The sequence below is a fragment of the Brassicibacter mesophilus genome (assembly GCF_050433385.1).
Taxonomy (GTDB): domain Bacteria; phylum Bacillota; class Clostridia; order Tissierellales; family Proteiniboraceae; genus Brassicibacter; species Brassicibacter mesophilus.
This window is the reverse complement of record NZ_JBNPXI010000011.1, coordinates 57,672-104,903: the sequence shown is the minus strand read 5'-3', so window position 1 is coordinate 104,903 and position 47,232 is coordinate 57,672. Positions and strand designations below refer to the sequence as shown.

Here is a 47,232-nt window from a genome sequence, read left to right as displayed (position 1 = left end):
GTATAAGCTATGAAAACATGCCAATAGGCTACAAGGTAGATGAAGCTAATTCAACAGAACTACCATATACAGTGACTGAGGAAGGTAATGTAATAGAAGTATACTATGTGGTAGATGAAGAGCAGACATTGAAATATACAGTGAATTACTACAAAGATGGAGAACTACTAGAAACATCAGAAGTAATGACAGTACTAGTGGCAAACCCAGTAGTAGAAAATGTAAGTTATGAAAACATGCCAATAGGTTACAGGGTAGATGAAGCTAATTCAACAGAACTACCATATACAGTGACTGAGGAAAGCAGTGTAATAGAGGTATACTATGCAGTAGATGAAGAGCAGACCTTAGATTATACAGTAAGCTACTATAAAGACGGAGAACTACTAGAAACATCAGAAGTAATGACAGTACTAGTGGCAAACCCAGTAGTAGAAAATGTAAGTTATGCTAATATGCCAATAGGCTACAAGGTAGACGAAGAAGCATCAACAAGCCTACCATATACAGTGACTGAGGAAAGCAGTGTAATAGAGGTATACTATGTAGTAGACCAAGAGCAGACATTAGACTATACAGTGAATTACTACAAGGATGGAGCAGTTGAACCATTTGCGACATCTAGTGGAGAAGTACTAGTAGCGAATCCAGTAGTAGAAAGTATAAGCTATGAAAACATGCCAATAGGCTACAAGGTAGATGAAGCTAATTCAACAGAACTACCATATACAGTGACTGAGGAAAGCAGTGTAATCAAAGTATACTATACTTCGAGAACAGATATTAGCTATACAGTAAACTACCTAGAAAAAAATACAAATAGAGCTCTAGCAAAACAAAGAATAGTGAAAGACCAAACCTTTAGGGCAAAAATAACTGAAAAAGCAATTAACATAGCAGGTTATAAGAAGGTAGCTCCAGCAAGTGTTACAATTACTCTAGCTGTAGAAGGAAATAAAATAAGCTTCTATTACATAAAAATAGAAGACAAAGATGATGATGACGATGACAGAGATAAAGACAAAGACAGAGACAAAGATGATGACAAGGAAATTGAGATAATTGATGAAGAGATTCCATTAGCTGTACCTGAGCTAAACAGGAACGATCATTATCAATACATCAAAGGTTATCCTGACAATACAGTAAAGCCAGAAGGATTAATTACCAGAGAAGAAGTAGCTACAGTATTCTACAGACTTTTGACTGAAGAATATAGAAACAACCTAAAGACCAATATTCACGATTTTTCTGATGTAGCAGCAGATAGATGGTCAAATATGCACATTGCTACCCTTGCTAAGGGAGAAATAATCCAAGGGTATACAGATGGAGCGTTTAAGCCAAGTAATTATATTACAAGAGCAGAACTTGCTACAATAGCTTCTAGATTTAATAACTTAAGTCCATTTGAAAGTGATAAATTCTCAGACATTAATGGACACTGGGCAAATGAGTATATAAACTCAGCAGCAGAAAAAGGATGGGTAAATGGCTATGATGATGGGACTTTCAAACCTGATCAGTATATCACTCGAGCTGAATTCGTAACTCTAGTCAACAATGTACTAGAAAGAAGTGTTAGTAAAGGTGAGATATTGCCAGAAGCAAGAAAGTATCCAGATTTAGATGAATCTAAATGGTATTATGAAGCAATGCAAGAGGCGCTTAATAGCCATTATTACAATAGATTAGAAGACGGCAGCGAGGATTGGACAGAAATATATTATCCAAAATTGGATATGTAAAACTCAATATAATAGCAAAAGGGGCAGGCAGCTTGCTTTGTCCCTTTCTCTATTGAATCAGATTCTATTTGGAAAACTTGTCCAAAAAAACTATTTACTTTAAAGAAGTATGTGATATAATAAAAGCAAACTAAATATTTTGAAGATCAGCTAATAAGCGATAAAGGCAAACCTTGGGAAACTGAGGGACGCAAAACTATAGGGCCTGTAACATGGCAGCCAGTTACCGAAAGATTAGTTTTTTATTTCCGCTTTAGCTGATAACTCTTAAACGATAATAGCAAACCTTGGGAAACTGGGGGACGCAAAGCTACAGGGCCTGTAACATGGCAGCCAGCTACCGAAAGGAGAAGTTTTCAGTGAAAAAAACAAGATGTATTGCAATGTTAATTATATTTATAATGTTATTTAGTTCTTTAACAGTTAATGCTTCTTCAAGTGTTACTATTGATATAAAAAAAGCAGAAGAAGGCATAGTCAGAATATCATATAATGAAATAAATAAAAAAACCAAGGTTATGGTAGAAAAAGATTCCATAAAATATTATTATGATTTAAAAAATGATGGAGAGTTTTTTCCGCTTCAGCTTGGACAAGGTAGATATATAGTATCAGTATTAGAAAATACTTCAGGTAATAAATATAAAGTTATAGCCACAGAGAGTTTTGAAGCAGATATCTCCGAAGAAAATTCAGTATATCTCAAATCTACTCAACCAATTTCATGGAATGAAGATATGGAAGCTATCAAACTTGCAGAATCTTTAACACAAGATGAACAAGACCAAGGACAAATAGTACAAGTCCTATACGATTATGTTGTGAATAATATAAGTTATGATTACGAAAAGGTGGACAACCTTAGTTCAGATTATATACCTGATATAGATACAGTTTTGAAAGATGGAAAAGGGATATGTTATGACTACTCAGCGCTATTAGGAGCAATGTTGAGAAGTAGGGGTATACCTGCAAAGCTCGTAAAAGGATATAGAGAGGATATAAATGCATATCATGCATGGAATGAGGTTTATATTGATGGCACTTGGAAAGTTATCGATGCGACATATGATGCTTGGGCCCTCAAAACTGGGACAAGCCATAATATGTTTCAAGATGCAAATGAATACAATAAATTGAAAGAATACTAAAAAGAAGCCTGGATTCCAGGTTTTTTTTATTAGTCTTTTAAATGCTTTTAGAATATAATATAAATGTATATCAATGAAAAATGAGTATAAAAAACGTTTATGCGATGGAGATTTTTATTATTTTGACTTAAGTATTTGCTTTATATTTTGCAATTTAAAATATCTCTATGAAGTATCATAGTTGTTGAAGGGAGCGATAAAATGGACAATAGACCAATAGGAATATTCGACTCAGGTATTGGAGGATTGACAGTATTAAAAGAAGTCATGGAGCAATTACCTAATGAAGATATAATATATTTTGGAGATACAGCAAGAATACCATATGGTACAAAATCAAAAGAAACAGTAAAGAAATATGCATTTCAATGTATAAAGTTTTTGTTAAGCAAAGATATAAAAGCTATAGTTATAGCATGTAATACTGCAAGTGCAATTTCACTAGAAGAAGCTTTAAAAGTATTTGATGTACCGATACTGGGAGTTATAAACCCAGGAGCGAGGGCAGCCATAGAAGCAACAAAAAACAATAAAATAGGAGTTATCGGTACTACTAGTACTATAAATAGTGAAGCTTATCAAACTAAAATAAGGTCACTTAATAAAAACTCAGAAGTAATAGGAGTAGCATGTCCCCTATTTGTTCAAATAGTAGAAGATGGTTGGGAGGACACTGATGTTGCTAGGATAGCCGCAGAAAAATATCTAATAGAGCTGAAAGAACATAATGTAGATACTATGGTTTTAGGATGTACACACTATCCTATTTTAAGATATACTTTAAGTAAAGTAATGGGAGACAAGGTATCTCTTGTAAATCCTGCATTTGAAACAGCAAAAGAAGTAAAGAGCATGCTAAAAGAGAATAATCTATTATCTGATAAAACAGAAAAAGCAGTGTATAGATATTATGTAAGCGATGATCCAGAGAAGTTTAGGAGAGTTGGGGGAAATATAATGAATAAAAATATAGAAACAATAGAGAAGGTTGATATTGAGAATCTATAGGAGGAAAATCAATGAAAGAAGTTATGCTTAGAATAAAAGGAAGACAAACTAATGTTGATGGTGAAGAGAACACAATAGAACTTATAACAGAAGGTAAATTCTATAAAAAGAATGGAACATATTATTTAGTATATGACGAATCAGAGGTGTCAGGAATGGAAGGTTCTAAAACAACTCTGAAGATTCAAGATAATATAATATCCATGAAGAGATTTGGAAGTAATACATCAAACCTAATATTTGAAAAAGGTAGAAAACACAAAACTGAATACGAAACTGTTTATGGAGATATGACAATGGAAGTTATGACAAGTAAGATGGATGTAGATATTTCAGATATAGGTAAAGGGAGTATTAATGTGGCATATAGACTTAATATCTCTGAATCAATTGAAAGTAGTAATCATCTATCAATAGATATAATGTAGGGAAGCATATGGATAAGATAATTGATATTTTTAAACTATTTAAAAAGGAAATAAAGAGATCTCTTAACATAGATGAAGACATTGAGTTCGATATTACATTACCTAAGCGTAAAGAAAATGGAGATATCTCAACAAATGTTGCATTAAAGCTGAGCTCTAAACTAAATAAATCTCCAATGGATATTGCAGATTATATAGTTAAAAATATTGACAAAGATATAATTAAAGTTGATAAAATACAAATAGTTGCTCCAGGATTTGTTAACTTTTACCTTAGCGATGATTGGATAAAAATAATTGGAGATATAGTATTAAATAAAGGGATATCAATAGCGCAAAGGCCTATAGAAAAAAATTATACACTTGATATTAGCTCGAATACTGGTGTTAATAGTAGAGTAAGAGCTAAAGCTTATCTCAAAGTGATGAATAATATTTTCAAGCTTAGAGGATTTATACTAGAAAAAACATCATCTAATTTGAGTCCACAGATTAAGCTTGGTGAGGTTAAGCTATTAAAAGCCGGTAAAGAATATGATGTTGACATAAATCATGTACTTGATGAAAAACACATTAACTTCTATTCAGTTTCAAAAACTTATAAAAGTGATATAGACATAAACCTAGACAACGCATATATAGATAACACATCAAATCCATATTTTTATATCACATATATTTGTACAAGAGCAGGAAATATTGTAAACATATTGGAGAAGCAAGGCTATAGAATACTAGATGAAGATAAGTTAGGATTCAGCTCACATGAAACTTTAACTTCACCTGAAGACAGAGAGTTGATATTTAAGATACTACAGCTTGAAGAAGTATTAGATGAAGCAGTAAAGTATAACGAACCATATAAACTTTTTGACTACATCTATTTATATTCAGATCTGTTTTATATGTATAATAATGAGTTACGGTTGATAGATAAAACTAAAGCAGAGATTTTATCAAATTTATATATATTAAAGGTTGTAGAAAAATTTGTATCTGATATATTAGAATTAATGTTAATTATATAGGCACCTTGTGGTGCCTATAATTAGGCAGCGATTGCCGAAAAATAAGCAAAAGGGGAGTGTGTTATGAAGGATCTGTTTTTTAGAGAGAATGTACTAGAAATACTCGATTATGTGCAAGAGGGGATACACATAATTGATAATAGTGGCAAAATTGTATACTATAACAAATTTGCACAGAAGCTAGACGAGATAGATCGAGAAAAAGCAATAGGGAGACATATCCTAGAAATATATCCATCACTTTCATACGATACCAGTACGTTGCTTAATGTAATAAGAACAGGAAAGCCTATATTTAATGCAGAACAGACCTTTATAAACTACAAAGGAGATAAAATAACAACGATTAACTCGTCTATTCCAATAAAATCAAGAAACAAAGTTTTAGGTGCATTAGAGATATCAAGAGATATAACCGAGGTCAAAAAGCTTTCGGAAAAAATTGTTGATTTGCAAAAAGAGCTTTACAGTGGTGACAATAGGCCTACAAAGCATAAAGGAACCGCAAATTATACATTCGTAGATATAATAGGACAAAGCACAGAGATGTTAAAGCTAAAATCTTTAGCATTAAAGGCTTCTCAAACTCCGTCGCCTATTTTAATATATGGAGAAACTGGAACAGGTAAAGAGTTATTTGTTCAATCTATACACAATGCAAGCCCTAGAAAAAGTAAACCTTTTATAGCTCAAAACTGCGCTGCATTGCCAAGCAATCTACTAGAAGGTATATTGTTTGGAACAGTAAAAGGAGGATTTACTGGAGCAGAGGACAGGCCAGGTCTTTTTGAGGTGGCAAATGGAGGAACACTATTTCTAGATGAGATAAATTCAATGCCTTTAGATCTTCAGGCGAAGCTCCTAAGGGTAATACAGGATGGAACCATAAGAAGAGTAGGAGCTATAAAAACCATCAATGTAAATGTTAGAATAATAGCAGCAACAAATGTAGCGCCTGATGAAGCGGTTGAAGCTAAAATGCTTAGAAAAGACTTATATTATAGACTTAATGTAGTTTCTTTAAGCATACCTGAGCTTAAGAAAAGAATGGTTGATGTACCTGTACTAGTAGATTATTTTATTCAAAAGTTTAATAAGTCACTTAACAAGAATGTTATAGGAGTAGATGATAGAGTTATGGATATATTCTTAAACTATTCATGGCCGGGTAATGTAAGAGAATTAGAACATGTAATAGAAGGAATAATGACAATATATGATATAGATGAAATATTGCTTGAGCATTTGCCGAATCAATTTGACAATGTAATATTTAAAAAAGATATTGGAAGAAGAATAAAACCACTAAAGAAAACGATAGAAGAGATGGAAAAAAACATTATTTATGAAGCATTAGAAGAAACCGGCTGGAATGTAACTCATACAGCTGATCTTATAGACATACCCAGACAAACCCTTCAATATAAAATGAAAAAATATGGTTTGTTAGAAAAATAACTGCCCAAAATTGAGCAGAAAAGGCTGGAGAATAACAGAACAAGGGTTATCCTCCAGCCTTTTCTGCTTTTTTATTAATGCACTATTTCAGTAAAACCTTTTCCTTATCACAGTGATTACCTAGCGTTCCAGTACTGATTTTTCTTTTTTAAATGATACTAAATTTTTCTTTTTCAATTCTTAATTCATGAAGTATTTGGCATATGTTTTGCATAACATAATAATGGCTTTAATGTTAAAACTTTAACCTAGCTATTTAATTACATTTAACTTTATTAATAATAACAATTTAAAATATAAGGGAGGAATTTTAAAATGAAAAAAGGATGTCCATACGGAACACACAGAGTATTAGAACCAAAGGGAACATTACCACAACCAGCAATAAAAGTTGATAACAACATGGAGATTTACGATAACGAAATACTTATTGACGTGCAAACATTAAACGTTGACTCAGCAAGCTTTACACAGATAAAACAAGAGGCAGGCGGAGACGAAGAAAAAATTAAAGAAATAATGAAAAACATAGTTGCAACAAGAGGGAAACATCAAAACCCAGTAACAGGTTCAGGCGGAATGTTAATAGGTACAGTAGAAAAAATAGGACCAGCATTAGAAGGAAAAACAGACCTTAAAGTAGGAGATAAATTAGCAACTTTAGTTTCACTGTCACTTACACCACTAAGAATAGACGAAATACTTGAAGTCAGAAAAGACATAGATCAAGTAGACATAAAAGGTAAAGCAATATTGTTTGAAAGCGGAATATATGCAGTAATACCTACAGATATACCAGAAAACCTTGCTCTATCAGTACTAGACGTAGCTGGAGCACCTGCGCAAGCTGCTAAATTAGTTAAACCTGGAGACTATGTAGTAGTAATAGGCGGAACAGGAAAATCAGGAATGCTTTGTCTATACGAAGCAAAGAAAAGAGTAGGAGTAACAGGTAAAGTAATATGTGTAGGAAGTAGTGACAAGAGTATAGAAAGAGTGAAAGGTGCAGGCCTTGCCGACGTATATATTAAAGCAGATGCTACAAATGCAGTAGAGATGATGGAAAAAATTAAAGAAGCAACGGATGAAAGAATGGCGGACGTAACAATAAACTGTGTAAATATACCTAACACAGAGATGTCAAGTATACTAGTAACAAAAAATGACGGATTAATCTATTTCTTCAGTATGGCAACAAGCTTTACAAAAGCAGCCCTAGGAGCCGAAGGAGTAGGAAGAGACACTACAATGATAATAGGAAACGGATATACAAAAGGACATGCAGAAATAGCACTTCAAATCATGAGAGAAAGTGAAGTCCTAAGAAAAATATACGAAGAGTTATATGCATAGGTATTAATGAATATGAATACAAAAGAACGTTCATGCGATGAAGATTTTGAGAAAACTATATGCTCATAAGTAAAAAAATCTTAAAATTTGCAAACTCGCTTTGCTCAAACATGCAAATTTCTTAATAGATTTTCTTACTTCTTTCGCCTAGTTTTCTTAGCAAAATCTCATAGACATTCTTTATGTCTTTTGCATTCATATTTCAAAAATTAAAAGGGAGGTATTGTGCGTGAGGTCTTATAAAGATATCGAGCTTTGGAAAAATGTCACCGAAGAAGAGTGGAATGACTGGAAATGGCAGGTAAGAAATAGAATAACTGACGTTAGTGATCTAAAAAAAGTTATAAATCTCACTGAACAAGAAGAAAAAGACATAGAAGAAACATTAAAAAGATTTAGAATGGGCATTACTCCATATTATGCATCACTTATGGATAAAGATAATCCAGATTGTCCAGTAAGAAAGCAAGCAGTACCAACTATTATGGAGACACATAAAGGAAGCGCTGACATGGAAGACCCACTTCATGAAGACACAGACTCACCAGTACCAGGATTAACACATAGATATCCAGATAGAGTTCTTTTGCTGATTACAGACCAATGTTCAATGTATTGCAGACATTGTACAAGGAGAAGATTTGCTGGTCAGCAAGACTCAGCTATGGGAATGGACAGAATAGAAAAAGCAATAGAATATATCAGAAATACACCACAAGTTAGAGATGTTTTGCTATCAGGTGGAGATGCACTACTAGTATCTGACGAAAGATTAGAATCAATAATAAGTAAGCTGAGAGAAATACCTCATGTAGAGGTTATAAGGATAGGCTCACGTGTTCCTGTTGTTATGCCGCAGAGAATTACAGATGATCTAGTAAACATGCTTAGAAAGTATCATCCAATTTGGTTAAATACGCATTTTAATCATTCAAAAGAGATAACTCCAGAATCTAAGAAGGCCATAGATAGACTAGCAGATGCAGGAATACCACTTGGTAATCAATCAGTACTTTTAAGAGGAGTTAATGACTGCGTACATGTAATGAGAGAGCTAGTTCATAACTTAGTTAAAATAAGAGTAAGACCTTACTATATCTATCAATGTGACCTTTCAATGGGTATAGAGCACTTTAGAACACCAGTTTCTAAAGGAATAGAAATAATAGAAGGCTTAAGAGGACATACTTCAGGATATGCAGTTCCTACATTTGTTGTTGATGCACCTGGTGGAGGCGGAAAAACTCCTGTCATGCCAAACTATGTGATCTCAATGTCACCACATAAAGTTATACTGAGAAACTTTGAAGGAGTTATCACAACATATACTGAACCTGAAAGCTATAAGGACGAATGTAACTGTGAAGTTTGCAGAAAAGAAAGAGAGCATAAGCTTACAGGAGTTGCAGGATTACTACAAGGCAACGACATAGCGCTTGAACCAACGGAGCTAGAAAGAAGAGATAGAGCAAAAAACAGAGTATAAAAGTCCTGAAAGGAGTCATTTTAATGTCACTAATTAAACGTATATACCCTAGCTGTAAGATAGTATCAATAGTGGGTATGGCGAAAAATGCAGGAAAAACCGTAACATTAAATAGAGTAATTGAAGAAGCTATCGAAGAGTGTATTAATATAGGACTTACTTCAACAGGACGCGATGGAGAAAAGCAGGATATAGTAACAAAGACTGAAAAACCAACTATATATGTTGAAGAGGGAACGCTGATTGCAACTGCAGCAGAAACCTTAAGCATGGGCGATGCAAAAATTGAGATAATAAGTGTCACAGACTACACTACTCCTTTGGGAAATATCGTCATTGGAAAGGTTCGAGATAGTGGGTATGTGCAAATAGCAGGACCACAGACTAATAAAGGGATTAAAGCAGTTTGTGATATAATGCTTAGCTTAGGTGCACAGTTAGTACTAATAGATGGGGCGATAAACAGAGTTGCATCAGCATCGCCTTCTGTTTCAGAAGGTACAGTTCTAGCAACAGGAGCTGTTATCAGCAGAAATATGTCTCGTGTAATAGAAGAAACCGTCCATACGGTTGAACTCTTTGGACTAAGTGAAGTTGATGATAATGTGAGTTCAATAGTAGATGAAATAATATCTAATGGAAAAATTGCAATCATAGATAATCAGTATAGCGTAGAATATCTAGATTTGAAAACAGCTTTAAACAGTGGAACAACAATAGCAGGTAATATAAAAGAAGATACAGCTTATGTAGTGTTTCCAGGCTCGCTAGTTAAGAAAACTCTAACGGATATTCAAAACACAAATACTCTATATAAAAATGTGACATTTGTTGTAAACGATGGTACAAAAATATTTATTGATCCTAAAAGCTGGATTTATTTTAAAAATAAAGGCTTCAGCATAAAAGTGTTGGATTCAATAAAAACTTTAGCAGTTACTGTTAATCCTTATTCTCCTGAAGGTTACTATTTTGAACAAGAAGGATTTTTAAGTAAGATGAAAAACTATTTAAAAGGTATACCAGTACTTGATGTATGTGGTGGTGATTTATATGAATAATTTTTTAGATATTCATACAAAAAGTAACATAGACCTTGAATACGTGTTAAATAAAATAGAAGTATGTACACCATATGGCAGCGAAAAAAAAGATAGCATAAAGCCTTTTTCTATTGGAGAGGAAACTCATCTTATAGAAGAGCTTAATAGAATAGAGACTTTTATTAAGCTGATAAAAGAGAATAGGTTTTTCTTTGTAAATATAAAAAATATATTTTGTCATATTAAAGACATTAGAAGTTCAATATTGAGGAGTAATGATGGCTATACATTAAGTAATGTAGAGCTGTTTGAGGTAAAAAGCTTTATACTTATGTTAAGGGAACTAAATGAGGAGCTTGACAGATTCAAGCAGGAGTTACCGGGGGATATGAGAATAGAGCGGATAATAGAGCTTGAAAAAACATTTGACCCACAGAATACTAATATAAAAACCTTTTATATATATGATGAGTATTCTGAAAAGCTTCAGTTAATCAGAGCTCAAAAAAAGGCTCTAGATAGAAAGCTGAAGCTAGAAAAAAAACAGCTTCGTGAGAGGATTGAAAAAGAACTAGAAGTTAATATAAGACCGGATGGGTCAATTACAGTTTCTAAGGATATCAGTGAGCTTACTCAAAAACTAGCAAGTCATCCATATTTAGTATATAGCTCAGAAACATATATGAGCATCAAATATTCATTAAAATCTACACCATCAATAGATGCTTTTGAGAAGGAATTAGAGACATTAAAAGAAAACGAAGAGAAGGAAGAATTTAGGATTAGAACAAATCTTTCTAATGAAATAGCTTCATATAGCAAAAGTATAGCTGAGAACATGAAAGCTATAGGAATACTAGATTTAATGATGGCAAAGGCATACATGGCTATAAAGATAGATGGAGTAAAGCCTGACATAGTAGAAGATCATATAGTAGACATCGTTGAAGGACGGCATTTAAAGGTTGAGGAAAACTTAAAAACCAAAGCACAGGTATTTACTCCCATAAGTGTCACCCTAAGAGAGGGCGTGACGTGTATAACTGGTGCTAATATGGGTGGGAAAACAGTATCACTTAAGCTAATCGGACTTTTATGTGCTATGGCTCAATATGGTATCTTTATTCCATGTAGAAGAATGAAGATGGGACTTCATGGTTTTATATATGGTTCTATAGGAGATATGCAGTCAACTGATAATGGGCTAAGTACCTTTGGTGCAGAAATCAGGGGGATAGAAGAAGGACTGAAAAGAGCGGATGATAGAGGACTTATATTAATAGATGAATTAGCAAGAGGAACAAATCCTGATGAAGGATACGCTATATCTAAAGCAATAGTAAGTTATCTTAATAAGAGAAACTGTATAACCCTGATCACTACTCATTACGATAATATAGCAAACTCAGATGATGTTAATCATTTGCAGGTAGTGGGACTTGCAAATGTAGACTACAATAAGCTTAAGCAGGAGTTATCTTGTAAAAGCGGATGTAGAATAGACCTAGTTAGTAAGTTTATGGATTACAGGCTTATACAGGTCACAAATAATGCCAAAGTGCCGAGAGATGCCATAAACATAGCTAGATTAATGGGATTAAAAGAAGAAATACTCGAAGAAGCAGAGAATATACTGAACGCTGAATATTAACAAAAGGAGGTTTGAATATGCAAAGCAAGCTTAATCTAGATCCAAATGTAATAGAAAGTGCAAGAAATGCAGCAAGAAATATTGCGGATGATGTACAGAACTTCATAGATAGACATACTACAGTGACCGTAGAGAGAACTGTAGCAAGGCTACTTGGTGTAGACGGAGTAGATGAAATAGAGAAGCCACTTCCAAACGTTGTTGTGGATAATATCAAAGAAGGTGGAGGACTATCGCTGGGAGTTGCATACTGGCTAGGTAATGCAATGATCCAAACAGGTGATGAGCCACAGATTATAGCAGAAAAAGTAAGCAGAGGGGAGCTAGATTTAACAAAGCTGCCTATAGCTGAAGAAGCTCGAATAAAAGAAAGCGTAGAAACAATAGCCAAGAAAACTGTTGAAAGAATAAGAGCAAACAGAAACAAAAGAGACGATTACATTCAAACACTAGGTGAAGGCAAAAAGCCATATCTTTATGTTATAGTTGCTACAGGAAATATATATGAAGACGTTATTCAAGCCCAGGCAGCAGCTAGGCAAGGAGCAGATGTGATAGCTGTTATAAGGACGACAGCACAAAGCTTACTTGATTATGTTCCTTATGGTGCTACTACAGAGGGCTTTGGTGGAACATATGCTACACAAGAAAACTTTAGGATAATGAGAAAGGCACTTGATGAAGTAGGTGAAGAACTAGGAAGATACATTAGATTATGTAACTACTGTTCAGGTCTTTGTATGCCAGAAATTGCTGCAATGGGTGCTCTTGAAAGATTAGATGTGATGCTTAATGATGCATTATATGGGATACTTTTCAGAGATATCAACATGCAAAGAACACTTGTAGATCAATATTTTTCAAGGATAATAAACGGTTTTGCAGGAGTAATAATAAATACTGGAGAAGACAACTATCTCACAACATCAGATGCAGTTGAAGAGGCACATACAGTGTTAGCCTCACAGTTTATGAATGAACAATTTGCGCTAAAGGCAGGAATACCAGAAGAGCAAATGGGATTAGGTCATGCCTTTGAAATGGATCCAAACATTGAAAATGGATTTTTGCTTGAGCTTGCACAGGCGCAGATGGCTAGAGAGATATTTCCTAACTCTCCATTAAAATACATGCCTCCAACAAAATTCATGACAGGAAATATATTTAAAGGTCACCTTCAGGATGCACTATTTAACCTTATTTCAATATGGACAAATCAAGGCATACAGCTTTTAGGCATGCCAACAGAGGCTATTCATACGCCTCATCTTCAAGACAGAATGCTTTCAATAGAGAATGCAAAATATATATTCAATAATGCTAGAGCATTAGGAGATGAAATAGAATTTAAACAAGGCGGAATGATTCAGTCAAGAGCACAAGAGGTACTTAAAAATGCTGAGGAATTGCTGCTTGATATTGAAAAAGAAGGGTTGTTCCCTACTATAGAAAAAGGTAAATTTGCATCAGTTAAAAGACCTAGAGATGGTGGAAAGGGCCTTGAAGGAGTAGTTGCTAAGGAAGAAAAATACTACAATCCATTCATTGATATGATGCTTGGAGGTGAAAGATAATGAGCGCTATACAGAAAGTTGATTTAACAAGAATAAAACCATACGGAGATACGTTAAATGATGGTATGATGCAGCTTTCTTTTACACTTCCAGTACCTTATGGAGATGAAGCAAGTGAAGCTGCTAGACAGCTTGGAAGAAAGATGGGCTTAGAAGAACCAAATGTAGTATACTCATCTGATTTAGGAGTAGGCTATACATTTTTCGTAGTTTATGGGAAATGTGCTCACACTGTCGATTATACTAAAATAGAAGTTCCAAAGGTAGATGTAGAATCTATGGACAAGGAACAAGTAGAAGAGTATATTGCGCAGAACATAAAAAGAGAAATTACAATAATAGGTGCATGTACTGGTACAGATGCACATACTGTAGGTATAGATGCTATTATGAACATGAAGGGCTTTGATGGACACTATGGGCTTGAAAGATATAAGATGGTTAATGCAATAAACATGGGAAGTCAAGTTCCAAACGAAGATCTTGTAGCCAAAGCTATAGAAATGAATGCTGATGCAATATTAGTATCACAGATAGTAACACAAAAGAACGTTCATATACCAAATTTAACTCAGTTAGTTGAGCTATTAGAAGCAGAAGGGCTAAGAGATAAGGTAATTTTATGCTGTGGAGGTCCTAGACTTTCACATGAGCTTGCAAAAGAGTTAGGATATGATGCAGGATTTACCACTGGCTCATTTGCAAATGACGTAGCTTCATTTGTAGTAACTGAAATTGTTAAAAGAGGATTAGTATAGTCATAATAATAGAGATAATAGAGCAATAAAAACAGGCGATAGTTTAATGTTATTGCCTGTTTTTTGTTATATAAGCTATTTATCGATTTTAAATTCCTTAAGAATATCACTAGTTTGTTGAATATATCCTGGAATGTTTGAAAAATTATTCTTTACTATACCTATAAAAAGTATATCAACAATAGTAAGTTGGGCTATTCTCGAAGCAATAGCTCCCATTCTAAGTGTTCTTTCAACCTCAGTTGTATATATTTTTATATCTGCAAGATCACTTATAGGATTTTTACCGAATCTCGTTATTGAAATTGTTTTTGCACCCCTTTGCTTTGAGATCTCCATAGCTCTGTAGGTTTCTATAGTCTTACCACTGTGAGAGAAAGCAATAGCAACATCTTTATTTGTGATGTTTGCAGCAGATACAAGCTGAAGATGGTTATCTGTGTGAATATAAGCAGGCATATCTATCCTAACTAGTTTATATTGAAGGTCTTGTGCGACTAAAGAAGAGCCTCCAACACCGTAAATATTTATTCTTCTTGCAGAGCTTATAGCTTTTATTGCATCTGATAATACTTTTTCATCTACAAGCTTTACTGTATTTTTAATAGCATTAATACTTTCAGCGGCAAGTTTATTTACAATATCATTCATTGAATCATGGATAGTTATTTTTTCATATATTTTGTCCTCGTCAAGTTCATTATGATGTACTTCTTTTGCTAGGGCGATTTTTAGTTCTTGAAAGCCTTCATATCCGAGCTTTTGTGAGAATCTGATTATGCTTGCTGGGCTAGTATTAGTAAGATTTCCAAGCTCAGATGCAGTTGAATTATAAACCATATCTACATTATCTATTATGAAATCAGCTATTTTTTTTTCGGAAGAGGTAAAATCATTTTTCAAATTATTTATTCTAGTAATACTGCTCATCGAAGAACCTCCGAATTTTCAAATTATCATGTTATTATTATATCATTCAATGTTTATTAGTAAAACACTGTATTATGAATTGACTTTGAGGTTATTTTCTATTAATCTTCATAACTAAGCTTTCACCATGTACTACATTGCCTAAGAGCTTTTCCATGCTTTCTACTTTATCCCCATTAGTTATTACAACAGGAGTAATAAGGGATTTAGCATTATCTTTTAAATAAGCCATATCCATTTCTATGAGTTTATCACCAGTCTTAACTTTATCTCCCTCGTTAACAAGACGTTTAAAGCCTTTGCCTTTTAATTCAACGGTGTCTAGTCCTAGATGTATTAATATTTCAATGCCTTCCTTAGTTTCTATTCCAATGGCATGATTAGTAGGGAATACCTGTATTACTTTGCCGTTACACGGAGATACAACATTTCCATCAGTTGGATCAATAGCAATTCCATCTCCAAGCATTTTCTGTGAGAATACTTGGTCTGAAACCTGTGATATGTCAATAGCTTCTCCAGTTAATGGAGAAATAATGTCTATTACTGAGTTCTTCTTAAATATATTTAGCATATTAGAAACCTCCTATACTTCGACTGGTTAATATATTAGTTATTTATTTTTTATATATGGCTCTAGATTATCATAAACCTCATTAGGTAACCAAATACCACAAATAGGCGTTTTCAATTTGTTATAGTCACCATGATAGTCTGATCCGCCTGTAAATATTATATCTTTATTAGTTACGATATTCGTTAGCTCAGTTTGAACTTCGTGGTCATTAGCAGGATGGTATATTTCAATACCATCTAGTAACTCACTGTTTATAAGTTCCCTATACAGACCTTCATCTTTCTTCTTAATTTTGCCAGGATGAGCTAATACTATGATGCCATTATTTCTCTTTATCAGCTTACATATTTGATGAAAGTCATAATAGTTATACGAATCCTCTATATGGTAAGGAGCATCCTTACCAAAAAAAGCTTTTAGTGAACTCATAATTTCTTCTTGCTTTAAATATCCATATTTAGTAAGAGTCTTAAGGAGCTTAGCCCTATATAATGGTCCACCATGACTTTCCTTAAAAAACTCATTTTCATCGATTTCAATGCCATTTGCCTGCATTAGTTTAATTTCCTGTTTCGATTTATTGTTTAGATGATTTAGTAGATTGTTAGAATATTCTCTTAGCTCTTCAGACTGAAAGTCTATATCATAGGCCAATACATGAAATTTAAGGTTGTTCTCAACGGCTGTAAATTCAACAGCAGGTATGAATGGAATATTATATTCTTTACTCATATTATTTACAACTTCGAGACCTAATGTAGTGTCATGATCAGTAATTGCTAGCGCAGAAAGACAAGCTTTCTGCGCTATTTCAAAGATTTCTTCAACTTTAGAGCTACCATCAGAGAAAACTGAATGCATATGAAAATCAAACTTCATAGCTATACCTCCAAGTTTATTTACTATTTGATGTTAAGGACCTCGCTTAGTACGTTGTTATCTTCTTCAGATACACTGTCATCAGCCATATCTTCCCATTTTGTGAAATATGTTAGAGCAAAACCGCCTGCATATGCTAATAAAGTACCAATTATATAATTCAAAACCATATCAGAAGGGATTAATAAAGTCAAAGGTAATCCAGATAGTCCAATACCGATTGATGCAACCTTAGTTAATGATATATATGCTCCACCAACCATTGAACCTAAACAAGCAGTTAAGAAAGGTTTACCTAGTGGCAAAGTTACACCAAACATTAGAGGTTCACCAATTCCTAACATACCAACAGGTAATGAACTACCAATGATCTTTTTAAGTCTCTTGCTTTTTGTTTTAAAGTAAATAGCCAATCCAGCACCTACTTGTCCTGCTCCAGCCATAGCTAGAATAGGTCTTAACAAGTCAAAGCCTGTTTCCTTAAGCAGACTTACTTCAATAGGTGTAAGTGCCCTATGAAGGCCAGTCATTACAAGTGGTAGGAATGTACCTGATAAAACTGCACCAATAAGTATACCGCCTTTTTGAATAGATGTATTTACTATCCAACTAAGTCCGCCTGATAGATAAACTCCAACAGGATGGAAAATATATAAACTACCTAACCCAACTACTAGAAGTACAATTGTAGGTGTTGCAATTAAATCAATTACAGAAGGCATAACTCTTCTAAGTTTCTTTTCAAGCCAAGCACCAAATATAACAGCTATTAATACAGCAATAATTCCGCCAGCTTCAGGAACTAGGTTTTCGCCGCCTATAACTATTTTTGCAAGCTTAGGAGAGCTTAAAATACCTGCGATAGCGCCACCTAAGGATGGACTTCCACCGAATTCTTTAGCAGCATTAATACCAACCATTATATTCATGTACATAAATACTGATTTACCTATTACGTATAGGATGTTGTAAGTATTTTCGTTAATCCACTCTTGATTTGAAAATATTTTTGCTAAACCATATATTACTCCACAACCGATGAATGCTGGTATTAGTGGTATAAATATATTAGATAAATGCCTTAAAAATAATTTAAATGGAGTACTGTTTTTCGCTTTAAGCGCCTCTTTTCTTACCTTAACTTCATCTTCAACTCCTACCTTGATGCCTGTTAGCTTTCCAAACTCAACAGCTACTTTACCAGCTGTCCCAGGTCCTAATATTAGCTGAAGCTGTCCACTTTGCTCTACAACACCCATTACTCCATCAACTTTGTTAAGAGTTTCTTTGTTGATAATGTCTTTGTCCTTAATAACTAATCTTAACCTAGTTGCGCAATGTGCTACAGATATAACGTTTTCTTTGCCGCCAACTTTTTCTAAAATGTTTTCACTAATTATCCTAGCTTTTGAGCTAGCCATTTAAACGACCCCCTTATTGTTATATTTGATAGTTTATTTACTCTCTAGCAGTGCTTCATAAACTAGAGAAACTATACTTCCATACTTTCCTGTTTCATATACGTCACCTTCAAAACTGCCGTCATTACATACCGAATGTTTCTTATTTGTTAAAAGAACGATAGCCATATCATGTTTAGGATCAATTTGTGTGAGTGTTCCAGTCCATCCAGTATGACCGATTGCTATATTACTAGCATATGGACCAAATTGCCATACTTTATCTGTGTTTCCAGCTCTATTCCATCCTAAACCAAAAGTGATATCGTTATCAGATGGCTTAGTAAACTGGTCTAATACATTCTTATCAAATATCTGAACATTGCCATATCCGCCTTGATTTAATATTGTTTGACATAAAACAGCCATATCTGAAGCGGTAGAAAATAGACCAGCATGTCCTGAGATTCCACTCATTGAGTAGTAAGCTTTCTCATCATGAACCTCACCTTGAAGTGTATAGCTTCTTATACTTGGAAAGTCTCTTGATCCGCCTCTTGTATTACCCATAGTTTCTGTTGCTGCACAATCTTGTTTTTCAAATCCTTTTTCTAAAGGATTAAATACTGTATGAGTTAATCCTAACGGCTTATATATATTGTTTTCAACATATTCATCCAATTTAGCACCAGTAACATTTTCAATTATATATCCTAAAAGCATATAGTCAGTGTCACTGTAGATAGTTTTTGTTCCAGTTGGATATTCTAATGGAGCTTTTTCTAAAAGCTTTAATGTTTTTTCTCTATCAAGTGAATGAAACTCTTCACCATAAGGATTGTCTGGCATATAGAATTTAATGCTCGCTGCAAATCCAGCTGAATGAGTTAATAAATCTCTAATTTTAATATTTTCTCTTGTTTCACCAGTAAAACCTGGAATATACTTGCATACTAAATCATTGATGTCTATTTTACCTTCGCTGACAAGTTTTTGTATAGCTAAGTTAGTAGCATACATTTTAGTGTTAGAAGCAAGGTCAAACAAAGTATCAGTATTCATAGATTCAAAGTCACTAAGCAACTTATCTCCATCGTATTTAAGCTTGTATCCATATGCAGTATTTTTGATGATTTTTCCATCCTTCATTATCAACAACACTGCACCTGGAAAGCCTTCTTTTACTTCCTTGTTTATAAGATCATCTATTTCAGCTAATTTCTTTTCCGAGAATCCAACGTCTTTTGGTTTGCCAATTGTAAGTTCAGGATATGGAATAAATATATTTATGTATGAATCTTCGGGCTGAATCTTTAAAACCTTTAATGTATTATCACCTGTTACTGTATACTTGCTTATGTCTATAGTAGCTGTTCCATTCTTGTGTTTGAGTGCATCATTGATAGATATAAGCTTGCCATTTACATATACAGAAGCTGATTGTGCACCATGATTTTCTACAATTATTTTGCCTTGACCTTCATATCCCTTAAATACTCTCCTACTTTGAGCATATAGCCGACTAGTAGGCTCTTCTTCAGGAAATCTAGGATCGATTTGAGAATCAACGGTTACCTGACTTACTGAAACTTGCTGTTCGTTTGATGTAGCACTGATGTTGTTATCTACTGCATATCCAGTTAAACTAGTAGATAATATTAAGACAAGTAGTAATAAGACTGAAAGTTTTGATTTTAACCTCTTATTCATGTACATCCTCCTCTTATATTTATTTAATTGCCATTAAAGCCTTCCTTATATGACCCTTATGCAAGTTAAGGGTTTTCTCAGCTGTCTCTTTATCAAGTTCTGACATTATCATAAATATTGCTAGTTTAACGTCATATCCTGTTTCCTCTAAAAACTGAGTAGCAATTGTTTTATCTACAGAGGCAGCTTCAACAATTATGTTTTTACATCTTTCTTTTAGCTTAAGATTTGTGGACTCTAAATCTACCATTAGATTTTCATAGACCTTGCCAAGTCTTATCATTGATCCTGTAGAAAGCATGTTTAAAACCATTTTTTGTGCAGTACCTGCTTTCATCCTAGTTGATCCTGTTAGCGCTTCGCTTCCTACTACTACTGCAATACAGATATCAGATAGCTTTTGTATTTCAGAATTAGCATTGTTGGTTACAGCTACAGATGCAGCCCCTATAGACCTTGCATACTCAATTCCTCCAAGTACATAAGGTGTTCTTCCACTAGCAGTTATTCCAACTAGTATATCTTTGCTAGTAAAGCTTGTTTTCTTCAAATCTTCTATGGCTTTTAAAGTATCATCTTCAGCACCTTCCACTGCACTAAATATTGCGTCAAAACCTCCAGCTATTATTCCATGAACCATCTCTTTTGGTGTACCAAAGGTTGGAGGACACTCTGAAGCATCTAATATTCCGAGTCTACCACTAGTACCAGCTCCTAAATATATTAGCCTTCCTCCCATTTCAAGTTTACTTGCAATTAGTTCAACGGCTTTCGCGATATTAGGAATTTGTTTTTCAACAGCATAGGCTACTTTTTTGTCTTCTTCGTTAATCATTTTTATCATTTCTTCGGTTGAAACTATGTCCAGTTCAAGTGTATCAGGATTTCTTTTTTCGGTAGTTAAATTGCTTAAATCGATATTCATTGATGTGTACATCCTTTCTTTATAGAATATTACAAGCTATATCAACTTTTACATTTATAATGAAAGTCATAGTGAAATATTTTGAAAAATTATTACTATTAAACTAATAATAACATGAAATTTTATTTCTTTCTACTCCAAAAAAAATTTTTTATATACTATTTTCTTTTTGATGTTCTTTGCTAGTGCTTTTGCTTTGTATTCTAAATTTAACTCTTTTCAATATAACTAGCACACAATAAACGCCAATAGCAGATGTTATACTTAAAAAATAATAACCCATACCTGCGGCAATACCAATACATGCCACTACCCAAAGTGTTGCTGCAGTTGTAAGTCCTGTAACAGAACCTTTGTTATGTATTATTGAGCCAGCGCCAAGAAAGCCTACACCAGATACAACTTGCGAAACAAGCCTACTGCTATCTGCTTTAAGGGCATTGGATAGTTGAGGATACGTTAACATCATATTTATTGAATCTTCAACTATAAGTATTTGAATTATAGCAATTATTGCTGCCCCAACACATACAAGTATATGTGTAATAAAGCCGGCGGGCCTATTTTGATATTCTCTTTCATATCCAATAAGCCCTCCAACAAATATTGAAAGAACAAAACGTAATAATATTTCAGATCTACTCACAGATATCACCTCAAAGCCTAGAGCCAGCATCTTTATCAATAATAACTGTAACATCAGGATGAAGCTGTAGTACTGAAGCCGGTACTTCTGGTGTTATTGACCCCTTTACAGTATTGTAAATAGCTTCGGATTTTTCGACTCCACTTGCTAATAACACTATTTTTTTTGCTTGCATAATTGTTTTTATACCCATACTTATTGCCTTAGTTGGGACTTCCTCTATGGAATCGAAGAATCTTGAATTTGCTTTTATAGTATCTTCATCTAAATGAACTAAATGTGTAGTTGCTTCAAACTTTAAATCAGGCTCATTAAAACCTATGTGTCCATTTCTACCTATACCAAGAAGCTGCAAATCAATGCCACCAGCTTGCTTTATGGTTTCTTCATAGCTAGCACATTCGTCTTCGATACTGTTACACATACCATTTGGAATATGGATGTTCTCAGGCTTTACGTTAACGCGCTTAAAAAGGTTTTCCGACATATAAAAATTATAGCTTTGAGGGTTTTCCTTAGGAAGATGATAGTATTCGTCAAGGTTAAAGGTTTTTATATCACTGAAATCAATATCACCTTCGTTATAAATATTTATCAGCTCTTTATAGGTACCCAACGGAGTATCACCAGTTGCAAAGCCCAGCACACTATTAGAATTAAGTATAATCTGGCTTGCAATAATATTAGCCGCTTTTTTACTCATTTCATTGTAATTGTTTACAACAATAATTTTCATTTTTTTGCCTCCTAATACTGTTTTTTATGTTATTTTAACTTGTCCATTAAGGTGTCAAAATTATCTCGTATTTGTACTTATCACTTCTGTATATGGATTTTGTATATTCAATTACTCTGCCGTCTACTAAGTATGTTTTCCTTCTGAATAATAAAGCCATTGTATCCTTTGGTATCATTAACATGCTACCTTCGTACTCATCAAGAATTGTTGGTTCTATACTTTGTTTAGCGTAGTCCATAACGTAGCTATAGTTTTTACTCAATAGCTTGTATAAAGAATTACCCTCAATTGTTTCTTTTACCATATCAGGACACATATAGTGAGGTATACATACAGTCTCCAGAGAAAATGGCTCATCCTCAATAATCATCAATCTTCTTATTTCAATTATCAAATCGTTATCATCAGTTAACTGTAAGTGTGCTTTAATTTTTTTAGTTGCTTTTTTAATTTTGAAGGATAGAAGCTTAGTGCTTGTTTTCAAACCTTTTTCTTCCATTTCTTCGGAAAATCCTTTTAACTTGGATATTTGCTGCTTTTCTTTTGGATTTGATACAAAGGTACCTTTTCCTTGTTCCCTATATAGCAATCCTTCATTCACCAAAGCCATTATAGCTTTTCTAGCTGTCATTCGACTTATGTCATGTAATTTACACAATTCAAGCTCAGGAAGGATAGGATCACCTGGTTTCAATTCTTCATTTTCAATCATTTCAACCAGGATTTCCTTTAGTTGATAATAAAGGGGTAAAGCACTTTGCTTTGATACTTTTTTCAAAGACACCACTCCTATAATTGTACTACATTTGTTATATTGTATATACAATTATAAAAAAGCTTGATTCATTTGTCAAATATATCTAGTATATTATTTTTTTAGATTTACTTATTTTAGCTATAATGTTTGCTGCAGCCATTGAAGATTGGAGGGCACCATTAATCCAGCCGTGCGAAACTGAAACATGTTCTCCAGCAAAAAGAACTCTTGAATTATATTCCGGAGCAGCAATTGCATAAGAGAATAATCTTTTCTGCTCAGGTAAGAAATAACAGAAACCACCTAAAGACCATGGATATTCATTCCAGTTTAGATATACACGATTTTTTACTACATCATTCAGATATTCAGCAGGAAGTCCATGTACTAACTCAACTTGTCTTTTAACATCATCATATCTTAAGTTATCAGGTAAATTACCTAGTCTTGTTGTATCAATGTTAAAATTATATGAAGCAAGCAGCACGCCTGGCTCATAAGCAGGCTTACGATCGGATGGATACCATATTGATGAAATTGGGAGGTCTGTAAAAGAACCGCCGCCGATTATTCTTTCAGATGGGCTTCCTTCTTGCCAGAATCTTTTATTGCATAGGAACAAGGTCTTTTGAGTCAAAGAATAACCAACTTCTCTTATAGCCTGCATCTTTTGGGTACTAAATGGAGGATCTATCCGTACATTTCTAAGTGTAGAAAACGGTATAGCGCAGATTATATAGTCAAATTTTTCAGGAATAGAGGTTTTCATGGATTTGTTCTTGTACCATAATGTTACCTTGCTATTATTTGGCTGAGATATTTTTTCAACCCATGTACCTTTGTTTATTTTAACCTTTCCGAGACGTTCTTTTGGTATATCACCATACTCTGAAGGCTCGCTGCTAGTTAAAGAATTATAGAACGAATGAGGCAGTTTACTCATTCCGCCGATAATTTCATATAAATATAGGAAAGATAATTGATAGTTATCCATCATCACTTCTATATATCCATCATACATAAATAAGCGTGTAAAAGGAGAAATACTAGTAAGCATGTCTATAGCTCCCTGGCTTAGACCGGACATTTCCATTATTTGTCTTACGTTATAGTAATCCCAAAAATTAATTAGACTATCATAAAATTTTCTAATCTGAAGAAGTTGAGTACGGATAGATGGTGAAGTTGATAATAGAGGCGTATCAATAGCATAGTTCAATAAATCCATCCATGGAACTTTTCTTTCCCAAGCAGCTAAAGGAAATTTTGGATAAATTTCTTCTGTCACATTTTTACCTTCCACATCATTTCTAACCCTTGTATTTCTTACGTAGATGAGTCCGTTAGGATTTGACTGAACAAAAGGACGTGTATTTAGGTTGAATAAATTGACATAATGCCAAGTAGCGTTGTGTGTTACAGGTATACGCATAGCTCCCAGTTCACCATAATTATTTTCATCGAAATGATAAGTATATATTCTTCCGCCAATTCGTTCTTCGCTTGCTTCAAACATAGTTATGTCAAATCCTAGCTTCCTTAGCTCGAAAGCAGCTGATAGACCAGCAACTCCTGCACCGATTATTCCTATCTTAATATTTTCATTTTTAAATTCTCCTGGATTAGCTATAGTAGTTATATCTTCAGGCAGACTTGATAGCCTTATAATGTTATAAAAATCCTCTGGGCGATTTGCTTTTATCAATCCGTACATTGCTAGAGCATATCGTTCTTGGTCAGTAGGATTATCAGGCTGAGGTGGAGCGATTTCAGGTTGAGCTGGAACAGTAGGAGGGTAAGTATCCCAAAACATAATATTTCATCCCCTTTATATGCATTATAATTAATTATATTGACGTAATAGCTCAATAATGCATATATATACAGAAAAAAGCCCATAGGCTTGACAAGATATCAAGTCTATGGGCTTTTTTAAAATTAATATTCTCTATCTAACTTAATAACTAAGCTTCTATCGATGAAAAGTACGACATCGCCTCTAGTAGCATGTGAACCTGCAGCTATTACCATATCCTTATTTATACCAAGCTCAGTAGATTTTTTTAAGTAATTTACAGGCCATTTTTCATTTGGGTCAAGCGTATCGTCGTAACCTAAGAGTCTAACTAATACAGCTAAGATTTCAGCATATGAAATGTTTTTTTGAGGCTTAAATGTACCATCATCGTAGCCTGTTATTAAGCCTTCCTTTACAGCTATATTTACATATCCAGATGCCCAGTTATCCTTTTTTACATCGCTGAATTTTGTGTCTGCTTTATATTTTTCTACGTCCTTATCTTTGCTTAAAATTCTCACTGCAAGGACCGCAAATTCTGCTCTTGTAATGTTATTTTCAAGCTTTAAAGAACCATCCTCATAGCCTGTTAATATACTCATTGCTACTAATCTCTGGGCTGCTTCAGTTTGCTGTTGTCCTAAGTCCTTAGCTAAAACAAGAGAACTAAATGCTAGTACGAATACTAGTACAAGGGCTGTTATTTTTTTTAGCATTATTCACACCTCCTGATTACTTAATTTGATTATATCAAAGGTTCTTATAAATAAACATTTCAATTATGTTACAAGTTACTGGCTTTAACAATAGAGTAAATAACGAGTATACATTGTCGAATTAATAGGAATCGTTAATTTTTCTATTACAAAATATCAATATATGACGTATTTGTGAAGGAATAAGTATAATGAATGTTGAATAATTGATGTAATTAAGTTTTGTAATGATATTGTAATTTAAATATTAATAGTATTTTGTCGATAATATAAATAGTCGATATTCAAAAATTAGATTTGGTTGAACTTTTTTATTTACATAATAGACTGATTTTGATGGAGGGAATGCAAATGATAAAAAAGAGGTTCTGTGTATTCTTAGCAGTATTAATGGCAATAACTATTGTTCCACTTGAAAATTTTACTGCCTTTGCTGCTGACCAACTGGATATTAAAACAATATTACCAGACAAAGTTTCAGAAAAGAATGGTAAAGTAGTTACGATAACAGGTACTGGATTTGGCAGCAAAATAGATGATATAAATAAAGTTCAGGTCGTATTAGATGGAGGAGCTTCAAATCCTACAATACAGACAAGCGATATATTATCAATTAATGATACAGAAATGAGGATTAAACTTCCTCCTTCAGGTGGATTTATAGGACAGGCATATCTTATAGTAGGTAGAGATGGCTGGGGATCAGATTCCATATTATTTAACTACGTAGAGGATCCAAGCATAACAAACATAATAACAAACACCGAAATAAGTATAATGAGAGATGCAAACGGTGAAGTAATAAAAAATCCTGATGGTACAGCAAAAAGAGATAAACAGACATATATAGAAATATACGGCTTTTATTTTAATGCTCCAGGAGAGCAAAACAACATAGAAGAATATGTAGAGCTTGAAAGTTCAAATAGCACCATGTCTGCGAAAGTAATATCGCAAAAAGAAGGATACATAAAAGCAAAGCTTCCAGAGAATTTCATATTCGGAGATACTTACAAAATTACCATAAGAAATAAATTTGGAGGGGAAGCATTCTTAGAAAACCGAAACATTACATTGGCAGAACATGATATAACTCAGCTTTCAAATCTTAAGGTTAACATTGGAGCTAAACTAGGGATTAATGGTACAAATTTTCCGTCAAATATAAAGGTGTATATAGGAGATGAAAATGGAGAGAAAGAGGCTTCAATTATTTCTACTAATACAAGCTTAATTGAAGTAACCGTTCCTCAGGTAGCTACTACAAAGTATCAAAATGTAAAAGTAGTAAATACTGATAACTCAACAGCGGTAACACTTATTGACGAGTTAGAAGTATTGCCTGTTCCAAAAGAATTTACAGTAACCGCAATAACTCCTAATGCAGGAACTAAGCTAGGAGGGACTGAAGTCAGAGTAATAGGTACAAGTCTTAATCCTGACATGAAGATATTGTTTGGTGATAAATATGCTACAGGAGTTGAACTTGATACTGAAATGAGCAAGGATGGTGTTACTGTATTAAAAGCAAAGACTCCTGCATCGACTAAGATTGGGTCAGTTGACGTGAAGGTTATAAACCCAATAGATAATGGACAAAGAGTATTAGCAAATGGATATAGATACACAGAGGTCGAAAATTCTCTAGTTGTTATAGATATGAATCCTACTGAAGGATTTGAAACTGGAGGTGAAACAGTTTCAATATCAGGAATTAACTTTCAAAGAACAAGAATAGATGATGATGAAAAGGTAGTATCAGATGAAAATACAGTAACACTTTCTGCTGATAAAAAGGAAGTAGTTTTTGAAAGTACTGAAATAGCAGATTATCCGAAACCAGGAACAAATGATAAAGTAAACGTCATAAGAACTAGAAAAGTCAAAGTATACTTTGGAGGAGAGCTTGCAGAGTTCAAGATAATTAACGATGATGGAACACTAGATCCTGATGATATGACAATAATAAATCCAGATTCTGGGCATCAGATACTTAGAGTAAAAACTCCTCAAATTGCCTTGAATCCTAGAGAGAATACTCCTGTCAATGTAACAGTTGAGATAATAACACAGTATATTGATGCTGCTGATAAAATAACTATTATAGACCAATATGCTGAAAAAGAGATGTCACCAAGGAAATATGTATATAAGCCAGTTCCAAGTACACCTGAATTGAAAGTGGTGCATAATTACAAAAGCAGCACGATGCCATTAATAAATGATGATCTAAAAATGGCTAGAGCCGCAGCACAAGAAACAGTGTATATATATGGATATGATTTTAGACCAGATGCGAAAGTATACTTTTTTAAAGAAGGACAGAAGCCATTAGATGAGCTAATGGTTCCCAAAAATCAAGCACAGGTGATTGCGGTAGATACTCTTGAAGGCTCTTACATGGGAAAGACTATAAACAGAATTGAGGTTAAAGCACCAGATATAAAGGAGCTAGGAGCAGTTACAGTAATTGTTCAGAATAAAGATGGAGCTAGGACAAAGACTTTAAATGAGTTCCGTAATCAAGACGGTGTAACAGATAAAGAAATTGAAGTAAGACAATTTGAATATGTTAGTACTCCAATTATAAAAGAAGTTTTTCCACCATATGGATCAACTAACTTTATAGATGATGGAGAACTTGTTATTAGAAATCCTAGGGTAACAATGAACGGCGAAATGTTTTTAGTTAATGCATATGTTGATGAAAACGAAGTGACAACTCTGGCTTATCCAACAATATATGTAGTACCTAAGAGTGTATCTACTAAAGACATACAGAGTCTTCATACAGTAGATCCTGACTCAATCTCAAAATATAGAGCAGAGGTAATAGAGGTCACAAAAGAAGTAAATGACAAGCTTATAAAATTAGACGGAGTAAAGGATAGAGTGGGGACAAAGATGTCTGTTATAATGCCTTCTGTAGCACCTGATAATGGAGGATATAGAGATATAATTATAATAAATCCAGATAAAGGTATAAATAGAATAAACGATGCTTTTGAATATAGAAGTCCAGAAACAAAGCCTAAAATCATTTCTATAGTTCCTGACAAAGGGAGTACTGAAGGCGGAGAAAAAGTAGTTATAACAGGTACTGATTTTGAGTACGACATAAAGAACATACTGCTTCTAGTAACATTAGATGGAGAAGCTGCTGAAATAGATCAAATTGAAAGAACAACAACTGATGGAAGCAATACTGTTGTTGTAACAATTACAACACCAAAAGGAACAGCAGGTGAAAAAACCTTACAGGTTATAAACCCCGACGGAGGGACTGCTGAAGGTAAATATACCTACACAAGAGTTTTTACGAACCCTGTTATTACAACAATAGCACCAGACCATGGAGGACCTTTAACAAAAGTGATAATTAAAGGTGATGACTTTGTTGTTCCTGACCCAAATTCATCAGATGAGGATGGCAAACACGGAACAAGAGTATATTTTAACAATGATGAAATATTAACAAAAACAGATAGTGACGGCAATGTTATATCAGATGTTTATGTTGTAGATGACAGAACAATCTATCTAGTGGTACCAGACGGACTTCCACTTGGTCAAAAAGATGTAACTGTTTTAAATCCTGATACATCAAGATACACAGTTAAAAATGGCTTTGAGTATCAGAAACCAGACAGCGCTCCAGAGATAATATATATAACTCCAAAAGAAGGAACTAGAGATGGAGGTACTATAGTAAAAATCAAGGGGAAAGGCTTTATAAAGAGCAAGGGAGAACCAGTTATAGAAGTATATTTTGGAGAGAAAAAAGGAATAAATCCGAGGTTCGGAGCAGATGAAACAGAGATCATAGTAACTACTCCAAGCTACCCTATAGACGAAAAAGTGACAGACAGGGTGACTGTACCTGTAACTATAGTTAACTACGATGGAGGGTCAGCAACAATAGATGATGGATTTACATTTCGAGTGCCAGGAAGTAAGCCTAAAATCACAGGTATAGATCCAAATAGAGGCACAACATCAGGAGGAACTAGAGTAGTAATTGACGGAGAAGATTTCCGCTATAAGGATGTCAATAGCAATGGGATGTATGACGAAGGTGATATAGCACCAAAAGTGTACTTTGCATGGGAAGAAGCTGTTGAAGTTATATTCTCAAGTCATGGAAGGATAATAGCCATAACTCCAGAGTTTCAAGAGGGTGGAGCGGTAGATGTGACTGTTGTGAATCCAGACGCAGGAGCATATGTTGCTAAGGGGGCATTTACTTATGAGAAATCTAATCCGCAGATAACTAGTATTACTCCTCCAGCGGTACCTAAGCAAGGAGGAACAGAAATAGTTATACGAGGCAGTGGATTTATTAAAAACTTAGAAAAAGATGAAAGTGACACCCCTTCTACACCAGACGATCCTACAAAGCCTATATATGGAGAAAATATAGACGTTGAAGTGTCTTTTGGCAATGAATCAGACTCCTCTGAGCTTGTTGGTAAAAGAGCAGAGGTTATACTAGGAAGTATAAAAGTTGTCTATGATGGTTCAGACGAAAATGCAGATAAAAATGTATCTATACTACTTAATGAAGAAGAAAAAACATCATTTAAAATCAATACTGGAGAGTCAAAAATAGTTCTATTATCAACATCAGCACAAGGCTCAAGTCTTGAAGGTATAAAGATTGAAGTAAAAGATGGCAATCTTATAGTGACAAGAAGACTATCTCCAGAGGTTAGATATATAGATTCAGGAAAAGTTGAGGCAGTAACTCCACCGATGGAGACAGAAGAAGAAAAGCCGGTTGATGTTATTTTGAGAAATAGAGATGGTGCAGAAGGAAAAGGCAGCATAATAATCACAAATCCTGCAAGTAATCCTGAAATAACAGACATAGATCCAAAAAGAGAAATAAATAGAAAGGATTCAGACAAGATAGATTATTATGTAGTAGAGTCAACTGTTCAAGGTGGATTAGTATTTACGATTCATGGTAAGGATTTTAGAAAAGGTTCAAGAGTATTTATAGAAAACAAAGAAGCGGAGATTATTTCTAGAGGACCTAATGACGATTCTCTAGTAGTAAGGTCGCCTAATGGTTCAGGATTCCAGCTAAATGAGCCTTTGAGAATAATAGTTATGAATACTGACGGTAAGAGTGCAGATTCATCTCTTTCGAAAATAGGAGAAAAGCAAGCAAGGGCTTACTATATATACAGACCTACTGAAAGCAAGCCTACTGTTGAATATATTGAGCCAAACAGCGGAAGTGCAGCTGGAGGCGAAAGAATAGAAATAATAGGAAATGATTTTAGGGAAGGAAATGTAACAGTAAGAATCGGAGCGAAAAAGGCTACTGTAGTAGTTGAAGAGTCATCATATAAGAAACTTGTAGTGATAACTCCTCCAAGTGAAATATTAGGGCCAGTTGATGTATTTATAAGAAACGAATCTGCCATGGGAGAAGTACTATTAGAAGGTGGATTCACATACTACTCAGCTCCAGCTATTACTAGAGTTAATCCAAATGAAGTCCATAATACTGGTGGTCATAAGGTAACAATTAGTGGTGCACAGTTTAAGGAAGGAGTAAAGGTATACATTGATGACACAGAAGTCAAAGAGGTTACTTATATTGATGAGAGAACCATAGAGATAATAACTCCAGCAGGAGAAGTGGGAACTAAGGATATAAAAATTGAAAACACTGATGGAGGCTCAGCTACTCTTAAAAATGGAATAACATATATTCTACCTGTTCCAGAGAGTCCTTCTGGGTTTACAGCAACTCCTGGACATGAAAGGTCAATAGTGCTTAAATGGGATGAAACTCCAGGGGCTGAGAGATATAAAATATTCGGGAAAAAAAGGTCAAAGGATGAATACAAGTTTATAGGAGAGACTACAGATCTTGAATACTATCTAAAAGACCTTGAAGAAGATACAAGATATTATTTCAAACTATGGGCGCTAAATAAACATGGAGAATCATTAGGGTATGACTACGATAGTGCTACAACCTTGAAGTCCAAATACGATAAAGGTGATGACAAGTATGATCAAAATGAAACAACTGAAACTGTATTGAATTATTCAAATGGTGCAGCTACAATTGACCTTCCGAGCAAATACGATGGAAGTGAGTACACTATAGACCTTACAGATACAAAATATAGGTCGTATAATAAAGTACAGATAAACATACCTATATCGGCCATAAAATCTGGAAGAGGCGGAGTGTATGTACAAACTGAGGATATTATGCTGCGTGTGCCAATGTACAATTTGATGTTCTCAACTTATTTCAATACAAGTAAGAACGAAAGTGACTCAAATGTTATCATTACTCTAACAAAGCTTGACAATGCTGAGAAAAGCAGGCTAACTAAAGGTCTTACAAGAAAAGAAGAAGCAAAGTCTCAAGCTTATGGTGTTAGCTTTGTTCTCCAAAGAGGAAGAGATAGTGAGGCAATAAGCATAAAAGATGGTATAAGCTTAGTCATAAAAGTAGATAAAGAAGGCTTAGCAAAAGATAAGCTTTATATGGCAAGGTATGTTCCACAAGATAACAAGCTTCAAGAACATAATTCAGCAATAACTGAAGGATATAATTTACAAACATTAAGAGAGAATTATCAAATATTAGCTGAAGTTTCAGAAGATGGAAAGTTCATAGTTATCTACAAAAAATAGGGGTGTTTACATGAGAAAAAATTTAAATAGTATAAACAGACAGGGGACATTTGCTCTTTTTAGAGCATGTCCCTGCATTTTGACAGCTGTGTTAATCATATCAGTTGTTTTTTCACCATTAACAGTAGTTTATGGCGAAACATATAATGGAGCAATAAGCTATGATGGGGTACAGAACTACAAAGCGCTTTATAATAATGTAAACTTTACAGACATTAAAAAACACTGGGCAAAAGACTCTATATACAGGATGAGTGCATTATCTATTATAAGAGGAATGGGTCAAGATAAGTTTAGTCCAAACAACACACTTACAAGAGAAGAAGCATTAACGCTCATAGTTCGTTTATTAGGACATGAATCAGATGCACAGTTAGCAGGAGAGCAAGCCATAGATAAAAGCGATACAGCAGGATACAAGATACTGACAGCTTCAGATTACTGGGGTAATGGGTATATACAAACTGCAATAAACAGGAATATACTAACTCAAGAAGAAGTTAACTACATAGAAAAATTAGCAGAGAGTGAAAAGAATAATGCAGACCTACAGTTAGAAAAAAGCATGACTTCATACGAAGATAATGAAAATCTAACTGCGGCACAGCTTAGGAACGTTAAGAATCAGCTTAAGCAAAAAATAGAAAGAAACTATACATGGAAAAAGCCTGCAAAAAGAGAAGAAGTAGCGGTATGGGTATCAAGAGCAATAGGGCTACAACCAATTAATGGACAGGCACAGCAAATGCTTTATAATCTTAATGACTGGAGACAGATAAAAACAGAGAACCTTCCATTAATAGAAGCAGTTTTACAAAAAGGAATTATGCAGGGCAATGATAAAGGTGACTTCAAGCCATCATCATCCCTAACTAGAGCAGAAATGGCAAAGATCTTAGATAATATTCATAGTGAGTTATTAAATGACCAAGGATACATTATCAATACAGGAATAGTAGAAAGAATAGATTCCTTAACCGAATCAAAAGATGGAACAACAAATAAAAAGAAGTTTTTTTTAGTAAAAAATGATGACAGTACATCTACTGTTATACAGGTTCAGGAATCAGATAGCAATACAGGTGACAAAGGGTTTATTGCATATAAAAATGAAAAGCTGACGCTGCCACCAGATATAAATGAATATGATTATATTAAGTATTATGTAACTCCAGGAGAAAAAGTTGTATTTGTTGAAGGACTTATGAATAAAACTTCTACAGTTGAAGGCTTTATAGAAGATATAATTATAGACAATAACGAAGTAAAAATAAAAGACTACCATGATAAGCTGTATAGTTTTAAAATAGCTGAGGGAGTAAATGTAAGTGTTAATGGGGAATGGGCACAACTTGAAGACTTACTTTATGGACAAGAGGTAACATTAAAAGTAAACAATGGAAATGTTGTAGATATAAGTGGATATATAGATACAGGCGAAGAAGGATATATTCATCCAGGTGAAAGAATCTATATAGGTAAGGTATTGTATATGGATAAGACAAATGGAAAAGTGACACTTTTAGACGATATGAAGCAAGATGAATTTGTCATAGATTCATTTACACCAGTTATGAAGGATGATACAAACGTTGGCATAAATGGCATAAAAGAAGGAGACATACTGAGATTAGAATTTGATCAATATGAAGGAAATTTGCCAATAAAAGCATATATTGCACAGCCAGATAGGCAGATAGCGAATTTATATAAAGGAACCATAGGACAATACAATCCAAACAGAAATGAGATCATATTGCAGAACGTCTCAACATATAATCATACGAAGTGGCAATCTAATACTCAGGATTTAAAGCTTTCTTTAGGATATGATTCTAATATCTATATAAATGGAAGAAAGATAAGCAAGGAGTTATTGCAGAGTTATTTAGGCAGGGAAGCATATATAGCCACTGCTGATAGCTTTGGTAAGGAACAGGCGCTGAAGGTAGTATTTAAAAGTGGATATGAGAAAAAATACTATAACTCTATACAAGACATAGCTTTCGGAGATAAAAAGCTTAAAGTAGATTATAATGAGATGTATTTTGATGATAGTACCATAATAATTAAAGATGGAAAGCTAATACATCCATATAATCTAAAAGAAGATGATGATGTGTTTGTAGTGTCACACGGCACAGGAAACTATACAGCATCACTGATATCTGTAGAAGGAATAACAGATATGGGACTTGTGGTGTATAGAGGAAGAATAGACGAAATATCTCAGTATGGCTTTGAACTTGACAACTACGATATAATAGAAGGAACAGATATAGATTATTCTTCAAGACAAGCAGATTTCAACATAAGCGAAGACACATGGATAATTGATACAAGAGATGGTGATATAGAAGAAGTCTCAGTAGAAAAGTTTACAAACAGCAGATTCCTTAAAGATAAGGACAGGAGTAACTACTATGACGATTATGCCTATGTTATAGAATACAACGACATGGTTTTAGCTATAGATATCATAGATAGAAAAACTAAAGGACAAGTGATATCGGCCAGCGGCATAAAGACAATAGATAGAGCTAACGACTTCATAACACTTAAGGAAGTAAAAGACTGGAGTGAATTTAGAGACAAGTGGAATGTAAATAGCGCAGAGATAAACCTAGATGTTACAGAAGCATTATTTATAAAAAATGGACGAGCAGTAAGTATAAATGAGATATCGGAGAAAGACAGCTTGTATGTAATAAGAAGAAATGATGTAGGCTATATAGTTATTTGTAGATAAAAAAGGAGTGATAAGGTGAAAAGAGTGACAGCAGTTTTAATAGCGGCAGTAATGATATTTACATCGCTACCTAATTATGCACAAATCAATAACGCAGGCTTTGAAGGTGGAATACACAAAAACGAAAGAGACTATAAAAAGATTAAACAGTATAAAGAGGTTATATTTTTAACAGGAAAGCCAATAGCCTTAGAGGGAACTGTAGAAATAAAGATATACGACAAGAAATTAAATTATGAATATGATCTTTCTAGTAAAGATAAGAAGGTTACATTGAATAGAGATATAGATTTAGAAAGAATAATAGATAATAATACAAAGCATAGACAGATAGTAGAAGTAAACAATATAATTAAATGTAAAGAAACTATTAAAGTTGAGGATGAGGCTGGGAAAATGACTTATACATTAGTAGATTATCAGCTTCACAACTCGACTATTGATGATAATCAGCCAGTTGTCAACTATTATCAAGGGAGCTGGGGTGGAACAAAAACATATGAGATAAATAAAAAGGAAGGAAAAGTGGTAGTAGATATAACTGGAAACATATATGGTTATGACCATTATTGGGGGGCTACAGAAACTCAAAAGATACACAAAGATATAACTTATACATTTGAACCTGAAGAGGGAGAAGACATAGAATGGTATGGTTATGCTGATGTTGATGCTTCGTTTAACAGGACGAAGAGAATGGAATATCTAGATAATCTTGCTTATCAGTCAAGCTTTGATGGAGGGTATACACTAACCGAGCAGGACGAAACAGTTATGAAGTACTCTTATAACCTGCCTTATTTCGATAAAGATGGAGTGTCTAAGAAAAGAAAAAATTCAGGACAAGGTGTAGAAAGATTTGACACATTACCTACTCAAAAGAGATTATTCATACCAAAGTATGAAGATATAAAAGGTAACTGGGCTGAATGGGATATTAAGAGACTAGGTGGACTTCAAGTTATAGATGGAACAAAAAAATACTTTGGACCTAACCTTAACATGAAAAGGTCAGATTTTGCTAAGTGGATTGTATTAGCTATGGACTTAGCAGAAGAAGAGCAGCAGCAGAAAAGAAGGTCATATACAAAACCAGAAGCAACGCCTGCTCTATTTAATGATATAACCAGCGAATACCCAGACTACAAATATATCAAGGCTATAAAGGAAAAAGAAATTATGAACGGTGTAGGAGATAATAAGTTTTTGCCTGAAGGAACTCTTACAAGAGCAGAAGCCATAACCATAGTGATAAGGTCATTGGGATTAGAAAGACTGGCTCCAAACCCTCCATTTACAACAAGGTTTGTTGATGATAGAAAAATACCACAATGGGCTAAAAAGTCAATATATGTTGCTGATCAGCTTGGAATAGCAAAGGGTTCGCCAGAAGGCTACATACATCCTAACGAAAACATGACAAAAGCAGAAGCAGCAGCATTTATAAACAGATTTATAACCTATCTTCAAGAGGACTTGAAGATGGATTATAGGGAAAATATATTAAATTATTAACATCAAAAGCATCTCTATATAGAGATGCTTTTGCAATATATTTTTCTTGATATTGTAATAATATTGAAATATTATCCACAACTTCCAGTGATATAATAATATTGAGGAGGTTGATTACTTTGAAAAAAAGGAAATGTATAATTGCAGCTATTGTACTTGGGCTACTGATTAGCTATACAGTATCTTTTGCAGACATAGACTCAAAACTAAAGGGTCATTGGGCTGAAAACATAATCGATAAGGATTTTGTAAACACACACTTCTCATATTTAAATAGCAATGATGGAGCACTATTTGATCCAAATGCCTATATCACGAAAGATGATTTCCTGAGTTCACTTAACAGCGTTATGACTAAACATAACAAGGAAGCATTAGCAGTGGAAACAGAAGGAAGTACATCAAATAGTTTACTAACGAGAAAGGAAGCAGTAATACTAATAGTAAAAGCAATAGAAATTACAAGAGATGTACAATTATCTGAAGCTGATGACATTGTTTTTAATGATTTAGAAAAATTAAACGACGAAGAAAAACTATGTATATTAAAAGCTAACAAGCTAAAAATAGTAAATGGCTACAAAGACAATACCTTCAGACCAGAAGACAATGTGTTACAAATACAAGCCATACTATTTCTTCAAAGATTAAAAGGAGAATTGGATATGAAAACTATTGCGATACCATTTAAGGCTATAGACAGTAAAAGTTCACATAATGTGAAAGAAGAATCAGTTAATGTTGTAGAACAGGAGGGTAAAGTTAAAGTAACAGTAACAAAGCAGTTTAATACATCAGGATATAGCATGTATGTTGATAGAATAGAAAAAATAAGTGATGGTACGTTCAAGATTTACTTAAATATAAAAAGACCTGACCCTAAAGTAATAGTTTTGCAGGTTATAAGCTATAAAAGTGTGACAGTAGAAATAGATAAAGCTGAATTAGGAGAAGGAGCTTATAAGTTTGAAGCTGTTGATAGAGGAATGGGTGATATAAAGTTAAAGTCAGTAAAATAGAACGCTAGTGCAAAATCAATATTAATAACTTTAATCAATAACTAATAAAAAATCCAAGAGATCCTTGGATTTTTTTTATTGGTTATTACAATTTTGTAACAAAAGGATGAATTTTGTCTACTAAAAATTTGGTTACAAGGAAGGTATTTACAATGAGGACATGGAATATAAATATATTATGTCATTTAGTCCAATATTTTCTAAAAAAGGGAGGTGTATTCATTTTGTTGAGGACTAATTGACAATATTATTTGAGGAGGGAATATTATTGAAGGCTAAGAAGGTAATGTCCTTATTACTAGTTCTGGTTTTGGTATTTAGCACATTTGCAACTGTTGTTGCGGCTCCTGATAGAAATATAAGAAATGCTCATAAAGCACAGCTTGCCGGAGACCAAAAAGGTATTTCTATATCAGATGATCCAAGAGCTGCAGAGCTCAAGGATAGTGATAAAGTAAGAATTATAGTTGAACTTGATGATGCTCCTTTAATCGAATATGCTACGGCTCGGGGTTTAAAAGTTAATGAGCTTAATCAGAGTACAGCAAGTAATATTACTAATGACATTATAAGCGTACAGACTGCGGTAAGAAATGATATCGAATCTAAAAGCATAAATATTAAAGTACATAATAATTTTATTAACGTAATAAACGGATTTAGTGCTACTACTACACTAGCAGAAGCAAGAATGATAGAAAAAATGCCTAAAGTACAAAGAGTAGTAATAGCCAACGAATATAACAGACCTAAGCCTGAGATGAATTCTAGCAAAGATATCATCAAAGCAGTGCAAGCTTGGGGACTAGGCTATAATGGAGAAGGTATGGTTGTATCGATTATAGATACAGGTATTGATCCAGATCATAAAGATATGATACTAACAAACTCAGAAAAAGCTGAGCTAAGTAAAGATGAGGTTAATGATTTAAAAGCGTCTGAAGAGCTACCAGGAGAGTGGTATACTGAAAAAGTACCATATGGTTATAACTATATGGATAACAATGAAGAAATACTAGACTTAGGACCTGATGCATCTATGCATGGTATGCACGTTGCAGGAACTGTAGGTGCAAATGGAGACGAGGAAAACGGTGGAATAAAGGGTGTTGCTCCAGAGGTACAATTATTAGCTATGAAAGTTTTTGGAAATAACCCTGCTATGCCATCAACTTTTGGTGATGTAATTATAAGAGCTATCGATGACTCAGTAAAGCTTGGTGCAGATGTAATAAACATGAGCCTAGGTTCTACAGCGAGCTTTGTAATGCCAAACGATCCTGAGCAAATGGCAGTAACAAGAGCTGTGCAAAATGGAGTATTTTGCGCAATATCTGCAGGCAATTCAAATCATATAGGTGATGGATATAGTGAGCCATACGCTAAGAATCCAGATATAGGAGTAGTGGGTGCACCTGGCCTTACTTCTGAATCTATGCAGGTAGCTTCAATAGAAAATACTCACTTATTTCTAAATAGCATGAAAGTATTTATAGATGATGAAGAGGTCAATGATATTGCTTACCATAATCCTAGTCCAGTAGATCCTGCTATATATTTTAACGGACAAAAACAAGAAGTAGTATATGTAGGCACTGGTGAGCCTCAATATTATGAAGGTAAGGATGTAGAAGGAAAAGTTGTGCTTGCAGTTAGGACAGGTAGCTTCTTCTATACAAATATTCAGCATGAAGCAGAGAAACATAAGGTTGCCGGAGTTATAGTAAGAGGAGCAGAGGCACATGGTGATTATGTTAATATGGCATTAGATGCACCTGAGTTCCCTATGATTTCATTGTCAATTCCAGACGGAAATGAATTAGAAAAGCAAGCAAATTCAGGCAAAAAGATAGAAGTTATCTTTACCGATAAGAAAATATCAGTTCCTAGTTCAACAGCGGGTGATATGTCAGACTTTACGTCATGGGGTGTTACTCCAAATTTAGACTTCAAACCAGAAATAACTGCCCCAGGAGGACAGATTTATTCGACTGCAAACGATGATAAATACCAAGTAATGAGCGGTACATCTATGGCAGCCCCACATGTTGCTGGTGGCGCAGCATTAGTTTTACAGAGAGTAAAAGAAGAATGGCCAGATTTAACTGGTATAGACAAAATAGAGATGGCTAAGAATTTAATGATGAGCACTGCTAAGCCTAATATGATGTATGACAATTACTCTTCTCCTAGAAGACAGGGTGCTGGTGTAATGGATTTACAAGCTGCACTTACTACATCTGTATATATTACAGACGAGGATACGGGCTTAAGTAAAGTAAATTTACAAGAAGTTGATGATGACATACAGTTTACCTTATCTGTAACAAACTTTGGTGACGAGACTGTTTCTTACGCAGTATATGGTTCTGTGCTCACAAACGTTGTTTTAGAAGATTATGGTGTAAATTATATTTTTTCTCTAGCCTCTATGGATATACTTGACGCTGAAACAGAAGATTCTTTACCTGTATGGATATCGGCTGATGAAACAGTTTTCGATGATGTTTACGGAGTGCTTGAAGTAGGAGCAGGTGATACGGTAGATTTTGATGTAGAAATAGATTTAAGTAATAGTGCAGTAACACTTGATGGAGAAGAACTATTAGACATTGAAGAGGTATTTCCAAATGGTACTTTTATAGAAGGGTTTATACAATTAATTGATGTCAATCAAGATACAGAAGACAGAAAGCCTGCATTAAGTATTCCATATCTAGGATTCTATGGGGATTGGGACGAAGCACCTATTATAGATGATTCAGTATATGATGAAAATGGATTACCTTTCTATGGAACAACTGGACTACTTGATTCAGATATACTTGAATATCTAGGAGAGACACCTGATGGACTTGATGCCGATAAGATAGGTTTCTCACCAAATGGTGATGGAAAAGCTGATAAAATAGTGCCAATACTTTCTTTCCTAAGAAATGCTAAGGAGCTAGATGTAAACATTTTAGATAGCGACAATAATAAAGTCAGAGATTTAGCTATACAAGAAAATATAATTAAAGACTACCTTGATGGAGGAGCAGAGTTAGGATATAAAATTGATGCTTTATGGGAATGGGATGGAAAGATTAACAACACAATAGCTGCAGATGGTGACTACTATTATCAGATTAGGGCTAAGATAGACTATCCAGGTGCTGAATGGCAGACACTAGAATTCCCTGTTAGAATAGATACTATTGGACCAACTGTTAAAGCTGAAGCAAAATATGATGAAGAAGCAAAGACTATCACGTTTGAAGCAAATGATGGAGCTTATCCAATATTGAAATATCAATTAATTGAAGATGAAGAGGTCATAGCAGAATCTAGTAATGGTATTTTTGATGTTTCGGAAATGAAGTATAAACATGAGGTTATAGTAAGAGCATATGACTGCGGCTGGAATACAGTTGATTCTCAATTAATATCATTTGGTGAAGGTGAAGAACCTACTGATCCAACTGATCCTGTAGATCCAACTGATCCTGAAGAATACCTTGAACCTACTGGACCTGCAGAAGGAGATGAAACAATACCTACTGTAATGGTGGAAGCACCAGAATTCTTTGCAACATATGATATATCAAAAATAGAGTTCAGCGGATATGTGGATGATGATTCAAGCATTGACAGCTTTAAAATAGATGGAAAAGATGTTGAGCTTACATTTAACAAATTTACTGGTAATTGGGAGTTCTCAACAGAGCTAAATCTTAAAGATGGGATGCATCAAATTAGAATAGAAGCTGTAGATTCAGCTAAAAATGCTATTGATTTTCTGCATAAGATATTTGTAGATACTACTAAACCTACAATCAAGATGACTGATTCGATACCTTCAAGCACAACTTCAAGTTCAGTTAAGATAAGTGCAGATGTGACAGATAATTTACCTGATTTAAAGGTAAGAGTAAACGGCAACATGCTAGCCAACATAGCTCCGGACTGGTCGTATTTCAGCACGTTACCACCTGCTAAGTATTCTATTGATGATTATGAAGTATCTTTAAAGATGGGCGAAAATAAAATAGTAATACAAGCTGAAGATTCAGTGGGAAATGAGGTAGTTAAAGAAATATCCATTACTAGAAAGAAATCAAGCAGCGGAGGAGGTTCATCAAGCGGTGGATCTAGCTCCAGCAAAAAGGATGATTCACTAATAAAAGCAACAATACCAACGGCTGGAGGTACAATAGAAGACGAAGAAGGTAATATTGAGCTTGTATTCGAAAAAGGAACATTTGATAAAAAAGCTGAAGTTGAAGTAGAAGTATTAGATGATGAAGATGTAGAAGAACCAAAAGCATCACATAATATAAAAAGAGTAGCAGATGTTTATGAGTTCACATCAAGTATAGATAAATTTAATAAACCAGTTAAAGTAAAAATGAAATACAATAAATCTAAACTTGATGGTATAGACGAAGAATTGCTTGGAGTTTATACATTAAACGAAAAGACAGATACATGGGAATATGTAGGCGGAAAAGTAGATAAGAAAAACAGAGTAGTAGAAGTAGAATTGAACCATTTCAGTAAGTATACAATAATGGCATCAACAAGAACATTTGCGGACATAGCAAATCACTGGGCAAAACATAATATAGAAGTTATGGCAGCAAGAAAGATAGTAGATGGAATGGATGGAGTAAACTATGTGCCACAAGGAACAATGACAAAAGCTCAATTTGTAAAGACATTAGTTAGTCTTCTAGGACTACAACAAGAAGAACACACAGGAGTATTTACAGACATAGCAGGTAGATGGTACACAGGATATGTAGAAGCAGCACTAAAAGCAGGAATAATAACAGCAACAGAAAATACATTTAGCCCAGATGCAGCAATAACAAGAGAAGAAATGGCAGTAATGATAGCAAATACAATAAAATATGTAGATGAAACAAAAGCAACAACAGTAGAGCTAACATTTGAAGACAAAGATCAAATAACAGAATCAGCAAAAGAAGCAGTAGCAATAGCATTTAACAATGGAATAATCAACGGAAGAACAGAAACGACCTTTGTACCACAAGGAACAGCAACAAGAGCAGAAGCAGCAACAATGATTTACAGGCTGCTGCAGACGTTAGACAGAATATAATATACAAAACAAAGACTCTTGGTGAGATATCTCGCCAAGAGTCTTTGTTTTGCATTGGTATTAATAATATCTATTACAAAACACAAATATATAGAATATTACAATGAGTTAAATGGTTCATATTACTTGTATTAAGAAATAATACCAAATACAATTACATAGGGTACATACTCAAAAACACATTTTAAGTAAGGACATAAAGGAGGTAAAAGAATGAGTTTTTTTGTCAAAAAAACTAAAGAGAGCATTGCAGTTTTTGTTTTATTGCTTTTATTGTTCAATTCATTTGCTGTATTTGCAACAACAGACAATGTGATGAACATAGGCAATGACGGGGAATCACTAGCTAGAGAAGAACTAGCAAATGATTCATTAGAAAAAATTGACCCAGAAGTAATAGAAAGCTTTTCAGATGACAGTTATGTAGATGTCATAGTTTATCTGGAACAGCAGGTAGACACAGAAAAGGTTGCTATGACAACCACAAAGAATAAGCTAACTGGATATCAAATGCAGATAGAGGCTAGAAAAGCTGTAGTAGATGTTTTAAGAGACACAGCAGAAGATACCCAGCAGAATCTTCTCAAGTATTTAGAGCAAGAAAAGCTAAATAATACTGTAGAAGATTTTAAACCATATTACATAATAAACGCCATATACGTAAAGGCAAAAGAAGAAGTTATAAAGAATATTGCTAAAATGGAAGAAGTAAAAGACATAAGAATTAATCAAAAAATAGAAATAAGTACACTTGGAACTCCAACTCCAAATGCCATCTCTTATGATGATAGTAACAAAACGGAGTGGAACATAGAAAAAATAAATGCCGATCGTGTATGGAATGAACTAGGAATAGATGGCTCAGGAATAGTAGTAGGAGTAATAGACACAGGAGTCCATTGGGAGCATGAGGCATTAAAAAACAAGTGGAGAGGATATAATCCAAATCAGCCAGAAAGGTCAAACCCTATAGGCAACTGGTTTGACGCAGTTGCTGGTAAAAGTATGCCTTATGATGAAGCAGGGAATCCTCATGGAACTCATGTTACAGGCACTATACTTGGACAAGACGCTAATGGCGAAAATAAAATAGGTGTTGCTCCAGGAGCAAAGTGGATAGCTGCAAGAGCATTTGTAAAAGATGTTGGATATCAAAATTGGATATTATCTGCAGGTGAATGGATGCTGGCTCCTAATGGTGATCCATCCTTAGCACCAGATATAATCAACAACTCTTGGGGAGGAGCCTTTGGTGATGACGAGTGGTATAGAGATATGGTTAAGAACTGGCGTGCGGCTGGAATATTACCTGTATTCGCAGCAGGAAATGCTGAACGTGTTGCACAAGAAGGATCTATCACTGTTCCTGCAAGTTATCCAGAAAGCTTCGCAGTAGCAGCTGTAAGCGCTACAAACAGGCTAGCAGCTTTTTCAAAGCGAGGACCTAGTTCTTATGGTGAAGAAATTAAACCAGAAATATCAGCGCCAGGAGTAAATATTAGATCTTCAATACCTGGAGGCTATGCAGGCGGGTGGAATGGTACATCTATGGCGGCTCCACATGTGACAGGAACAGTTGCATTACTATTATCAGCTAATAGCTCATTAACAGTAGAAGAACTAGAAGATATTTTGATTGATACTGCAACCCCATTAACTGATAGAAAATATAAGGAAACGCCAAACTGTGGTTATGGCTATGGACTTGTTGACGCCTATGCAGCAGTATCTTCAATAACAGAAGGAAAGGGCCGGGGAACTATACAAGGAAAAATACTAGCTAATTCAACTGATAAAGAAAATCCTACAATAACCCACGAGCCTATTAAAAAAGCTTTTGAAGGTCTGGAAACTCTAATAGAAGCTAATATTCAAGATGATGTATCTGTTATAAATGTAGAGCTTATGATAAAAAGTGAAGATAGCTTAGAGTGGGTAGCTATACCTATGGAAAAGAAGTCTGGAGGATATAAAAATGGAACGTACAGTGCAACGATTCCAATAGAGTACGTAAAACAATCAGGGTTTGAATATAAAATTAGTGCAGTAGATTACGCTAATAATGTATCAGAAACAGAAGAATATCCTGTGAATATAGTATTTGGTATAGTACCAGGAGAATATGAAACAGACTTTTCTGAGTTTCCGCTTGGCTGGAAGCTTGAAGGGGACTGGGAATGGGGAGACTCATTTACAAATCCTATAGCTCATAGTAAGACTAAGCTTTTAGGAACTAAGTTAGCAGAAAATTACTCTAGTGATACAGTAAGTATTCTAAAGACACCACCTATTGACTTAAGAAATAGTGACCTTAAGCATGCTATACTTAGATTTTATCATTGGTTCCAGATAGAAACCTATGATGATATAGGTAGAATACTTATTACAAATGATAACGGACAAACGTGGAAACAAGCAAAAATAAACTATACTGGTTTCAATAAAATGTATTGGGATGAACTGGCAATAGACCTAAGTGAATATATTGGATCAGAAAATCCAGTGCTTGTGGCATTCCAGCTTACTACTGATAAATCATCTGAATACCTTGGGTGGTATATAGACGATGTTAGGCTTATATCAGAAGATACGCAAGCTCCAAGGAAAATAGAAGGACTTACATCAGAGATATATCCCGCAGGAGTAGTTTTAGGGTGGGATAAACCTATAGACGGAGATATAGCAGCCTACAAGATTTATCGTACCACAAATGAAGATAATGAGCTTGAATTAATAGGAGAGTCTTCTTCTACACATTATATTGATAATGATACTCAAGAAGGGCAAACATATTATTATCAAATAACTGCATATGATTTAGCAGGTAATGAAGGGGACAAATCAGACATAAGTATTATGGAAGTTGATTCATTACCTGAGGTGTTATATTATTCTAACTTTGAAGAAAATGATGGTGGATTTACTTCAGGCGGAGATAATTCAACTTGGGAGTGGGGGAGTCCTATTAGTGGCCCAGCTGGAAAAGGTGAGGATCCAAGTAGAGATTCAACCACCAATGGTGAAGCATTTACTGGTACCAATGTATGGGCTACAAATCTATCAGGCATTTATTTAGATGATAGCAATTCATGGATTGAAAGCCCAGAGATAATTATACCTGATACAGGAGCAGCAAACTTAAGCTTCTATCATTGGTATGATACAGACTACTCAGACAAATGTAAAATAACAGTTTCACAACAAGTATATGGTGAATGGTCAGAATGGAACGACCTAGGTGTAAGCTATTATAATATTGGCTGGGGATGGAAGCCCGAAAGTATAGACTTATCAGAATATCAAGGTGACACAATTAAGCTAAGATTTAACCTTACATCAAACGATTATATTAGCTATGGTGGATGGTATATAGACGATGTAGTAATAAGTGTTAATTCTGAAAATGGTGACATTTCAGCAATAGGTGACAGCTTAGTATCAGAAGGATTAGATTCAGTTACTGATGATGTATATGGAACTAATGAAACTAAAACAAATATATATAAATACAATATAGAAGAATCTCGTTATAACAGCTTAGCTAGCTTAAGCAGTATAGAAAACACTTATGTCACAGGACTATCCGAGGAGCAACTAGAAGAAGGTGCAGTGGAAAACAAGGCTGGAATACCAGTAGATGCTTCAATAACAGTATTAGAGACAGGAGTAAGTGTTAGAGCAAGCTTAATAGATGGAAGCTATACATTGAAGTATCCTATAGATGGAGCTTCTGAGGATTTGACTTTGCGAGTAGAAGCATATGGATATTATCCGCAAGAATTGCAAATTCATTTAGAAGATGAACAAATCCTAATTCAAGACTTTTACCTAGAACCTATACCAAAGGGATCAATAAAAGGTAAGATTATAAGCAAGGCAACTGGCAGCCCTGTTGAAGGAGCTACAATTAGGATAAAAGAAGATTCTCGAGTTCAACCTGTAAGTTCTGATATCAATGGAAATTTCGTGATTGAAGATATAAACGAAGGAGAATATACAATAAGAGTAATTGCAAATGATTATTGTACTGAAGAGATAAAGGTTAGTGTATCTGAAGACACTACTCAGACATTAGGCATTACTCTAAAGAGATTTGCAAACTTCTTAGGCGAAATAGCTTACGATGACGGCTCTGCAGAAAGAGGAATAGTTGCACAGAATAAAAATAGTGGAGTAGCACTTAAAGTAACTCCAGCTGAAATAGGAAAACTTAATGGTGTTAATATTTACTTTTGGGACGAATCATGGCCTACTCCTGGTGGAGATCGAATAGGATTTGCTATATACGACATTAAAGAAAATGGAGAGTTAGGCGAACAAATAAATGGCCCTATAATGACAGATATAGAAAGAGGGAAATGGAACTATGTAGATTTGTCATCTATGAACTTTACGACTGATAAAGAATTCTTTATT

The 47,232-nt window shown here is 34.3% G+C and carries 29 protein-coding genes and 2 riboswitches (1 of these 31 cut by a window edge); of the genes, 18 read left to right on the top strand and 11 right to left on the bottom strand.

What is annotated here, in order from left to right:
• The 12 genes from HNR33_RS12790 to kamE form a co-directional block, all read left to right on the top strand.
• Positions 1–1,748 (top strand): S-layer homology domain-containing protein (locus HNR33_RS12790; RefSeq protein ID WP_429083866.1); only part of this gene is annotated, 1,748 nt, incomplete at its 5' end.
• A gap of 155 nt (positions 1,749–1,903) precedes the next feature.
• Positions 1,904–1,979, top strand: a riboswitch (cyclic di-GMP riboswitch).
• A gap of 38 nt (positions 1,980–2,017) precedes the next feature.
• Positions 2,018–2,093: riboswitch (cyclic di-GMP riboswitch) on the top strand.
• 14 nt (positions 2,094–2,107) lie between these two features.
• Positions 2,108–2,899 carry a transglutaminase-like domain-containing protein gene (locus HNR33_RS12785; RefSeq protein WP_429083865.1) on the top strand — a complete coding sequence of 264 codons (792 nt, stop codon included), beginning with the start codon at positions 2,108–2,110 and terminating at the stop codon, positions 2,897–2,899.
• A gap of 201 nt (positions 2,900–3,100) precedes the next feature.
• Positions 3,101–3,907 carry a glutamate racemase gene (gene murI / locus HNR33_RS12780; RefSeq protein ID WP_429083863.1) on the top strand — a complete coding sequence of 269 codons (807 nt, stop codon included), beginning with the start codon at positions 3,101–3,103 and terminating at the stop codon, positions 3,905–3,907.
• 11 nt (positions 3,908–3,918) lie between these two features.
• Positions 3,919–4,335 (top strand): YwiB family protein, encoded by a 417-nt coding sequence (locus HNR33_RS12775; protein WP_429083861.1) that lies wholly within the window; start codon positions 3,919–3,921, stop codon positions 4,333–4,335.
• Positions 4,336–4,343: 8 nt separating this feature from the next.
• Entirely contained in the window at positions 4,344–5,363 is a 1,020-nt protein-coding gene (locus tag HNR33_RS12770) for a DALR anticodon-binding domain-containing protein (protein ID WP_429083860.1), read from the top strand.
• Positions 5,364–5,426: 63 nt separating this feature from the next.
• Positions 5,427–6,821, top strand: coding sequence for a sigma-54 interaction domain-containing protein (locus HNR33_RS12765; protein WP_429083857.1), 1,395 nt, complete (start codon positions 5,427–5,429; stop codon positions 6,819–6,821).
• A 315-nt stretch (positions 6,822–7,136) separates the two neighbouring features.
• Entirely contained in the window at positions 7,137–8,174 is a 1,038-nt protein-coding gene (kdd, locus tag HNR33_RS12760) for an L-erythro-3,5-diaminohexanoate dehydrogenase (protein ID WP_429083855.1), read from the top strand.
• Between the two features lie 229 nt (positions 8,175–8,403).
• The gene (kamA, locus tag HNR33_RS12755) at positions 8,404–9,660 is read left to right on the top strand and encodes a lysine 2,3-aminomutase (RefSeq protein WP_429083852.1); all 1,257 of its coding nucleotides are present in this window, start codon (positions 8,404–8,406) and stop codon (positions 9,658–9,660) included.
• 23 nt (positions 9,661–9,683) lie between these two features.
• The gene (kamB, locus tag HNR33_RS12750) at positions 9,684–10,721 is read left to right on the top strand and encodes a lysine 5,6-aminomutase reactivase subunit KamB (RefSeq protein WP_429083849.1); all 1,038 of its coding nucleotides are present in this window, start codon (positions 9,684–9,686) and stop codon (positions 10,719–10,721) included.
• The gene (gene kamC, locus HNR33_RS12745) at positions 10,714–12,354 is read left to right on the top strand and encodes a lysine 5,6-aminomutase reactivase ATPase KamC (protein ID WP_429083847.1); all 1,641 of its coding nucleotides are present in this window, start codon (positions 10,714–10,716) and stop codon (positions 12,352–12,354) included. The genes kamB and kamC overlap by 8 nt, the downstream gene beginning before the upstream one ends.
• Before the next feature lie 17 nt (positions 12,355–12,371).
• Positions 12,372–13,928 carry a lysine 5,6-aminomutase subunit alpha gene (kamD, locus tag HNR33_RS12740; protein ID WP_429083844.1) on the top strand — a complete coding sequence of 519 codons (1,557 nt, stop codon included), beginning with the start codon at positions 12,372–12,374 and terminating at the stop codon, positions 13,926–13,928.
• Positions 13,928–14,686: a lysine 5,6-aminomutase subunit beta gene (gene kamE, locus HNR33_RS12735; protein ID WP_429083842.1), complete on the top strand. Its 759-nt coding sequence runs from the start codon at positions 13,928–13,930 to the stop codon at positions 14,684–14,686. Before kamD ends, kamE begins: the two co-directional genes overlap by 1 nt.
• Before the next feature lie 75 nt (positions 14,687–14,761).
• On the opposite strand, the gene HNR33_RS12730 is transcribed toward kamE, so the two are convergent.
• The 11 genes from HNR33_RS12730 to HNR33_RS12680 form a co-directional block, all read right to left on the bottom strand.
• On the bottom strand, positions 14,762–15,616 hold the full coding sequence (locus tag HNR33_RS12730) for a MurR/RpiR family transcriptional regulator (RefSeq protein WP_429083841.1): 855 nt from the start codon (positions 15,614–15,616) through the stop codon (positions 14,762–14,764).
• A 91-nt stretch (positions 15,617–15,707) separates the two neighbouring features.
• Positions 15,708–16,190 (bottom strand): PTS sugar transporter subunit IIA, encoded by a 483-nt coding sequence (locus tag HNR33_RS12725; protein ID WP_429083839.1) that lies wholly within the window; start codon positions 16,188–16,190, stop codon positions 15,708–15,710.
• Between the two features lie 39 nt (positions 16,191–16,229).
• Positions 16,230–17,072 carry a PHP domain-containing protein gene (locus HNR33_RS12720; RefSeq protein WP_429083837.1) on the bottom strand — a complete coding sequence of 281 codons (843 nt, stop codon included), beginning with the start codon at positions 17,070–17,072 and terminating at the stop codon, positions 16,230–16,232.
• Between the two features lie 23 nt (positions 17,073–17,095).
• Positions 17,096–18,493: a PTS transporter subunit EIIC gene (locus tag HNR33_RS12715; protein ID WP_429083836.1), complete on the bottom strand. Its 1,398-nt coding sequence runs from the start codon at positions 18,491–18,493 to the stop codon at positions 17,096–17,098.
• A 33-nt stretch (positions 18,494–18,526) separates the two neighbouring features.
• Positions 18,527–20,182, bottom strand: coding sequence for a penicillin binding protein PBP4B (pbp4b, locus tag HNR33_RS12710; protein WP_429083835.1), 1,656 nt, complete (start codon positions 20,180–20,182; stop codon positions 18,527–18,529).
• Positions 20,183–20,201: 19 nt separating this feature from the next.
• Entirely contained in the window at positions 20,202–21,107 is a 906-nt protein-coding gene (gene murQ, locus HNR33_RS12705) for an N-acetylmuramic acid 6-phosphate etherase (protein ID WP_429083834.1), read from the bottom strand.
• 151 nt (positions 21,108–21,258) lie between these two features.
• Positions 21,259–21,807: an MgtC/SapB family protein gene (locus HNR33_RS12700; RefSeq protein ID WP_429083832.1), complete on the bottom strand. Its 549-nt coding sequence runs from the start codon at positions 21,805–21,807 to the stop codon at positions 21,259–21,261.
• On the bottom strand, positions 21,764–22,489 hold the full coding sequence (gene nagB / locus HNR33_RS12695; protein WP_429083830.1) for a glucosamine-6-phosphate deaminase: 726 nt from the start codon (positions 22,487–22,489) through the stop codon (positions 21,764–21,766). Before nagB ends, HNR33_RS12700 begins: the two co-directional genes overlap by 44 nt.
• 46 nt (positions 22,490–22,535) lie before the next feature.
• The gene (locus HNR33_RS12690; protein ID WP_429083829.1) at positions 22,536–23,270 is read right to left on the bottom strand and encodes a GntR family transcriptional regulator; all 735 of its coding nucleotides are present in this window, start codon (positions 23,268–23,270) and stop codon (positions 22,536–22,538) included.
• Positions 23,271–23,352: 82 nt separating this feature from the next.
• On the bottom strand, positions 23,353–25,062 hold the full coding sequence (locus HNR33_RS12685) for a flavin monoamine oxidase family protein (protein WP_429083827.1): 1,710 nt from the start codon (positions 25,060–25,062) through the stop codon (positions 23,353–23,355).
• Between the two features lie 125 nt (positions 25,063–25,187).
• A complete protein-coding gene (locus HNR33_RS12680) occupies positions 25,188–25,763 on the bottom strand; it encodes an S-layer homology domain-containing protein (protein WP_429083825.1) in 576 nt (191 codons plus the stop codon).
• A gap of 351 nt (positions 25,764–26,114) precedes the next feature.
• Between HNR33_RS12680 and HNR33_RS12675 the strand changes: the two genes are divergently transcribed.
• The 6 genes from HNR33_RS12675 to HNR33_RS12650 all read left to right on the top strand — a co-directional run.
• Complete coding sequence (locus HNR33_RS12675; protein ID WP_429083823.1) at positions 26,115–32,429, top strand: IPT/TIG domain-containing protein; 6,315 nt, start codon at positions 26,115–26,117, stop codon at positions 32,427–32,429.
• 10 nt (positions 32,430–32,439) lie between these two features.
• Complete coding sequence (locus HNR33_RS12670; RefSeq protein WP_429083821.1) at positions 32,440–35,178, top strand: S-layer homology domain-containing protein; 2,739 nt, start codon at positions 32,440–32,442, stop codon at positions 35,176–35,178.
• A 15-nt stretch (positions 35,179–35,193) separates the two neighbouring features.
• Complete coding sequence (locus HNR33_RS12665) at positions 35,194–36,693, top strand: S-layer homology domain-containing protein (protein WP_429083819.1); 1,500 nt, start codon at positions 35,194–35,196, stop codon at positions 36,691–36,693.
• Between the two features lie 119 nt (positions 36,694–36,812).
• Positions 36,813–37,712, top strand: a complete 900-nt coding sequence (locus HNR33_RS12660; RefSeq protein WP_429083817.1) for an S-layer homology domain-containing protein — start codon at positions 36,813–36,815, stop codon at positions 37,710–37,712.
• A 268-nt stretch (positions 37,713–37,980) separates the two neighbouring features.
• Positions 37,981–42,816, top strand: a complete 4,836-nt coding sequence (locus HNR33_RS12655; protein ID WP_429083815.1) for a S8 family serine peptidase — start codon at positions 37,981–37,983, stop codon at positions 42,814–42,816.
• 213 nt (positions 42,817–43,029) lie between these two features.
• Positions 43,030–47,232, top strand: the 5' portion of a protein-coding gene (locus HNR33_RS12650) for a S8 family serine peptidase (protein WP_429083814.1). The gene runs 1,692 nt beyond the window's last position; only the first 4,203 of its 5,895 coding nucleotides appear in the window; it begins with the start codon at positions 43,030–43,032; its stop codon lies off the right edge, out of view.

Coding starts and splice junctions, on each gene's coding strand:
- murI (WP_429083863.1), top strand. CDS start 3,101: ATGGACAATAGACCAATAGGAATATTCGACTCAGGTATTGGAGGATTG.
- HNR33_RS12775 (WP_429083861.1), top strand. CDS start 3,919: ATGAAAGAAGTTATGCTTAGAATAAAAGGAAGACAAACTAATGTTGAT.
- HNR33_RS12770 (WP_429083860.1), top strand. CDS start 4,344: ATGGATAAGATAATTGATATTTTTAAACTATTTAAAAAGGAAATAAAG.
- HNR33_RS12765 (WP_429083857.1), top strand. CDS start 5,427: ATGAAGGATCTGTTTTTTAGAGAGAATGTACTAGAAATACTCGATTAT.
- kdd (WP_429083855.1), top strand. CDS start 7,137: ATGAAAAAAGGATGTCCATACGGAACACACAGAGTATTAGAACCAAAG.
- kamB (WP_429083849.1), top strand. CDS start 9,684: ATGTCACTAATTAAACGTATATACCCTAGCTGTAAGATAGTATCAATA.
- kamC (WP_429083847.1), top strand. CDS start 10,714: ATGAATAATTTTTTAGATATTCATACAAAAAGTAACATAGACCTTGAA.
- kamD (WP_429083844.1), top strand. CDS start 12,372: ATGCAAAGCAAGCTTAATCTAGATCCAAATGTAATAGAAAGTGCAAGA.
- kamE (WP_429083842.1), top strand. CDS start 13,928: ATGAGCGCTATACAGAAAGTTGATTTAACAAGAATAAAACCATACGGA.
- HNR33_RS12730 (WP_429083841.1), bottom strand. CDS start 15,616: ATGAGCAGTATTACTAGAATAAATAATTTGAAAAATGATTTTACCTCT.
- HNR33_RS12725 (WP_429083839.1), bottom strand. CDS start 16,190: ATGCTAAATATATTTAAGAAGAACTCAGTAATAGACATTATTTCTCCA.
- HNR33_RS12720 (WP_429083837.1), bottom strand. CDS start 17,072: ATGAAGTTTGATTTTCATATGCATTCAGTTTTCTCTGATGGTAGCTCT.
- HNR33_RS12715 (WP_429083836.1), bottom strand. CDS start 18,493: ATGGCTAGCTCAAAAGCTAGGATAATTAGTGAAAACATTTTAGAAAAA.
- pbp4b (WP_429083835.1), bottom strand. CDS start 20,182: ATGAATAAGAGGTTAAAATCAAAACTTTCAGTCTTATTACTACTTGTC.
- murQ (WP_429083834.1), bottom strand. CDS start 21,107: ATGAATATCGATTTAAGCAATTTAACTACCGAAAAAAGAAATCCTGAT.
- HNR33_RS12700 (WP_429083832.1), bottom strand. CDS start 21,807: ATGTTACAGTTATTATTGATAAAGATGCTGGCTCTAGGCTTTGAGGTG.
- nagB (WP_429083830.1), bottom strand. CDS start 22,489: ATGAAAATTATTGTTGTAAACAATTACAATGAAATGAGTAAAAAAGCG.
- HNR33_RS12685 (WP_429083827.1), bottom strand. CDS start 25,062: ATGTTTTGGGATACTTACCCTCCTACTGTTCCAGCTCAACCTGAAATC.
- HNR33_RS12680 (WP_429083825.1), bottom strand. CDS start 25,763: ATGCTAAAAAAAATAACAGCCCTTGTACTAGTATTCGTACTAGCATTT.
- HNR33_RS12675 (WP_429083823.1), top strand. CDS start 26,115: ATGATAAAAAAGAGGTTCTGTGTATTCTTAGCAGTATTAATGGCAATA.
- HNR33_RS12670 (WP_429083821.1), top strand. CDS start 32,440: ATGAGAAAAAATTTAAATAGTATAAACAGACAGGGGACATTTGCTCTT.